The 57,671-nt window shown below is 48.6% G+C and carries 59 protein-coding genes and 1 pseudogene (2 of these 60 cut by a window edge); 30 read left to right on the forward strand and 30 right to left on the reverse strand.

The window, feature by feature from the left end; translation table 11 throughout:
• The 5 genes from G7Y46_RS05315 to G7Y46_RS05340 all read left to right on the forward strand — a co-directional run.
• Positions 1–2,047: the 3' portion of a molybdopterin-dependent oxidoreductase gene (locus tag G7Y46_RS05315; RefSeq protein ID WP_165253015.1), read on the forward strand. 185 nt of this gene lie to the left of the window's left edge; the window shows 2,047 of its 2,232 coding nt (coding positions 186–2,232); its start codon lies off the left edge, out of view; the stop codon is at positions 2,045–2,047.
• Positions 2,048–2,049: 2 nt separating this feature from the next.
• Complete coding sequence (locus G7Y46_RS05320; RefSeq protein WP_165062135.1) at positions 2,050–2,385, forward strand: oxidoreductase; 336 nt, start codon at positions 2,050–2,052, stop codon at positions 2,383–2,385.
• Between the two features lie 425 nt (positions 2,386–2,810).
• Positions 2,811–5,426: a molybdopterin-dependent oxidoreductase gene (locus G7Y46_RS05330; protein ID WP_165253017.1), complete on the forward strand. Its 2,616-nt coding sequence runs from the start codon at positions 2,811–2,813 to the stop codon at positions 5,424–5,426.
• Positions 5,427–5,428: 2 nt separating this feature from the next.
• On the forward strand, positions 5,429–6,256 hold the full coding sequence (locus G7Y46_RS05335; protein ID WP_165253019.1) for a 4Fe-4S dicluster domain-containing protein: 828 nt from the start codon (positions 5,429–5,431) through the stop codon (positions 6,254–6,256).
• 84 nt (positions 6,257–6,340) lie between these two features.
• Complete coding sequence (locus G7Y46_RS05340) at positions 6,341–7,762, forward strand: DASS family sodium-coupled anion symporter (RefSeq protein WP_165062127.1); 1,422 nt, start codon at positions 6,341–6,343, stop codon at positions 7,760–7,762.
• A gap of 70 nt (positions 7,763–7,832) precedes the next feature.
• On the opposite strand, the gene G7Y46_RS05345 is transcribed toward G7Y46_RS05340, so the two are convergent.
• Positions 7,833–9,026, reverse strand: a complete 1,194-nt coding sequence (locus G7Y46_RS05345) for a hypothetical protein (protein ID WP_165253021.1) — start codon at positions 9,024–9,026, stop codon at positions 7,833–7,835.
• A 428-nt stretch (positions 9,027–9,454) separates the two neighbouring features.
• On the opposite strand from G7Y46_RS05345, the gene G7Y46_RS05350 reads away from it, so the two are divergent.
• A complete protein-coding gene (locus G7Y46_RS05350; RefSeq protein ID WP_165253023.1) occupies positions 9,455–10,177 on the forward strand; it encodes a class I SAM-dependent methyltransferase in 723 nt (240 codons plus the stop codon).
• 119 nt (positions 10,178–10,296) lie between these two features.
• Here G7Y46_RS05350 and fetB read toward each other — a convergent pair whose 3' ends face one another.
• Together fetB and G7Y46_RS05360 are read right to left on the reverse strand one after the other, a co-directional pair.
• Positions 10,297–11,094 (reverse strand): iron export ABC transporter permease subunit FetB, encoded by a 798-nt coding sequence (fetB, locus tag G7Y46_RS05355; protein ID WP_165253025.1) that lies wholly within the window; start codon positions 11,092–11,094, stop codon positions 10,297–10,299.
• A gap of 1 nt (position 11,095) precedes the next feature.
• Positions 11,096–11,779 carry an ATP-binding cassette domain-containing protein gene (locus tag G7Y46_RS05360; protein ID WP_165253027.1) on the reverse strand — a complete coding sequence of 228 codons (684 nt, stop codon included), beginning with the start codon at positions 11,777–11,779 and terminating at the stop codon, positions 11,096–11,098.
• Between the two features lie 246 nt (positions 11,780–12,025).
• On the opposite strand from G7Y46_RS05360, the gene G7Y46_RS05365 reads away from it, so the two are divergent.
• Entirely contained in the window at positions 12,026–12,730 is a 705-nt protein-coding gene (locus G7Y46_RS05365; RefSeq protein WP_206214174.1) for an ElyC/SanA/YdcF family protein, read from the forward strand.
• 134 nt (positions 12,731–12,864) lie between these two features.
• On the opposite strand, the gene G7Y46_RS05370 is transcribed toward G7Y46_RS05365, so the two are convergent.
• The 3 genes from G7Y46_RS05370 to G7Y46_RS05380 are packed head-to-tail and all read right to left on the reverse strand — an operon-like array spanning position 12,865 to position 15,859.
• On the reverse strand, positions 12,865–13,497 hold the full coding sequence (locus tag G7Y46_RS05370; protein WP_165062117.1) for a TetR/AcrR family transcriptional regulator: 633 nt from the start codon (positions 13,495–13,497) through the stop codon (positions 12,865–12,867).
• Between the two features lie 56 nt (positions 13,498–13,553).
• The gene (locus tag G7Y46_RS05375) at positions 13,554–15,152 is read right to left on the reverse strand and encodes a hypothetical protein (RefSeq protein WP_165253029.1); all 1,599 of its coding nucleotides are present in this window, start codon (positions 15,150–15,152) and stop codon (positions 13,554–13,556) included.
• Positions 15,149–15,859, reverse strand: a complete 711-nt coding sequence (locus G7Y46_RS05380) for an ABC transporter ATP-binding protein (RefSeq protein WP_165253031.1) — start codon at positions 15,857–15,859, stop codon at positions 15,149–15,151. Before G7Y46_RS05380 ends, G7Y46_RS05375 begins: the two co-directional genes overlap by 4 nt.
• A gap of 355 nt (positions 15,860–16,214) precedes the next feature.
• Here G7Y46_RS05380 and G7Y46_RS05385 point away from each other — a divergent pair, with 355 nt between their 5' ends.
• On the forward strand, positions 16,215–16,757 hold the full coding sequence (locus tag G7Y46_RS05385) for a flavodoxin family protein (RefSeq protein ID WP_165253033.1): 543 nt from the start codon (positions 16,215–16,217) through the stop codon (positions 16,755–16,757).
• A gap of 57 nt (positions 16,758–16,814) precedes the next feature.
• Here the strand turns inward: G7Y46_RS05385 and G7Y46_RS05390 are convergent, their stop codons facing one another.
• Complete coding sequence (locus G7Y46_RS05390) at positions 16,815–17,393, reverse strand: TetR/AcrR family transcriptional regulator (RefSeq protein WP_165253035.1); 579 nt, start codon at positions 17,391–17,393, stop codon at positions 16,815–16,817.
• A 148-nt stretch (positions 17,394–17,541) separates the two neighbouring features.
• On the opposite strand from G7Y46_RS05390, the gene G7Y46_RS05395 reads away from it, so the two are divergent.
• The 3 genes from G7Y46_RS05395 to G7Y46_RS05405 all read left to right on the forward strand — a co-directional run bounded on the left by G7Y46_RS05395 (position 17,542) and on the right by G7Y46_RS05405 (position 20,422).
• A complete protein-coding gene (locus G7Y46_RS05395) occupies positions 17,542–18,351 on the forward strand; it encodes an ABC transporter permease (protein WP_165062109.1) in 810 nt (269 codons plus the stop codon).
• A gap of 343 nt (positions 18,352–18,694) precedes the next feature.
• Entirely contained in the window at positions 18,695–19,894 is a 1,200-nt protein-coding gene (locus tag G7Y46_RS05400; protein WP_165253037.1) for an ATP-binding protein, read from the forward strand.
• Positions 19,895–19,975: 81 nt separating this feature from the next.
• Entirely contained in the window at positions 19,976–20,422 is a 447-nt protein-coding gene (locus G7Y46_RS05405; RefSeq protein ID WP_165253039.1) for a zinc ribbon domain-containing protein, read from the forward strand.
• A gap of 33 nt (positions 20,423–20,455) precedes the next feature.
• Here the strand turns inward: G7Y46_RS05405 and G7Y46_RS09145 are convergent, their stop codons facing one another.
• Both G7Y46_RS09145 and G7Y46_RS05415 read right to left on the reverse strand, forming a co-directional pair.
• Positions 20,456–21,232: a DNA-deoxyinosine glycosylase gene (locus G7Y46_RS09145; protein WP_241157063.1), complete on the reverse strand. Its 777-nt coding sequence runs from the start codon at positions 21,230–21,232 to the stop codon at positions 20,456–20,458.
• 860 nt (positions 21,233–22,092) lie between these two features.
• Positions 22,093–22,326 (reverse strand): hypothetical protein, encoded by a 234-nt coding sequence (locus G7Y46_RS05415; RefSeq protein ID WP_165253041.1) that lies wholly within the window; start codon positions 22,324–22,326, stop codon positions 22,093–22,095.
• Positions 22,327–22,600: 274 nt separating this feature from the next.
• Here G7Y46_RS05415 and G7Y46_RS05420 point away from each other — a divergent pair, with 274 nt between their 5' ends.
• Positions 22,601–23,098 carry a MarR family transcriptional regulator gene (locus tag G7Y46_RS05420; RefSeq protein WP_165253043.1) on the forward strand — a complete coding sequence of 166 codons (498 nt, stop codon included), beginning with the start codon at positions 22,601–22,603 and terminating at the stop codon, positions 23,096–23,098.
• Complete coding sequence (locus G7Y46_RS05425) at positions 23,076–23,576, forward strand: flavodoxin domain-containing protein (protein WP_165253045.1); 501 nt, start codon at positions 23,076–23,078, stop codon at positions 23,574–23,576. The genes G7Y46_RS05420 and G7Y46_RS05425 overlap by 23 nt, the downstream gene beginning before the upstream one ends.
• Positions 23,577–23,676: 100 nt before the next feature.
• Here the strand turns inward: G7Y46_RS05425 and G7Y46_RS05430 are convergent, their stop codons facing one another.
• The 7 genes from G7Y46_RS05430 to G7Y46_RS05460 form a co-directional block, all read right to left on the reverse strand.
• Positions 23,677–26,169 carry an AMP-binding protein gene (locus tag G7Y46_RS05430; protein WP_165253047.1) on the reverse strand — a complete coding sequence of 831 codons (2,493 nt, stop codon included), beginning with the start codon at positions 26,167–26,169 and terminating at the stop codon, positions 23,677–23,679.
• Complete coding sequence (locus G7Y46_RS05435; protein WP_165253049.1) at positions 26,166–27,587, reverse strand: alpha-isopropylmalate synthase regulatory domain-containing protein; 1,422 nt, start codon at positions 27,585–27,587, stop codon at positions 26,166–26,168. Before G7Y46_RS05435 ends, G7Y46_RS05430 begins: the two co-directional genes overlap by 4 nt.
• Before the next feature lie 157 nt (positions 27,588–27,744).
• The gene (locus tag G7Y46_RS05440) at positions 27,745–28,572 is read right to left on the reverse strand and encodes an alpha/beta hydrolase (RefSeq protein WP_165253051.1); all 828 of its coding nucleotides are present in this window, start codon (positions 28,570–28,572) and stop codon (positions 27,745–27,747) included.
• 260 nt (positions 28,573–28,832) lie between these two features.
• Complete coding sequence (locus G7Y46_RS05445) at positions 28,833–29,276, reverse strand: cupin domain-containing protein (RefSeq protein WP_165253053.1); 444 nt, start codon at positions 29,274–29,276, stop codon at positions 28,833–28,835.
• A 3-nt stretch (positions 29,277–29,279) separates the two neighbouring features.
• On the reverse strand, positions 29,280–29,603 hold the full coding sequence (locus tag G7Y46_RS05450; protein ID WP_165062088.1) for a carboxymuconolactone decarboxylase family protein: 324 nt from the start codon (positions 29,601–29,603) through the stop codon (positions 29,280–29,282).
• A 174-nt stretch (positions 29,604–29,777) separates the two neighbouring features.
• The gene (locus G7Y46_RS05455; protein ID WP_206214175.1) at positions 29,778–30,773 is read right to left on the reverse strand and encodes an alpha/beta hydrolase; all 996 of its coding nucleotides are present in this window, start codon (positions 30,771–30,773) and stop codon (positions 29,778–29,780) included.
• Positions 30,718–31,020 (reverse strand): hypothetical protein, encoded by a 303-nt coding sequence (locus G7Y46_RS05460; protein WP_165253055.1) that lies wholly within the window; start codon positions 31,018–31,020, stop codon positions 30,718–30,720. The genes G7Y46_RS05455 and G7Y46_RS05460 overlap by 56 nt, the downstream gene beginning before the upstream one ends.
• Before the next feature lie 121 nt (positions 31,021–31,141).
• On the opposite strand from G7Y46_RS05460, the gene G7Y46_RS05465 reads away from it, so the two are divergent.
• Positions 31,142–32,023, forward strand: a complete 882-nt coding sequence (locus G7Y46_RS05465; RefSeq protein ID WP_165253057.1) for a LysR family transcriptional regulator — start codon at positions 31,142–31,144, stop codon at positions 32,021–32,023.
• 59 nt (positions 32,024–32,082) lie between these two features.
• On the opposite strand, the gene G7Y46_RS05470 is transcribed toward G7Y46_RS05465, so the two are convergent.
• Positions 32,083–33,222, reverse strand: coding sequence for an endonuclease/exonuclease/phosphatase family protein (locus tag G7Y46_RS05470; RefSeq protein ID WP_165253059.1), 1,140 nt, complete (start codon positions 33,220–33,222; stop codon positions 32,083–32,085).
• An 809-nt stretch (positions 33,223–34,031) separates the two neighbouring features.
• Here G7Y46_RS05470 and G7Y46_RS05480 point away from each other — a divergent pair.
• From G7Y46_RS05480 to G7Y46_RS05510, 6 genes are all read left to right on the forward strand, one after another.
• Positions 34,032–34,229 carry a hypothetical protein gene (locus tag G7Y46_RS05480; RefSeq protein WP_165253061.1) on the forward strand — a complete coding sequence of 66 codons (198 nt, stop codon included), beginning with the start codon at positions 34,032–34,034 and terminating at the stop codon, positions 34,227–34,229.
• 265 nt (positions 34,230–34,494) lie between these two features.
• The gene (locus G7Y46_RS05485; RefSeq protein ID WP_165253063.1) at positions 34,495–34,899 is read left to right on the forward strand and encodes an integrase core domain-containing protein; all 405 of its coding nucleotides are present in this window, start codon (positions 34,495–34,497) and stop codon (positions 34,897–34,899) included.
• Positions 34,900–35,214: 315 nt separating this feature from the next.
• Positions 35,215–35,502: a VaFE repeat-containing surface-anchored protein gene (locus G7Y46_RS05495; RefSeq protein WP_277424167.1), complete on the forward strand. Its 288-nt coding sequence runs from the start codon at positions 35,215–35,217 to the stop codon at positions 35,500–35,502.
• Between the two features lie 242 nt (positions 35,503–35,744).
• Positions 35,745–36,587 (forward strand): helix-turn-helix domain-containing protein, encoded by an 843-nt coding sequence (locus tag G7Y46_RS05500; protein ID WP_165253069.1) that lies wholly within the window; start codon positions 35,745–35,747, stop codon positions 36,585–36,587.
• A gap of 36 nt (positions 36,588–36,623) precedes the next feature.
• Positions 36,624–37,622, forward strand: a complete 999-nt coding sequence (locus G7Y46_RS05505; RefSeq protein WP_165253071.1) for an HNH endonuclease — start codon at positions 36,624–36,626, stop codon at positions 37,620–37,622.
• Positions 37,615–37,965: a hypothetical protein gene (locus G7Y46_RS05510; protein ID WP_165253072.1), complete on the forward strand. Its 351-nt coding sequence runs from the start codon at positions 37,615–37,617 to the stop codon at positions 37,963–37,965. Before G7Y46_RS05505 ends, G7Y46_RS05510 begins: the two co-directional genes overlap by 8 nt.
• A 63-nt stretch (positions 37,966–38,028) precedes the next feature.
• On the opposite strand, the gene G7Y46_RS05515 is transcribed toward G7Y46_RS05510, so the two are convergent.
• Positions 38,029–38,517, reverse strand: a complete 489-nt coding sequence (locus G7Y46_RS05515) for a hypothetical protein (protein ID WP_165253074.1) — start codon at positions 38,515–38,517, stop codon at positions 38,029–38,031.
• Between the two features lie 24 nt (positions 38,518–38,541).
• Positions 38,542–38,877 (reverse strand): annotated as a pseudogene (locus G7Y46_RS05520) (relaxase/mobilization nuclease domain-containing protein); the annotation flags it as partial.
• 98 nt (positions 38,878–38,975) lie between these two features.
• Between G7Y46_RS05520 and G7Y46_RS09180 the strand changes: the two are divergent.
• Complete coding sequence (locus tag G7Y46_RS09180; RefSeq protein ID WP_165253076.1) at positions 38,976–39,227, forward strand: IS3 family transposase; 252 nt, start codon at positions 38,976–38,978, stop codon at positions 39,225–39,227.
• Between the two features lie 66 nt (positions 39,228–39,293).
• Here the strand turns inward: G7Y46_RS09180 and G7Y46_RS05530 are convergent, their stop codons facing one another.
• Both G7Y46_RS05530 and G7Y46_RS05535 read right to left on the reverse strand, forming a co-directional pair.
• Complete coding sequence (locus G7Y46_RS05530) at positions 39,294–40,508, reverse strand: ATP-binding protein (protein WP_165253078.1); 1,215 nt, start codon at positions 40,506–40,508, stop codon at positions 39,294–39,296.
• Positions 40,509–40,972: 464 nt separating this feature from the next.
• Complete coding sequence (locus tag G7Y46_RS05535) at positions 40,973–41,995, reverse strand: GNAT family N-acetyltransferase (protein ID WP_165253080.1); 1,023 nt, start codon at positions 41,993–41,995, stop codon at positions 40,973–40,975.
• A 160-nt stretch (positions 41,996–42,155) separates the two neighbouring features.
• Between G7Y46_RS05535 and G7Y46_RS05540 the strand changes: the two genes are divergently transcribed.
• The 6 genes from G7Y46_RS05540 (at position 42,156) to G7Y46_RS05575 (ending at position 46,387) form a co-directional block, all read left to right on the forward strand.
• Entirely contained in the window at positions 42,156–42,395 is a 240-nt protein-coding gene (locus tag G7Y46_RS05540; RefSeq protein WP_241157065.1) for a type II toxin-antitoxin system RelE/ParE family toxin, read from the forward strand.
• Positions 42,392–42,691, forward strand: a complete 300-nt coding sequence (locus tag G7Y46_RS05545; RefSeq protein WP_165253082.1) for an addiction module antidote protein — start codon at positions 42,392–42,394, stop codon at positions 42,689–42,691. The genes G7Y46_RS05540 and G7Y46_RS05545 overlap by 4 nt, the downstream gene beginning before the upstream one ends.
• Positions 42,692–42,744: 53 nt before the next feature.
• A complete protein-coding gene (locus G7Y46_RS05550; protein WP_165253084.1) occupies positions 42,745–43,674 on the forward strand; it encodes a hypothetical protein in 930 nt (309 codons plus the stop codon).
• Positions 43,675–44,208, forward strand: a complete 534-nt coding sequence (locus G7Y46_RS05555; RefSeq protein ID WP_165253086.1) for a hypothetical protein — start codon at positions 43,675–43,677, stop codon at positions 44,206–44,208.
• Between the two features lie 196 nt (positions 44,209–44,404).
• Positions 44,405–44,854, forward strand: a complete 450-nt coding sequence (locus tag G7Y46_RS05565; protein ID WP_165253088.1) for an N-terminal phage integrase SAM-like domain-containing protein — start codon at positions 44,405–44,407, stop codon at positions 44,852–44,854.
• A gap of 1,035 nt (positions 44,855–45,889) precedes the next feature.
• Positions 45,890–46,387, forward strand: a complete 498-nt coding sequence (locus G7Y46_RS05575; RefSeq protein WP_165253092.1) for a TIGR02391 family protein — start codon at positions 45,890–45,892, stop codon at positions 46,385–46,387.
• 95 nt (positions 46,388–46,482) lie between these two features.
• Here the strand turns inward: G7Y46_RS05575 and G7Y46_RS05580 are convergent, their stop codons facing one another.
• From G7Y46_RS05580 to G7Y46_RS05600, 5 genes are all read right to left on the reverse strand, one after another.
• Positions 46,483–47,325, reverse strand: coding sequence for a nucleotidyl transferase AbiEii/AbiGii toxin family protein (locus G7Y46_RS05580; RefSeq protein WP_165253094.1), 843 nt, complete (start codon positions 47,323–47,325; stop codon positions 46,483–46,485).
• The gene (locus tag G7Y46_RS05585) at positions 47,322–47,942 is read right to left on the reverse strand and encodes a type IV toxin-antitoxin system AbiEi family antitoxin domain-containing protein (RefSeq protein ID WP_165253096.1); all 621 of its coding nucleotides are present in this window, start codon (positions 47,940–47,942) and stop codon (positions 47,322–47,324) included. The genes G7Y46_RS05580 and G7Y46_RS05585 overlap by 4 nt, the downstream gene beginning before the upstream one ends.
• A 210-nt stretch (positions 47,943–48,152) precedes the next feature.
• Positions 48,153–48,776, reverse strand: a complete 624-nt coding sequence (locus G7Y46_RS05590; protein ID WP_165253098.1) for a hypothetical protein — start codon at positions 48,774–48,776, stop codon at positions 48,153–48,155.
• Positions 48,777–48,782: 6 nt separating this feature from the next.
• Positions 48,783–50,465, reverse strand: coding sequence for a glutamine-hydrolyzing GMP synthase (guaA, locus tag G7Y46_RS05595; RefSeq protein ID WP_165253100.1), 1,683 nt, complete (start codon positions 50,463–50,465; stop codon positions 48,783–48,785).
• 228 nt (positions 50,466–50,693) lie between these two features.
• Positions 50,694–51,548 carry a tyrosine-protein phosphatase gene (locus tag G7Y46_RS05600; protein ID WP_165253102.1) on the reverse strand — a complete coding sequence of 285 codons (855 nt, stop codon included), beginning with the start codon at positions 51,546–51,548 and terminating at the stop codon, positions 50,694–50,696.
• Positions 51,549–52,167: 619 nt separating this feature from the next.
• Here G7Y46_RS05600 and G7Y46_RS05605 point away from each other — a divergent pair.
• The 3 genes from G7Y46_RS05605 to G7Y46_RS05615 all read left to right on the forward strand — a co-directional run bounded on the left by G7Y46_RS05605 (position 52,168) and on the right by G7Y46_RS05615 (position 54,690).
• Entirely contained in the window at positions 52,168–52,452 is a 285-nt protein-coding gene (locus G7Y46_RS05605; protein WP_165062967.1) for a metalloregulator ArsR/SmtB family transcription factor, read from the forward strand.
• A gap of 30 nt (positions 52,453–52,482) precedes the next feature.
• Positions 52,483–52,701 carry a cation transporter gene (locus G7Y46_RS05610; protein WP_165062956.1) on the forward strand — a complete coding sequence of 73 codons (219 nt, stop codon included), beginning with the start codon at positions 52,483–52,485 and terminating at the stop codon, positions 52,699–52,701.
• Positions 52,702–52,767: 66 nt separating this feature from the next.
• Entirely contained in the window at positions 52,768–54,690 is a 1,923-nt protein-coding gene (locus G7Y46_RS05615) for a heavy metal translocating P-type ATPase (RefSeq protein ID WP_165253104.1), read from the forward strand.
• A gap of 34 nt (positions 54,691–54,724) precedes the next feature.
• On the opposite strand, the gene G7Y46_RS05620 is transcribed toward G7Y46_RS05615, so the two are convergent.
• The 4 genes from G7Y46_RS05620 to G7Y46_RS05635 all read right to left on the reverse strand — a co-directional run.
• A complete protein-coding gene (locus G7Y46_RS05620; RefSeq protein ID WP_165253106.1) occupies positions 54,725–55,471 on the reverse strand; it encodes a tRNA threonylcarbamoyladenosine dehydratase in 747 nt (248 codons plus the stop codon).
• Between the two features lie 13 nt (positions 55,472–55,484).
• Positions 55,485–55,865: a 50S ribosomal protein L7/L12 gene (gene rplL, locus G7Y46_RS05625; RefSeq protein WP_165062959.1), complete on the reverse strand. Its 381-nt coding sequence runs from the start codon at positions 55,863–55,865 to the stop codon at positions 55,485–55,487.
• 80 nt (positions 55,866–55,945) lie between these two features.
• On the reverse strand, positions 55,946–56,464 hold the full coding sequence (gene rplJ, locus G7Y46_RS05630; protein WP_165062960.1) for a 50S ribosomal protein L10: 519 nt from the start codon (positions 56,462–56,464) through the stop codon (positions 55,946–55,948).
• A 291-nt stretch (positions 56,465–56,755) separates the two neighbouring features.
• On the reverse strand, positions 56,756–57,671 hold the 3' portion of the coding sequence (locus G7Y46_RS05635) for a YhgE/Pip domain-containing protein (RefSeq protein ID WP_165253108.1). The gene runs 1,034 nt beyond the window's last position; only the last 916 of its 1,950 coding nucleotides appear in the window; its start codon lies beyond the right edge, outside the window — the gene reads right to left on this strand; it ends in the stop codon at positions 56,756–56,758.

Genomic DNA, 57,671 nt, shown 5'->3' on the forward strand with positions numbered 1-57,671 from the left:
CAATCAAGGAAGACTATGTCCAAGATGTTTGGCGCTTCCCGAAGTAACCAATCATGAAGATCGCCTCAAATACCCGATGAAACGCGCCAAGGAAGATAGGGGTCAAAATAAATGGACCCGCATAACATGGGATGAAGCGTTTGATACGATTGAGCGCGAACTTAAAGACATCAAACAAAAATATGGACCTGAAACTGTATTATTCATGCAGGGAACAGGGCGTGACATCGCTCCTTATATCACTCGCCTTTGCTGGTCATACGGAAGTCCAAATTTCTCATTGTTTTTAAGTGGAGCCGCCTGCTATGTTCCAAGGGTTATTGGATTAGCTGGAACATTCGGAGCATTTCTAGTTCCCGACTGTTCTCAGGTACACCCCGACAGATACGATAATCCAGAATACGTTATCCCAGAAGTTATATTCGTATGGGGAAATAATTGTGTCGTGTCTAATTCCGATGGCTTCTTCGGACATTGGGTGGTTGACCTTATGCAACGTGGAAGCAAGATTGTTGTAATAGATCCTCGAGTTACATGGCTATCTTCTAGGGCTGCTCTGCATCTTCGCGTTCGCCCGGGTACAGACGCTGCACTTGCTTTAGGCATGTTGAATGTCATTATCAGCGAAGAGCTGTATGACTACGATTTCGTGGATAAATGGTGCTACGGATTCGACGAATTGGCGCAACGAGTTAAGGAATACCCGGTTGAAAAAGTAGCCGAAATTACATGGATTCCCGAAGAAAAAATAGTGGCTGCTGCCCGCATGCTTGCAACCAGCAAGCCTGCTGCTTTGCAATGGGGTGTAGCTGTAGATATGACAAAAGAGGCCATACCAGCTGGACAGTCTATTTCTACCCTTTTCGCTATCACGGGTAACATTGAAGTGCCGGGAGGCATGATTGTTCCTCCTGAAATATTGAAATATGTAGGTGGATGGGGCAAAGATTTGCTCCCTGATGATGCGTACACAAAGCGCATCGGACAGGATAGGTATCCGCTATTCGCCTCTGAAGCACAACCCGATTGCATTGTTGAACAACTTGAGACGAGCGAGCCCTATAAAATACGTGCCGCATGGATACAAACGTCTAATTTCCTTGCATGCATGGCAGCTGATCCGCAGCGACTTTTCAATGCTATGAAAGACTTAGATTTCATAGCATATGTAGACATTTTTATGACACCGACAGCAATGGCTCTTGCCGATATAGTGCTTCCCGCTGCTACCTATCCCGAGCGCAACGGCATACGACTTGGAGACGGCGCGCAGCGTGGCGAAACAATTAATAAAGTGACATCAATTGGCGAGTGCAAGTCGGATATGGAAATTAACTTGGAACTTGGCAGGCGACTAAATCCAGAAGCATGGCCATGGGACACCGTAGAAGAAATGTTCACATTCCTGCTTCAAGATGACACCGGAATGACTTTTGAAGAGCTGCAAGAACAAGCCCCAGCATATCCGCCTTTCCAATACAGGCGGCACGAAAAAGGTCTTTTGCGCAAAGACGGTCAACTTGGTTTCAATACTGCTACAGGGCGAATAGAACTTTGGTCAACCTTCTACAGCAATGTGGGACTTGACCCACTTCCGTATTTCGAAGAGCCAACACCTGGTCCCGGCTCTACTCCAGAATTATTAGAAGAATACCCGCTAGTTCTTACTACAGGTGCTAGAAACTGGAGCATGTTCCATTCTGAGCATAGGCAAATTAAACGGATGCGCGCCCTTCACCCCGATCCAATAGTTGAAGTTAACCCCAAAACGCTGGAAAAGTTTGGAATTGCCGATGGCGGGTATGTTTGGGTAGAAAACCAGTATGGTCGCGCTAAACGAAAAGTCCGCGCCACAGAAGCGGTAGACGAGCGCATGTGCAGTACCGACCATGCATGGTGGCTCCCCGAAGGCGACCCCGACAAACTCTACAGCGTATTCGACCTTAATATCAACAACCTTGTTCAGTGGTCGCCGGGAAAAAGCGGCTTTGGAAGCAATTACAAAACTGCTCTCTGTCGGATCTACCCAGTTAATGAAAGTGAGTAAACATGGCTAATTTGGGAATGCTTTTAGATTACGAATGGTGTACCGGATGCCATAGCTGCGAAATTGCATGCCAAATGGAGCATGGATTTCCGGTGGGTAAGACAGGGATAAGCGTTCATACCATAGGTCCATGGGAAATAGAGCCAGACTCATGGCAGCTAGACAATATTGCAATACCAACAAAGCAGTGCAACGCATGCGTCGACAGACTTGCCAAAGGAAAACTTGCGGCGTGCGAACACCATTGTCAAGCGAAATGTTTGCATATTGGCGATATGGATGAGCTGGCAGATTCATTGAAAGAAAAACCTCGTCAAGCACTGTATCACCTGACCTAAATTGCAAGCATCTAACGCTGACTGACGCTTATTGAAAAGTTAGCTCGCAATTTTGAAAACATGGATGCCGAAGTCTTGCGTTTCGTTTTGGCATCCATGAATAAATCTGGATTAAGCAGGCATCTACTTGTCTATTTCAAAAGCCTTTCGCTTGAAAGGAGGTGATACCTATGTGCTTCAGACCCCCGACTTTGGAGAACCAAAAAATCAAATGTCCGAAATGCGGTGTAGAGGTTGATTCGTCGGCAAATGCCTGCCCTAATTGCGGAGCTACAGCTACTCAAGCTGGTCAGCCCGTAAAAAGTCCTTCTGCGCCTCCCGCGGTTCCAACAGTGCCCGGGGTGCCGGCTCCCCCAAGTGTTCCAAAGATGCCGGCAACACCGAAGCCACCGAGTGTGGACTAACTATAGAAGAGAGGAGAAAAGATGGCACAAGATGTTAAAGGAACGCCCATTGTCAAAGGCCTTGGCTTCAACAGTTTTGGTATTGGAACCAACGCCTGCACCGTGGATATAGACAAAGAAAATGACAAGATTCTTCGCATTAGACCTTTCCATTTTGACGAGCATCAAACACCCGAAGAATTAAATGCTTGGAAATTAGAAGCGCGCGGTTCAACTTTCGAACCCGGCTTCAAAACACTAATTTCACCATTATCTTTGTGCTATAAGAAACGTGTGTATTCGAAGAACAGGATTCCTTACCCACTAAAGCGTGTTGACTGGGATCCGAACGGTGACAGAAACCCCCAAAACCGTGGCACTAGTGGCTACGAGCGTATCAGCTGGGACGAAGCCGCAGAGTTGGTCGCCGCAGAAATCAAGCGTGTGCACGATCTGTATGGTCCTGCATCGATTCTTTGCGAGCTTGACGGTCATGGCGAAACGAAATTTGTTCATGCGCCGCACGGATGCCAAAGTCGCATGTTTGATCTAATTGGTCGCTATACGCTTCAAACTAGACAACCCGATAGCTGGGAAGGTTGGTATTGGGGCGCAAAGCATATATGGGGCATGGATCCGCTTGGTCAAAATTCGCTTCAGAACAACGTAATTCAGGATATCGCAAGAAATGGCGATGCTGTGCTGTTCTGGGGATGCGATGTAGAAACAACTCCTTTGGGTTGGGGCGGTTATCTGGCAAGCCGCATTTGCTTCTGGTTTACAGAGCTTGGCATCAAACAGATTCATATATCTCCGGATGTTAACTATACAAACGCCGTCCATGGTGACTATTGGATTCCCGTAAAACCAAACACGGACGCAGCATTGCAGCTAGCCATAGCTTATACATGGATTATCGAAGGCACTTACGACCAAGAATATCTTGATACCCATGCAATAGGTTTTGAAAACTTCAAGTATTACGTTCTTGGCGGCGAAGACGGCATTCCGAAGACACCGAAATGGGCAGAGGCGATATGCGGTGTTCCGTCGTATGTCATCAAGGCATTTGCAAGATACTGGGCAAAGCACGCCGTCTCCATAGCGCATTGCAACGGTGGCTCTTTCATTCGCTCTTGCTATGCACACGAACCCGCGCGCTTGGAAGTAGCTCTTCTGGGCATGCAGGCGGTTGGTAAACCCGGCGCAAACCAGTTCAAGTTCATCGAATGGACGCTGTACGGAATGGATACGGTAACCCCCTTGCCGCCTTCCTCAGAGATTCCAAACTGTAGCCCAGCATATCGCGGCTGGTTCCGCAGCTTCCCCGAAAGCTTCATTCCTAAGACCATGATCCCGCAGGCAATTATGAATCCACCGGTTACATGGTATGGTCATATTGGTGCCGGATTCCCAAGAGAAGACCAGTTTGAGGGCCCTTACACCTTCCCCTTGGAGGGCAACGAACGTCTGCACATGATCTGGTCTGACACCCCATGCTGGGAAACTTGCTGGAATGGCGGAAACGAAATGCAAGAAGCTCTTCGCCATGAATCTATCGAGTTCATAATTGTCCAGCATCCGTGGATGGAAAATGACTGCTTCTTTGCTGACGTTATTCTTCCTACCAATACAAAATTCGAGACAGAAGACATAGGAACCGACTCAGATAACGGGCAATGGAATGTTGTTTATTTCGAGCAACAAGCAATTCAGCCCCGACTAGATTCCAAGTCTGACATGGAAGCAGTTGGCGAAGTTGCCAAAAAGCTTGAAAAATACGGCGGCATTTACGAGAACCTTTACAAGCGCTATATGGGCGGCAAGACCTGCGAAGAGTATATCGAAGCTGGCTTTTTGAACACAGGTGCTGCAGAGAAAATGTCTTTTGAGGAATTCAAAGAGAGGCAGTACTACGCATTCCCAACCAAGGAAAATTGGGAAGAGCTGCCGGTGGGTCTTAGCCAATTCTACAACGACCCCGAAAGATATCCTCTGTCTACTCCGTCGGGCAAACTTGAATACTACTCCACCAGCCTTGCTGAGCAATTCCCAGATGACAAAGAGCGCGGTCCAATTCCGAAATGGATTGACGAGGGCGCAGGCCATCAGGAAAGACAATACCTTGCCCGCGGTCGTAAATACCCATTCTTGCTGGTATCTAATCATCCAAGGTGGCGCGTACATGCAAATCTTGACGATGTTACGTGGTTCCGCGAAATGGAAGAATACGTAAAAGTAACAGGACCTGACGGCTATAAGTACGAACCTGTATGGGTTCATCCTCAGGATGCAGGCATGTTGGGGCTAGAAACTGGCGACATTGTAAAGATATACAACGAGCGTGGAGCCGTTATGGGTGGCGTGCGCGTAACCGAGCGTATTCGTCCCGGCGTTGTTTACCAAGATCACGGATCGCGTGTTGACTCGGCTGTTCTTGGTCGAGGCGGCCTTGATCGTGGCGGCGCAAATAACCTTATCGCCCCCACACCAACCACTTCCGAACATGCACACGGAGAAGTTACGAGCGGCTTTTTGGTTAATGTTGAAAAGGTTGATGTATTCAAACTGGCTGAAGAATATCCAGAAGCATTCAACAGGAAATACGACCCCGACTGCGGTCTGGTAGCCGATGCCCGTATCGTGAAAGGAGAATAAGCATGGGAAAGATATTTATATTCGACCATGCTAAATGCAATGGTTGTAGAAATTGCCAGATTGCCTGCAAAGACGAGCATGTAGACAACGACTGGTCGCCTTATGCAAAGCCACAACCTGATACGGGTCAGTTTTGGACAAGAATTAACGAGACTGTCTGTGGTCAGGTTCCTAAAGTTAAGGTGTCTTACACGCTAGAGACATGCATGCATTGCGACAACGCCCCTTGCATTGCGGCTGCACCAGATGCCGTATATAAGCGCGAAGATGGTCTAGTGATTATTGATCCAGAAAAGTCAAAGGGTAAGGCAGAAATTGTAGACAGCTGTCCTTACGGCGCTATCTTCTGGAATGAAGAGCTTGATATTCCTCAGAAATGTAGCGGATGCGCACATCTTGTAGATGCTGGCGAAGTTCCACACTGTGTGGATGTATGCCCGCATGAGGCAATTCGTTTTGGCGATGAAGAAGATTTCGCTGACGAAATTCTTGCTAGTACATTGTTGTATCCAGAAAGAGAAGACGACAAACCAAGGGTTTACTATCTCAACCTTCCCAAGCGCTTCCTTGCCGGTGTTGTTGTTGACCCAGAAGCCGATGAAGTAATTATCGGCGCAAAGGTGACAGCAGAAAACGTAGACACCAACGAAGTCTTTGTTCAAAAGACAGACGACTTTGGTGATTTCTGGTTTACGCAAGTTGAGAAATCGAACTGGCGCGTTTATGTAGAAAGCGAAGGTTATCTTACGCGCGTAATAGAAGCCAGCACTGTTGAAGAAGACAGGAATGTTGGACCTGTATTTCTATACAAGTCTGACCTAGCTCAGTAATTAACAAACCCAATTTTGAACTGTCACTTCTTAAGTTTTCTCGAAGTGACAGTTCATACCAAATCTCATATCTAAGGAGGAGAGATGAGTTCAGAGACATTACAAAAAACGTTCTCTGTTAAAGGCGTGGTTGGTATAGTTTTATCAATTATTGTGCTGCTTATTGCAGGTTTTGTTCCCCCTACCGAGGCACTTTCACACCAAGGCGCACTAGGGCTGGGCATTATGGCGACAGCCGTTATATTGTGGATTTGCGAAACATTCCCCGCCGGCGTTACGGGTATATTGGTGCTCGTATTGGCTTCACTTCTTGGTGTAGTCCCCTTAAAAGAAGTATTTTCCGGATTCGGAATGACAACCATCTTCTTCGTTATTGGTGTTTTTAGTCTGACTATCCTAATGATGAAGACAAGTCTAGGACAGCACCTCACCAGAAAACTAATTGAGTGGGCTGGCTCTAACTCTAACAAACTTGTTTTAGCTTTTATGATTGGATCAGCTGTTATCTCAACAGTAATGACCGATACAGGCGCTGTTGTTATAACTATGGGTCTTGCCCTTCCGCTTCTTAAGGCGCTTGGACATGAGCCCGGAAAATCTAATCTCGGAAAATGCCTTATGCTAGGTGTGGCTTTCGCAGCCATTATGGGCGGCTTTTGCACTCCAGCTGGGCACTCTATGAATGTTTTATCAATGGGCATGCTGCAAGCATATAACGGAATGAGCATAGGCTTTTTGCAGTGGATGGCTATCGGTATTCCATTCGCGATTATCCTTATCCCTATCTGCTGGTTCTTCCTTACACGGATTCTTAAACCTGAGCAGATGACCGATAGCGATATTGAAGCAGTATTGGCAAGCACAAGCGATTTGGGCAAATTTAGCACAATGGACAAAAAAGCATTAGTTATGCTTATCGGCATTCCTGTGCTTTGGATTCTTGGTAATTGGATTCCCGTGCTAGACACCACCACTGTTGCTGTAATCGGTCTTGCTGTTATGTTCCTTCCGGGCGTAAACCTACTTACCTGGGAAGATGTTCAGAAAGGCGTTCCGTGGAATATAGTGCTTATGCTTGGTGGAATTTTATGCTTGGGCAACATTCTTGGAGCCACCGGTGGCGCGAAGTTTATCGCTGATCTCTTCTTGTCGAGTGGCGTTCTTGCCATGGATCCGCTGGTTGCGCTTTACATCATTGCAGTTGTGGTTTACCTGCTTCACACTTTCCTTCCAGTGGCACCTGCTATTTTGACGATATTCCTACCGCCACTGTTCGCATTTGCCACAGCGGCTGGAATTTCCCCAGCTATTCCGATGCTTATTGTAGTAGCAATTGTATCCGGCAACTTCATCTTGCCGCTTAACCCAACAATTACTGTTGCATATGCAGAAGGCTACTTCACATTTGGCGATACAGCACGCGCAGGAATAATCCCCGCTATTCTTTTCGTAGTAATTATTGTTCCTCTTGTTTACTTCATCGGAGGCGCTATATTACCTGTATAGAACCATATTGCAACGCATAACAATCAAGCAGGCTGAAGCATTTGCTTTGGTCTGCTTGATTTTTGCAGGGTTATTTTTGATGCTGGCTGCGATGGATCATCTGAAAAGCAATAACGCACACCACAGCAGCTATAACAGCAATAGCAGAAACAATTAAAACAGTAACAGGTAGTCCATCTCCTGTCTGCGACAAGGTTTGCGCTTCAACTAAACCAGTCTTGTAGGCATCAATCATACCTTGCGCTTGGTCTTTATTTACCGGATGAGCAAGCATTTCATCAGTTATTTCCAATTCTCCTCGGTCAATATCCGATCCGATGAAGTCGTCGCCGGGAAGCAAGTTTTCTATCTCGTCTTTATTAAATTCCTGATCTGGAAGACCCGGAGAAGGCGGATTCGGTGAATCATCAGGAACAACTACATTGTCTGGAATTTCTACATTATCGGGAAGATATTCAGATTCTGGAGTATAAAGCACGTTTATCACGTTATTGTCAGGATCTGTTCCCAGTCTAATTTGCGCCGGGTACGTGTCTATAACATAAGCACCGTCTATCATATATTCATAAGCATCACCATCAATAAGCGCGTCAAAACGCTGCCCAGTAAATGTTTCAGAACCTATTTTGTAAAACTTGACATTTCCAGATGCCAGCGCACCTGCCCAAGTGTCCGCGCTAAGGTCTGCCCCCGTCATCAAATAGTAGTTAACTGTGTATTCGCTATTCCATAGTTTTACATAGATAAGGTCCATAACGTTTTCTTCGGGATTAGAAGTTATTGTCAAATTCAGCGGCCACCCATCAAAGAAGAAGTGTCCCGGTATATCAACCACATAATCCCATGCATGCAAAACGTCTCCCACTTTAAGATTTTCTACAACATACTTCCCAAGTATTCGCCTACCGTTTTCATCCAAAATTGCATCTGGGTCTTCATATGTTGCATTTTCTAAATAATTTATAGTTGCGCTTGTAGTGGCTTCTTGTTCTGCTGCGCTTTCTTCAGTACTGTTTGGAAGCGTGGCACTATCTTGGAGATGGGCGTCTTCTTGAAGTTGGGCATCGCTTTTAATCTGGGTGCCTTCTTGAAGTTGAGAAAGTGTATTTTGCGGATTCTGTATATCTTCTGCCGAAGCAGATCTGGGTTCTGCGGTCATTAGCAAAAAGACAAACACAACAACAGTCGCTGCCAGAGAAAGCAACAATGCAAAATAAACGTTCTTTAATGCAGGTTTTTGCCCGCGAGACTCTTGCCAACCCATGATAATCAGCCTTCCAATCATCCTAGACTGAATAGAATCACATTACTTGGCGCAAATCGTAGCAACTCCATCTGTGCTTGCGCATGGTGGGCAAAAACTGTGAAACTATCATCTCCAGAATGTTGTCAAACTGTTTGCTCAGACTGACAGCATTGCGCAGGTATAACTTCTCCCTGTTCAACTATTCAGCATCGCTAAATAGTTGAACACATTAAAGATAAGACCAAAGCGAATCATTGAAAACCGCTGCGCCCTGTCCTAGAATGTAGCCACTGTAAAACCAAATCCTTTAAGGGGTTGTCTTTTTGGTCATTGTTCTGTAGAGAACGCTTAACCGAATAGGTGTTTCAAACGAGAGCCGTCAGGCTTTGTGGTTGGTGTTCGCATAATTCGACTTCATCCGTCCTACACTACAGAAAGAGACAACAATGAACCAATTTCCTAAATCAGAAACTTTCCCTTTAAATACTGTCCAATCTAAGATTATGGGTCCCAATCCTCTGAAGCTTTGCGAGGAACTTCTCCACGAACATGAAATTCCGAAAAATGCCGTGGTGTTAGACTTAGGGTCAGGAACCGGCATTACCTCGTGCATGTTAGCCCGCGAATATGGGTTTATCACCTACGCCGTAGACTTGTGGAGCGACCCCGGCGAAAACATGCGCTTCTTCGAAGAAATGGGGCTGTCTAACCGGCAAATCTGCCCCATCAAAGCCGATGCCACACAGGGACTACCCTTCGCCACAGAGTTTTTTGACGCAGTTATAAGCATAGACTCTTACAACTACTTTGGACGCGATTCCGCGTACCTTGGCGAGAAGCTGCTCCCGCACGTTAAGCACGGCGGACTGCTGTACTTCGCCATTCCCGGCATGGTGAAAGATTGCCACGACAACCTGCCTTGCGAATTGCTACTTAGTTGGACACCTGAACAACTAGAGTACATGCACGACATGGATTGGTGGCGCACCATGATCGAACCCACTTGTGGCGTACATATCGAAAGCATAAGTTCTCTGAGCTGCCATGACGAGGCATGGGCAGATTGGCTTACTTGCGAAAACGAGTATGCCGCCGGCGACCGCGCCTCAATGGAAGCTGGAGCTGGAAAGCTGCTGAACAGCATCGGTATCGTATTGAGAAAGCTATAGAAAAAATCAGGCAGCTGGCGCACCTGTCGCCAGCTGTCGTCTTCACCTAACACAGCATATTTCTAGCCAATACGTTAATTTGCGCAAAGCCGTTAAGCACCACAGCCCAGCGGCAATGGTTATTCGTTGCGCAATGCAGGAGAAAGAAAACACCCATCCGATGTGAAGCGTTTGCGATAGGCGGTAAAGCAAATTGCAACGATAGCCAAAGTTGTGGCAGCAGAAACCATCAGCAAAACGACTATTTGATACTTTGCTGCAATCATAGGATCGGCACCAGCAAGCACCTGCCCGGACATCATGCCGGGAATTTGAACAATGCCTGAAGCCGACATGGTAGCAAGAGCAGGAGTAAGACCCGACGCTATCGCCGCCCGAATCGAAGGGAACGCCGCCTCCCTTCGTGTGGAACCGAGCGCCAGATACGCCATAATCTCGTCAGAGCGCGCGTCCATATCCGAGAAGAGCCTGTCAATCGCCACAGCAGTCGCGCTCAAAGTGTTGCCGAGCACCATGCCTGATATCGGCACAAGCACGCGCGCATCATACCAAGGCGAAGCATGAACAATAGCCTCAACAACTATTAATGCCACAATCATTGATGATAAGAAGATAGAGCCGAACACTTCGGGCCAAATATTAAGCGCCTTACCCTTTATGCGCCCCAAGGCAATCTGCGTAGCAGCAAGTGACATTCCTATAAGCACAAGGCAGACGAGCCACCACGACTGGTATTTAAACAGGTAGACAAGAAGCAGCCCCATTGCCAACAGTTGCAAGAAACAGCGAACAGTCGCTATAACGATAGCCTTAGTCTGCCTAAGCCTGAGTGCCCACGCAACAACAGCTGCCACAAGCATAAATGCCGCAGCTCCAAAAAGTTCCGGATATCCTATATCAATAACGCCTGCGTCCATTCTATATCCTTGCTTCCGCACATTCGAGCTGAAAGATCTTGCCATTTTCCAGCCTAAACATTTTGTCTGCCACACCATCAGGAGGTCTATGACGAATACGCAAGCAAGCCGTATTGTTACCAATAAGCTTGCGCGTAAGATTGGAAACCGATCTTGCCGAATCGTTATCAAGCGCGGCTTCCACTTCGTCAAGCAAAAAGACATCCGGCTTAGTTGCAAAAGCGCGAAGAAGTGCGACCCTAGCAAGCTCGCCACCTGATAGCTGAGCAGCATCTCGATCAAGACTGACATCGCCAAGGGATGCTTCATCCATAAGCGAACAGAGAGTCTTGTCGTTTGGTGGATTATCGTTTCGGCGGACTCGAAAACTCCATGGCAACAAGAGGTTGTCGCGCACAGTACCAGCAATGACAGTGGGTTTCTGCGGCACGTAGCAGATGAGCCTTCGCCATTCTTCTGCCGAAAACGAACTCGAATCGACCCCTTTTAGCGCAAGGGTGCCGATAGCTTCGGGAAGAAGACGCGCGCAAGCGCAGAGCAGACTCGACTTACCAGATCCTGAAGGGCCCACAAGATCTACAATCTGCCCCTCTAAAAGTTCGAAACTAATATCGTCAAAAGGCTTAAATGAAATGCCGTTTCGCCTATAGGATACCGTTAGCCCTCTTGCCTCGAACAGCGCCACTTGAGCCTACCTCTACACGTACCTTATATGTCATATGTCGGGATGGTTGGGGGTTATGCGCTTTCCCCGTCTTTTTGTGCGCGAAATAATAGTAAACGACATTCAACAGCGCAACAAGCGCGTATTGCCAACACATCGCCCGACAACCCATCAATTCCACGATGACCCCGATTTCTGTAAACAAAAATGCCACATAGCGTATATGTGGTTGTCTTTATGTCATACTTTTACACAAGGGATAGAAAGGTGGGCGACGCGAGAAGAGGCTGCATGCGGGCAAAGAGAAAATGGCTGAAGGTGTTGGGAATCGCATGTACAGCGGTCGTAATTGTTGTGGCTGCGGCGGCACTCGCTATCGATGCTCACGTGCGCACTTCCACAGAAAGTCGCATCATCTCATCTAACGAAGCTGCACGTATGGACAATATCGATTGCGTATTGGTGCTCGGCTGTGGTGTCAACGCTGACGGTTCTCCCAGCGATATGCTCGCCGATCGGCTGAAACAGGGAATTTCCCTTTATGGACACAATGTAGCACCAAAAATACTGATGAGCGGCGACCACGGAAGCCAAGACTACAACGAAGTGGGCACCATGAAAGCAATTGCCATTAATGCAGGCATTCCCTCCAAGGATGTTTTTATGGATCATGCAGGCTTTTCCACTTACGAGAGCATGTATAGAGCACGCGATATCTTCCAAGCTAAGCGCATAATTGTGGTATCGCAGAGCTACCATCTTTTCCGTGCGCTGTATGTTGCAGAGAAGCTAGGGCTCGATGCGTATGGTGTGGCATCCGATTTGCGCCCTTATGCGGGTCAGATGATGCGCGATGTCCGTGAAGTGCTCGCCCGAAACAAGGATTTCGTCACCGCTATTGTGCGTCCTGCACCTACTTTCCAAGGCAGCAGCATCCCACTTACAGGCAGCGGCGACGAAACGAACGACTAGCGCCCGATGCTCCAACTTCTACCTTGGTCTTCGCTTGCCATTCCGATCGCCTCCTTGAGGCAATTGTGAACCTTAACGCAGCGTAAAGGTCAAGCAGCATGCGCGAAACAGCGCATCAATAGGATAAGTAATCTTTAAAAGTAATCTTCAAAATTACCGTCGAAAACTACGTCGGTGCCGGGTATCACGGAAGTCCGCTCGTCTGCGGGCGCGTGCAGCACCATAAGCAAACCGCGACATAACACACCAAGTCTCTCGGCAACCTCTTCATCGGTGAATTTAACTACCTCACTCGCACACATCGCGGCGATTCCGTGCACGTAAATCAACATATTCTCGTAAAGCCACATAGCTTGATCGCGATCGATATGGAAGGTGTTCATCACAGCACCGAGAACGTCCTCAAGATGTCCTGCATGCTCTAGAAATTCATTGATGCTTGCCTGCTCCGATTTGCGCATTAAAAGCAAGCGGAAAAGGCTCGGCTCCTCTACGGCGAAGCGAACGCATGCCATCCCAAACCCCTTGAACGCCGGCGTAAGCGCAAGCCCTTGCGCAACCCGTTCGTCGTATATCTGCCATGCCGCATCCGTTGCCGCAGTTCGAAGGTCCTCTACCGTGTCGAAATAGGTGAATATCGGGCGCGTGGACGTGCCTAGCTGCTTAGCCATAGCTTGTGCAGTAATAGCCTCAACGCCTTCGTCGCGGATGATATCGAGGGCGGTTTCAACTATCTGCTCTTTCGTGAACTTCGCCTTCGGTGGCATGCGAGCCTCCTTCCAACAAATGCTTGCATGTTGCGCTACGCTTATTATAGGCAGAGCTAGAGTGCCTCGAACCGCTTGCAGCCGCCCGACATAAGCCAGAGGCGAATACCTAAGCATGCCAAGATAGCCAGCACAGCTGCAATAACGAGATAAAGCACAGCCCCAATGTGCCACCCCTGCCAAAGCCAAATCACAGCGAAAGCGAATCCGCAAACCCAGCCTGCAATTATGGTTAGAATAACAGCCATGCTCCGCTTGACAGGTGCTGTCTCGTCTGTCCACTTGAGATTAGGCCAAAGAAGTCCCAGAGTAAGCCCTAAATGTGCGAGAAGTAGCATGAACAGCTGCGGAACAAGCAACACCAGCAGCGACTCTACCAACGAAACGCGCAGCACCAAAATCGCGCACAGGCTACAAAAGAATAGCGGCGGTGCCGTAAGGACTATCTGAAGATGAAGCTTCGACTGTAAGATTTGCCATGTCGAAACCGGCAGAGAACGTACAAGCCATAGATTTCTGCCCTCAAGAGACACCGAGGGAGAAGCTGCATCGTTCATAACCACGAGCATGCAGGCAACCGCGCAAAGCAAAATAGATGCGGTGCCGGGCATTCCTGCAAATATCTCGCCAAACAATTCTACGTACTCTTCCCCTTTCCAAAGCAAAAGCACTCCAAAAAGAGGAAGCAACACCGTTCCCAGACCGCAGTTGAGCATGTAGTTGACACTAGAAGTAAAACGTTGCAGCTCTTTTTTCAGAAGGGCGTGCGCGGGGCTCTTCTGTCGTATGGTCTTTTCGCGATACGTCGCCTTGTCCTGCGCGCCGCTCGCCGTGGCCGTATGCAAAAACGTGCGCGACAGAACGAGCCATACCACAGCGAAAACGGCTCCGACGACCGCCGTCATAATAAGCAGCGAAAACCAGTCACCTTCCGCAGCCCGACCAAAGTTGTACAGCACCGCCGCCGACTCCTGCACCTGCGCGCCGTATAAGGCGGCGTTGATAGCCAAGTCGTTTATCGCCGCATAGATCTGGCTGCAGAACACCCAATACGCAGCAAGAAGGAGTATCGCGGCGATCGCAGCCACAAGACCCTTGTCCTTCAGCTTCAGACTGATGCGCGCTACCACCCAGCCCAACGCGCAGGACAGCACCAGCACAATAGCCGACACGAGGAAGGTCCAGAGCAGACCGGCGCACACGACGGAAACGCCGCATGGGACCGTCACCCAGTACACTATCAGCGCAGGCGCACACACAATAGCCGCATACATCAGCCCGAGTAGATAGACGTTTAGCAAGCGCGCCGCAAGGATGGAGTTAAGCGGCACGGGCATGGAGAACAGCAAGTCGTTGTCCTTCGCAAGGTAAAGACCGGCGTAGCCGTTGAATATGCTGCCAAACGCCCCCAGAAGAATGGCAACCATCCCCATAACGACGAAGTACATCCATCCCATGCCGGCATCTGCGAACGGCTGGCAGAGAAAGAGAGCTAGCGCTGTGAAGATGCCCCCTAGAAGACCAATCATCAGCAGGGCGAACAACACGAACCTCATCGCCGTGGAAAACCGGGAGCGCGCCTTGTTCTCCTTCGCGTCGTAGAAGTACCCGCGCCACACCTCAGCCGTTTGCTTCTTGAGCAATATGCCAATCATTGCTGTCCCTCCAGCTCTAGGAAGGCATCCTCTAAAGAGTCGTCGCCCTTAACCTCTTCCACGGTGCCAAAGCGTACAAGCCTCCCTTGTTTAATGACGGCTACCTTGTCACAGAGCCTCTCAGCCACTTCCAACACATGAGTGGAGAAAAATATCGCGCCGCCGCTGTCGCATACCTCGCGCATCATGTCCTTGAGATGACGAGACGCTTTCGGGTCGAGTCCCACAAAAGGCTCGTCCATCACGATGAGCCTTGGATTGTGCAGCCATGCCGATACGATAGCAAGCTTCTGCCTCATGCCATGAGAGTAAGAAGCTATGGGCGAAGCCAAGTCGGCGGTTAGTTCGAACCGATCCGCATAGTCGCGTATGCGCGCCTGCCGCTGCGCCGCGCTTACCTCAAAGATGTCAGCAATGAAATTCAGATATTTGATTCCCGTCATAAATTCGTAGAGATCGGGATTATCGGGAATGTAGGCGAGCATTTGTTTGCAGGCGATTGGATCAGCTTTGATAGATATGCCATCGATATAAATCTCGCCGCTGTCGAACTGTTGGATGCCAACCACCGAACGCAGGGTCGTCGTCTTCCCCGCGCCGTTATGACCGATAAACCCGTAGATTTCTCCCGGCTTGATGTGCAGATTCAAATTGTCTACAGCGACTTTTTCGCCGAAGATCTTTGTTAGATGTTCAATTCTCAGCATAATGCCGCCTCCATTGACCAAGATTGAAACGCAAAAGTAAGAGTAATAATTGTTGCATAACAATCATTGCATAACGTAATGACAACGTCAACTGATTACCAAAATCCACGTAAAGCAACAGATTGCTTACACCATATCGTGTCGAAAATGCGATCATTAACACCGCCCAATCCGGACACAATAACAATAGAGTTCTCCGCCCTTCGGGCATCTTGAAGTAATATTCCACTGGCTGATTGCTATGTTCGTCGCAACGCATTGTTTCCAGCAGGATCCAACTCTATAATGCCATCTAAAGCACCAAAAGACGGGAATAGCGACATAAACAGAGTAGCCAAATCAAGGAGTGTTTTCTATGGCAAAGAACATCTTGGTAGTACATGCCAGTCCGCGCAAAGGTGGAAACTCAAGCATGCTCGCAGATGAATTCATCAAGGGTGCCGAAGCGGCCGGCAACAACGTGACGCGCGTCGATGTTGGACATGCAAAAATCGGTGGCTGCATGGCGTGCGAATATTGCTTCAGCCACGATGGTGCCTGCGTACAGCAAGACGAAATGCAGCAGTTCTATCCACTGCTACGCGAAACCGACGTGCTCGTATTCGCCACGCCCATGTACTACTACAACTTCCCCTCGCAACTACGCGCTTTTCAAGACCGCATGTTCTGCGGTATTGCCAAGCCGTTCGGCATCCCGCAAATCGGACTTCTTTTATGCTTTGAAGACAAGGATGCTTCCACCTGCGAGCCACTAGTAAACAGCTATAAGGTGTGCGCAAACTACTGCAAGCAAGAAAGCATCGGTGAGGTAATTGTGAACGGTGTGTACGAAAAGGGTGCCATCGCTGGCAATGCTGGTCTGCAGCAAGCTTACAATTTAGGTGCAAGCATTTCGTAACACAGACAGCAGCTAACAGTGAGTGTTGTTATCCCCGTTTCTTGTCACCCGATCGACTCATTCGACTGCCTGTATCTGAGCGGAGACAAATTTCTCGCATAAGAAAACCAGATCATTGATAGATAAGTCACCGTATTTGCCGGAAAGCCAATCAAGATAAGCATAGGTTACGGCTGATGCAATCATACCCGCAGTCAGTTCTAATTCCGCGCCTTCATGCCTCTCACTTCGCACTAGCTGGTTGCGAAATAAAATAGCGAACGTTTTACGGAACTGTGTCCGATAGAGTTCAAACTTGCCATCTGAAGCCACCAACCGGTAGAATTCCATCTCGTCCTGCATGGCAGAAGTTGCTGCAATAAGCAACGTTCTCACTTCACTGCCGCCTTCGTTGACACCGCCATCAACTTGCATAGCGCTCATGATGCGCGCCGCGACATCATCGATAAACTCCCGCAAAATATCCGAAACTTCGTCATAGTGCGAGTAAAACGTCATACGATTCACACCCGCGCGATCCGTTAGCTCTTTAACGGCGATGTTTGTACTGCGCTTTTCAAGCGTAATATCAATAAATGCGCGCTGAAGCGAATTACGACTTCTAACGAAGCGTAAATCGCTAGACTGTCTATACATGTTGCCCCTACCCTAGCGAGAGCCGCCCACAAACATGGCTCCTGCTGTCACTAATCATCACAACCGCCAATACTGATTATTGTTCAGTCTAATAATCACTTGTAAATTAAAACAATAAATGCCAATTTTCACCATCGAAAGGAAAACCATGGGCTTCATCCTTGCAATGTTGGTGGCAGGCTATCCTTCAGGTGACTGCCTTCCGGAGAATTTCATTCAACATCTTACACCGGGCGCGCCCGATTTTGGCTTCACCTTAGTGGCGGTCATACTTGCCGTAGTATTCGGTCTGCTGGTGTATATTATTCCAATTATTCTCACGGAAACCGAACATATTCAACCTTATCCCCTCTGGCTACACTGCTTCTACTTCGCCGCTGACTTCATGGGCATCTGGGTGTTTTTGGATGCTTTCTTGAAATACGACTTTTTCTATATGTTCGGACTTCTTGCCTTAGGTGAGGCCATATGGGTGGGCATGGAAACCTATTGTCTACAACGCGCCATGACCTACGAGCGCACACTGAACTGGAAGGCAGATTGGTCGTTCAAGAAGCGTTTAATGAACATTGTCCTTATGATCTTGGTGTTTTATGTGTCTCTAAATCTGCTGCGTGTGGAATTACATGACCCTACCATGTGGAAGTTCTGGATATTCACACAGGTGCTAGTTACCACCGTGCCGGGTCTTGTGCTGGAACAGCGCGGATATCGCATGGGCAACTGTCGCATACTTAATATCGTATTCATATGTGTAGTTTTAGTGTCGTTCAACCCATGGTGCAATATGTGGATGGCTATCGCGCCCGATTTCTTCGGTTTGCATGTAAACCCGTGGTACTACATAACCGGCGTGGTGTGCTTGTTTATGGCAATTCGCGGCTTCATTATTTACGAAAAGCTTCCCGCAAAACCTACCATTGTCGAAGCAACTGGAAAGAAGCCGCTTCTAAAGTAAGAGCGTCAAAACCACCGACTCTCTAAGGGTCTCAACGGCAAGGGACGATTCTCCATGCGAAGGCGGATCCCGCACAAGGCAGTTCATCTTCCCCGTAAAGTATGAGAGCTGCTTCTCGAAAAGGCGGCTGTCGGTCGTAAGGTCCGGAAGAGCGGGCTTTCTTCGTTGATGTTCAATATACAGGGGCGCGTTCCCATGCCTTCAAGAATTGAGGTAAAGTATCCAACTAATTGACCAGAATTTACAAATACTTAAAAACTAACCAATATATTGGATAAATACGAAATATAATCAGATTCATGCACAAACCTTGCACTTACGATGAAAGCAAAAGGCAGCGGATATGAAGAACATCCTGATACCCCGACCGCATGCGATGGAGTGGCTTGAGCGATGGCGCGATAAAGAGCCCATTAAGGTGATAACCGGCTTGCGGCGCTGCGGCAAATCGAGCGCACTTGCGCTTTTCCGCGACCAGCTTCATAAAAGCGGTGTACCAGCACAGAACATCCTCTCTATCAATTTCGAAAGCCTTGATGAGATATATCCAACTGAATCGCAAGCACTATACGACTATGTGGTCGAACGGTTGAGCTCGGGCATGAACTACATCTTCCTAGATGAGGTGCAGCACGTACGCGATTTCGAGCGCACAGTTGACGGTCTAGCGCTGCGCGACGATGTGGACATATATATAACTGGATCGAATGCCGACATGCTATCAGGCGAGCTGGCTACGCTAATAACGGGACGTTATGTGGAGTTCCAGATGTATCCGTTCTCGTTCGCAGAATACCGAATGGCTTTCACAGAGATGAATGAAGAAGTGCTGTTCGACCGGTATATAACCTATGGAGGCATGCCATATACGGTGAATTTGACTGATGATCAAAGCATCGCGGATTATCTGGGCGGCGTATTCAACACCATCGTAATGGGCGATGTGGCGCGCCGACATCCACGCATGAACATGCAAGCATTCCAGCGCACGGCATCGTTTCTGGCGGACAATGTGGGTAATATCACGTCGTTAAACCGCATCTCGTCGGGGCTCAAAAGATCGGGTGCCGCGGTTTCAGTCGGCTCAGTGAATGAATACGTGGGCGCACTGATGGAGAACTACCTGCTGAACAAAGCGCCCCGATTCAATATCAAAGGACGCGAATATCTCGAAACACTAGAGAAATATTACCTGAACGATCTGGGATTCCGATTTTGGCTACTAGGCAAGCGTCAGGGGGATGTGGGTCATCGCATAGAGAACGTGGTGTACGTCGAATTACTGCGGCGATTCACGTACGTGAGTGTGGGAAAGATGGGTCAGGCAGAGATCGATTTCGTAGCAGTAAAAGACGGCGTGCCCACATATATCCAAGTTGCGCAGAGTTTAATAAGCGATGAAGTGCGCGAGCGGGAATATGCGCCATTGCGCGCCATTATGGACAATCATGCAAAGTTGGTGCTGACGTTGGACCACATCGGCAATGGCGACCATGATGGCATCAAGCAAGTGAACCTGATCGACTGGCTGCTAGAGCAGTAGGCTAATCACAGCGCAACAAAATGTTGCTTGAAAGAGAGTGTTTGACCGCGCACAATGGTGCAAGTATGAAGGGAGATGAATATGTCTTTTAAAGAAACGCTTTCAAAAGCAAGGGAACAGCGCGGAATGACTCAGCAAGAGCTCTCCGATAAGCTCTACGTTACTAGACAAGCGGTGTCACGCTGGGAAAACGGTGAAACCGAGCCGTCTGTGGATATGCGTAAATTGATTGCCAACGTTTTAGACGTTCCCGTGATTCAGCTTCTCGATATCGACGTTTCGGAGCTATGTCAGTGCTGCGGAACGCCTTTTACTGTTCCTAATATGCCCCATGGCACCGATGCTGATGGCGAAGAGAACATAGAATATTGCAAGTGGTGCTACGATGGCGGCAAATTTATGTACAGCAGCGAAGAAGAGTTGATCGAAAAAACCGCCCCCTTCCTGATGGAGGCTACTGGAATGTCGCAAGATGAGGCTGTCTCATTCATGGGAGTTTTGGTTCCTAATCTGAAGCATTGGCAGTAGTAGGCGGAGAAGTTCGGTTTACTGAATTGAAGGCTAGCAGCAATATGGAAGCATCTTTCTGTACTCTTCTTGAAGCTGAGCGAGACTCATTTGAGCGTTGGCAGCACTGGTAGAAGGTAGCGCTATACGCTCAATATCGGGCCATTTTCCAGCGTTGTATTTTTCGAGAAGCTGCGTTGCCTTGGCACCTGTTGTAAATATGGCTCTTATGGGAGCAGCATCAATAATCCGCGAAAGATCGTTTGATTCACAGTTGCGAATGCTTGCGTCAGATGCGCCTTCTATGTCGCATGCGCGTAGCACGTCCCAAAGCGCTATCCCATGCCGCAATGCAAACGCTTTACGCTCTTCGGTGTTTTCGAGTTCGGCTTCGCCGAAAATGGCAGCCATCACCTTCCAGAATCTATTTTGCGGATGACCGTAGTAAAAACCAACTTTTCTGGATGCTGGCGAAGGCATGGTTCCAAGCACTAGCACGCGCGAGTGGCGGTCAAATACAGGGTCTATGGTGTGTTTTACTCGCATGCAGCGCGCGTTCTCTTCCTGCACCACACCTTCTATGACCTCTTCCACATGGCTCTTTATGCCAAAGAGCGTGCGTGTTGAAGATATACGTGGTTGCATGTTTCCACTAGATTCTGCTAGCAGCAATTGCTGCATGCGATTCCATCGCTTTTCTTCTGGAGTAATCATGCGAACAGTATAGCAATCTAATCGGTTAGGCTTTTGTTCGTATCCTTTGTGGAGCTTCTTACCCGCAAGAACAAATAACAACCCAAACAGGCAACATCGGCAAAGAAGAACGCCCATGGCTTATAGCCGAATATCCCCATATGGAAACCCGCGGAGCGAAAAAGTACAGAGGCGCGGAAAAACATCTGCACTCCCGCCAACTTACTTCCTCTAAGAGATAAAGAAGCCTTTTATCGCGAGAAGAGCTAAGCAGACAATTCCCGTATGCGCTTGCCTAGAAGCAATGAATATGCAGAATATGACAAATAAAACACGGAGCATATAGGCAGAAAAGTGTATAAGGCTCAGTCCATCGCAAAGGGGTAAGGAATGCTGTTGTGGAACTCTGGCCAAACCAGACCGTGTGTTATCTTCGTCACTTTTTAGGCGAAAAATGGTCAAAACTTCCGACTTTCCACAGTCTATAATGCCAAATTACACCAATTACGAATCAAAATGGAATTGAAGAACCCTGTTTGCCCAGTGTTCTCCACAATTCAAGTTATCTATGTGGCGCTATGACTATGGAAAGCTGGAAGTTTTGACCATTTTTCTAACTTTTTTGAACTAGTATGCGGATGAGTTGAATCGTAATCTAGTGTCAACTTTGAGAGAGTTTACCCAAAAGCCATCCAACAAACACTTTAAGCCATCTTGTGGGGGTATCGTTTCTCCTAACGCTATAGCCTCCACACAAGCTACATCTCCACCTTTGCCTTCCAGCTTGTAAACCCATTTTTCTTCATCTTGCCGCCACAGATTGCACATTTTCTAGTAAACACTGCTCACACCTGTTCATAACTGACTTTTTCTTAGAAAAAGTCAGTTATGAACAGGCATATCAAGTGAGAATTAGGCGCACTTTTCTGCCTATATGCCCAACACGGAAGACCGCCTATTTCAACAGGCGGTCTTCATGGTAGTATGCTTTCCTCTAATTACACATGTCGCTTCTCAATAGGCAACCAAACTTGGCTCTTGTAATCCTCAGCCGTCATATTCGGACCAAAATATAGTTCCACATCCGACTTCGATGCCCACTCATATCCCGAACTCGGCAGCCATTCGGTAAGTATGCGGTGTTGCAGCGCAACTTCGCCGATATCAATCCCACCTCGAAGGTTTTCCTCAATGTATCCCATGGCGCGGTTGAGGTCATCAATCCATTCCATGCACCACACCTTCTTCTAACACTGGTGATTCTGAAGGCTTAACCATTGTAAATCCTCGCACAGAGCGTACACATGTTGAGAGTATAGAGAAGACCGCTCGGAAAATGTCGGATGATTATGACTATGTTCTGAAAGGGGTCACCTCGTCGTAAGTCGCAGCATCTCCCCTGTTTGAATTCTTCGCGCGAATGGTCTACAAAAAGCATCTTAACAATAAAGGTAATATCTTGTATAATGCCGATATAGGTAATATCTTCTATATTTTGAGAGATGAATGAATATGGACAACGTCTTTGCGAGAATCAATTCGAAACAGATAGGAGAAAACTACTTTTTAATCGGTCTAATCAACCGCTTCAACAACAGCTTTCAGGCGGCAGCAGACGCTTTGCTTGAGGAGTTAAGTTGGAAACAAGTCTTCTTCATGAACTGCGTCGCTCTATTCCCAGAACCACCAACTATTAAGGACATGGCCGACCTACTAGGCTGCTCGCATCAAAACGCGAAGCAGGTTTTGTCCAAGCTGGAATCAGCCGGATATCTGCAAGTTCAGCAGGACACGGCAGACAAACGCAAGCAAAGAATAGCCCTGACCGAGAAAGCTATGCATTTCAGAAATCAGTACGAGCTGGCAAGCAAACAGGCAATGCAGCAGATTTTCGCGAATATTCCCGATGATGCGATCAGTAGCACGACTCAAATATTTATGCAGCTCATTGAAAACACTGAGAGGTTAAAAGGAGAAGAACATGAGAGCAATCGTAATCTATAACTCCAATACCGGGTTCACCGAGCAGTATGCACGCGAGCTATCCGAACGTTTAAGTTGCCCTTGCGTACCGCTGAAAAAGCTAGACAAAGCCGAGCTTCACGCATACGATCGAATTATTTTCGGCGGTTGGGTCATGGGAAGCATGATTGCGGGGCTGGATAAAATGCGCAGTATCGCAGCACCTGATGCCGTGTTCGCTGTTGGATGCACTCCCCCCTTTGATGAGGTTGTCGCTAATGTTCAAGAGCAAAACAATCTGACGGATACTCCGCTTTTTTATCTGGAGGGTGGCTTCCGCTTCGACAAACTAGGATTACCCCAAAAAATGATCTTGAAAGCGGTGAAAAAGTCCACAATCAAAAAGAGCAACCGCACCCGTCAGGAGAATTTCATGGTTGAAGTGCTAGGAACATCGTTCGACCATTTCGACAAGACACAGCTTGAACCTTTGGCAAAATATGCGGAAACATGGAAATAAAGTGCGCTCTTGTCGCATCCATTGTCGCCTTCATAAACAGGGTTGGACACTTGATTTCACTAAGCAGCTCCTCATGGGAAATTCCGCAATGAAATCTGTCCTAAAACCCAAGCTCTTCAATTGCCTGTTCGCGCATCTTGTATTTGAGCACCTTGCCTGCAGCGTTCATCGGGAAGGCATCCACATATTTGATATATCGAGGTACTTTGTGATGCGCCAAGCGCTCTTCCATGTATGAACGCATTTCAGCCTCATCAGCCTCTTCACCTGCCTTCATAATGATCCAAGCCATCGCCTCTTCACCGTACTTGGCATCAGGCACGCCGACTACCTGACAGTCTTGCACTTTGGGATGGGTCAGAACAAACTCTTCTATCTCTTTTGGATAAAGATTTTCGCCGCCACGGATAATCATGTCCTTAAGGCGTCCGGTGATTACATACGTTCCGTCTGAGTTGCGCATGGCAAGGTCGCCCGAGTGCAGCCATCTGTCGGAGTCGATCGCCTCAAGCGTCTCGTCGGGCATTTTGTAGTAGCCCTTCATGGTATTGTACCCGCGCGAGCAGAATTCACCGTTTACGCCATCCGGCACATCAAGACCCGTTTCGGGATCGACTACCTTGCACTCGATGTGAGGAAAAGCATAGCCTACCGTTTCAGTTCGAAGCTCAAGCGAATCGGTCCAAGCTGACATAGTGGAACCGGGTGCCGACTCGGTTTGTCCGTAAACGCTAACAATGCCCGTCATGTTCATCTCATTTGGATCTGCTGCGCGACGCATCAGCTCGGGAGGGCATCCTGACCCCGCCATGATTCCCGTGCGCATGTGCGAAAAGTCGGTCTTTTTGTAGTCGGGGTGATTAAACATGGCAATAAACATAGTTGGTACACCATTGAAGCACGTGATACGCTCTTGCGTGATACATGAAAGTGAAACTTTGGCGTTAAAGTAGGGAATCGGGCACATCGTCGTGCCATGAGTCATCGACGCAGTCATTGATAACACCATGCCAAAGCAGTGGAACATCGGCACTTGAATCATCATGCGATCGGCTGTCGAAAGATCCATTCTGTCCCCGATGCATTTACCATCATTGACAACGTTGCGATGCGTAAGCATAACGCCTTTAGGGAAACCCGTTGTGCCGGAGGTGTATTGCATGTTGCAAACGTCATCGGGACGCACATCTTTAGCCATGCGGTTAATCGTATCTAGCGATACGGAGTCTGCTCGCTTGAATGCGTCGTCAAATGTGAGGCAGCCGGGCATCTCGAAACCAACCGTGATGACATTACGTAAAAACGGAAGACGTTCGCAATGAAGAGGATCGCCGGGCTTCGAACTGGCGATTTCAGGGCACAGCTCGTTTACAATTCCTGCATAGTCTGAGTCAAGCGCCCCTTCGATCATGACAAGCGTATGCGTGTCGGACTGTCGCAGCAGATATTCAGCTTCATGTATTTTATACGCCGTGTTTACTGTAACAAGCACAGCGCCAATCTTGGTAGTCGCCCAAAACGTTATATACCATGCGGGAACGTTAGTAGCCCAGATGGCAACCTTGCTGCCAGAACGAACCCCAAGCGAAACGAGCGCTCGCGCAAAGTCATCAACATCCTTACGAAACTCTTCATACGTGCGCGTGTAGTCTAACGTCGTGTATTTGAAGGCATATTGATCGGGAAAAGCATCAACGATATGGTCGAGCACTTCTGGGAAAGTGAGGTCGATAAGCTCGTCTTTTTTCCAGAAGTATTGTCCTGTACCGTCGTGGTTTGGATAATAAGACCCCCTTTGACGTCTGGTGTAGCGATAGCGTCGCATGTAGTTCACGAAATAGGGAAGCAAAATCTCCATTTCGGTAAGCTCGTCCATCCACGCAGGTTTCCATTCCATCGAAACGAAACCACCGTAGTTGATGGACGAAAGCGCGCGCATAACCTCATCGATAGGCGCTGTCCCCTCGCCGACAAGGTTGTACGTACCATCGTCGTCAGAGTCGCGCATATGGACATGGCGCACGTATGCTCCAAGATTTCGTATCGTCTCAGAAGGCATCTCGCCAAAATCGCGATATGGATGATGTATATCCCAAAGCGCTGCCAGACTATCGCTTGCGTAAACATCAAGAAGCGATGTAAGCCGCTGTGTGTCAGCATATATGCCACTTGTCTCAATAACGATACAAACATCTTTATCGCGTGCATAAGGCACCAACTTATTAAGCACATAGCGAACTGTTTCCTCGTTGTCGCTTTGTGCCTTTACGCACACATAAGGCACCTTCATTTCAGCAGCAATATCGATCAACTTTTGGGTGTCAGCTACACAGAGCGGTTCTTCCTCGTTGCCTTTGCGCTCAGAAATGTCAATAGAAGAATCGAATACAGGTATCTGAAGGCCGCGATTGCGCAACTCGCGCGTCGTTGCGCGCGCATTGTACTTGTCGAACGGACCGCCCTTATCGATAAGCCTTTCATACTTAAGCAAATCATAGACCTCGATGCCCGAAAAACCCATGTCCTCGGCAGCATCGACAAGTCTTTCCCAGCTGTATTCATCCCATCCGCGAGTTGAGAAGGAAAGTTTCATTCGTTCTCCTCCTCATAAACAACCTTATTGAGCGCATTGATGTAGGCGCGGATGCTAGAACCAATGATGTCGGTCGAGATACCGCGACCTGAATAGATTTTGCCATCAGACATCAGCTTGATAACAGCCTCGCCCATGGCCTCCTGACCCTCAGTAACAGACTGCATTTGCCAGTCATCCAACTCATAGCTTTTGCCGACGATCTCGTCGATGGCGGCAAAAGCGGCATCGATAGGACCGTCACCCATACACGTCTTCTCGATCATCTCGCCTCTGATTGATATCTGCACATATGCAGTAGCTTTTATGCAGTTTCCAGAATTGATTGTGTACCGCTCAATCTTGTAGGTGGGAGGCACCTGCAGCGCCGCGGATGCAACAATGGCATCAAGTTCGCGCCCATCAATGCTCTGCTTTTTGGATGCGATGCGCTGGAAAGCTTCATAGACAAGCTCGATATCTTCATCTGAAAGGTCGTATCCAAGCTTTGCAACACATTCGGCAATTGATTCTTTTGTGTCGTGCATATCAAGTATGATGCCGCTATTATCATCTGCCGACGCAGCTGCTGGAAACAGAGACGGCTTAGGAGCGCTCTTGCTGCAAATGCGTTCAATATGCGCGATAGTACGTCCAAGAGATGTCATCTTTACTGAGCATGTCGCATTGTAAGCCTCGCCCTTATCTGCGATAATTTTCGCGATTTTCGGCAAGGATATAACATCTAGCGGAAAAGATGTCGCCTTTACTTCGCCAACTCCCTTTACTATTCCAGCAAAAGCAGTTGAGTTGACCATGTAAAGCTCATTGGAGCACGATATTCCTAAAGTAACGTCCTTGAGTTTTGGAATAGTCTCGAAAAGCTCACCGATGAAGTCGGAAAACTCAGTAGGCAGCATCGTTCCTGCATCGTCACAGATGGTAATTGTACTGGCACCCGAGTCTATTGCCTTGGTGATAACTTCAGATAAAAACTCGCCGTCTGTGCGTGTGGCATCCTCAGCAATAAATTCAACATTCTGCGTAAGCTTCGCGCATTCGCGCACCGTGTTTTCAACAGCGTCAAGCAGCGCCGGAGCCTTCATCTTATGCACGTATTCCATACGAGCAGGACTTGCCGCCACCTGCACCTGAAGTCTAGCGTTATGTGCCTCTGTTAGCGCATCCCAGACAGACTGCACATCGCTTCCGTCTATCGCAACAGGGACTGCAAGCGTGCAGTTTTTCACAATCGATGCTATCGATTTAATTCTTAGCGCATCGGCCTTGGGCTTTTCAATTCCCTCAATCTCGATGATGTCAACTCCAAGCCCGTCAAGAAGCTTCGCCAGTTCAAGTTTTTCCTTGAAGGTAAGTGCAAGCTCTTTTGTAGCGCCTGAGCGTTTCATTGTCTCGTCGCTTATGCGTATTTGTCTCATGGTTTTTCTTCTTTCGAGCTTAGATAATTGCGTAAAAACATATGTTAATAAAAAATGTCTGCTTTTTCGACGTAGTTCGCTACTTATCTGCAATATGTGAGAAGTACAGTTCTTAGTGCGAGATGCTTAGAGACTAGCCTTATAAGCCCGCATATCTCTAGGACAGCGATTTAACGAATTCATCCAGCAAACTATTTACCGCATTCGGCTTATCCGTATTCGAATTGTGACCTGCTCCTTCTATCCAATGGATGGGAATACCTTTTCGCTTTGACCATTCACGGTTGTATCGCTTAGCCGATCCAGCACCATCTTCCTCGCCGCAGATAAGAAGCACAGGACAGTCAGGCTCGTAGGCGCGATTCGTTTCGACCGCTTGGGCTAGTACCTTAAAGCCGTGAGCTGACAACTCACAGTACTCGCGCTTGTCATAGTCCTGCATCATCTCGCGCATGAGTTCTTGCCCGTACGATGAGGTTGCATTCCCTTTCGAACCTAGATCCACCAACATCTTCCACGGAAACGCCATGAACATAGCCTTAGTATGCTTGAGGGACCAAAGCTCCCAACCTTGATAATAGCTGCGCTGTAAAGGGCATGAATCGATAGAGACGAACCCCTTCGCCACACACGGGAACAAATCCATGAACGCCTGAGAAACGTAACCTCCCATAGACTGACCCACAAGCACCGGATTGGATACTCTTTCATTATCCAAAATTTCTTTGAGCCAGAGTGCTTTGTCATCAAGCGACCAATTGAGCGCGAACGGACGCGACTGACCATGGGATGGCGCGTCCCAGACAAGCAGATTCATCGATTTTGCGAAATTGGATACCTGCCGACCGAATAAACGATGGTCGGCAGTAAGCCCGGGAAGAAACACGATCCATGGCTGCTCAGAGCACACGTTATCCGAGATCCAATAAGCTATGGCTCCGGAAGGGGTTTGAAAATAGCGCTTCTCAAGATGTGTATCACTCATCGATGTCTCCTTTGGTGGTAAATTCAAAGTTACAACATTGACTTTTTGAGAATACAAGTAGGGATGTCAATTAAAACCCCAAGTTGCCTGTTCGAATTGGGTAAACCGAACAATACCTATGAGAGTACCGTAGAATACGAGAATATAATTGTCTTAGAAAAGTACCACCAGCACCAGAGCCATTGCCGCTGACACTATTCAAACGATCCGCTACAATCCGCTTTTCACTTCTTGGGAAGGCTACCCTAGAAAAACGCCGATCACTCGCTCAAGCCCTCGTATTCCTTATCACTCACAGGCTCCAGCCACTCGTTGCTCGAATCCTCTCCGGGAACCTCGATAGCAATATGCGAGAACCAGCTGTCCTTCTTGGCGCCGTGCCAATGCTTAACGTTAGGCGGGATAACGATGACGGTGCCATGGGTCAGGCTCACAGCCTCTTTGCCCTCTTCCTGATACCAGCCTTCACCAGCATGACAGATGAGCTGCTGACCTCCGCCGCTCTTCGCATGATGGATATGCCAATTGTTGCGACATCCCGGCTCAAAGGTTACATTTGCAAGGAAAAGGTCTGTCTTTTCGGGATCCACGAGCGGTTTCAGATAGGAGTTGCCGGTAAAGTACTGGGCATAAGCATCGTTGGGTGCGCCGATTCCGAACATGTCAACCTGCTCGAATGTCGCACGGTCTTTTATCTTCGTCATCTTCTATTCCTCTTCTCCGTAGATCTCTTTAGCGACTGAAAATGCACTCCACGCCTTCGGCCATCCGCTATAGAATGCCAACTGCGTGATAATCTCCACAATTTCATCCTTGGTGATGCCATTCGCCTTTCCCTTTGCCATATGGAATTTCAGCTGGTCAAATGAACCTGTGGCAATAAGCGCGGTGATCGTGATCATCGAGCGATCGCGCGCGCTGAGTTCCTCTGTCCTCGACCACACCTGCCCGAAAAGCACGTCGTCGTTGAATGCGGCGAACTCAGGAGCGAAGAAACCTAACTGATCCCTTCCTGCAGTCACCTTTTCCATTATTGAACCTCCTAAAGCCCTACCTGTATCTACACCTGTATTTATGTCCATGGTGCCTCATTGAATAATCATTCTATCAAAGTGGAATCTTCGATGGCATTCGAATGGTAGGTGCTGCAAATTTGTACTCTGAACAGGCATTATATCATGCGCCATTTAAGACCGAGTTACCCATCAAGAGCGCATGGCGAATAGGTTCTTCTCGAAGAACTCCTGTATGGTGTCGAACGGAATAATGTCCACCTGATCATAGAGATCGGTGTGACTCGCGCCCGGCACCACGACGAATTCCTTGTTAGCGGGATTGATGCCACTCTTAAGCACCTTGTAGGTATCCTCGCTGAAGTAGAACGAATGCGCTTTGTCACCGTGCACCAGCATGACGGCGTTCTCAATCTCGTCCGCATAGGTAGCCGTCGGGGTGTTAATGAAGGACTCGCAGCCAACGATGGTCCAACCATCGTTGGAGTTGAGCGAGCGGGCATGGTAGCCACGCGGGGTTTTGTAGTAGGCATGGTAGTCCTTTACGAACTGCGGCGCATCGTCGGGCAGAGGGTCCACGACACCACCAGCCCGGTTGTACTCGCCGCTCTTATAGGCTTTAGTGCGCTCCGCAGTCAGGCTCTTACGGGCTGCGTTGCGTGCCTCCACACTGTCATTAGCATCGAAGTAGCCATTGGCATTCACGCGGCTCATGTTGTACATAGTGGATGCCACGGTGGCCTTGATGCGCGGATCCCATGAAGCTGCGTTCACCGCCATGCCGCCCCAGCCGCAGATGCCGATAATGCCGATGCGCTCGGAGTCCACGTCATCACGGCAGCTTAGGCAGTCGACAGCCGCAAGAAAGTCTTCAGTATTGATATCTGGGGAGGCCATGTAGCGGGGAACACCACCGCTCTCACCAGTGAAGGACGGGTCGAAGGCAATCGTAAGGAAACCGCGCTCTGCCATCGCCTGCGCATAAAGTCCGCTTGACTGCTCCTTCACAGCACCGAACGGACCGGATACCGCAATCGCGGCAAGTTTTCCGATTGCCCCTTTTGGCTTGTACAGATCGGCAGCAAGTTCTATCCCATAGCGATTATGGAAGGCAATCTTTTCGTGCTTGACCTTATCGCTTTTCGGAAAAACTTTGTCCCATACAGGCGTCATCTCTAGTTTTGGCATATGTATTTCCTCTCGTATCTATGCTTCGATTGAATGGCGGAAAGAGCGCGAAGCCCTCCGGAACAGGTCGTCCCGTTAGTTCCGCAAAGAGTGCCACGAGCTCATCAGGAGTGTGGTAAGCTGCATTAATGTCGGCGCAGATACGGATAGCCTCCTGACTTACCAGATGCATGAACTGATGCATTTCCGAACCACCCTCGACCGTCTTTCCGCTGTTCAGATGGTCAAGGTAGTCTTCAAGCTCCATGGTATTCCTTTCGTTAGGATTGCACCTTCCAAGTATGCATTCCTCAATCGATGATTTCTAATGCCTATAATGTAAATAGCATTATGCTTATAAGGCATATCAAGGAGAGTGCAGAGAGTATATGGAGATCAGAACGCTTCGTTATCTCATGGCTGTTGCCCAAGAGGGCAGTATATCCAATGCAGCTGCATCGCTGCATATGACGCAGCCCACTCTTTCGCGTCAGTTATCCGCCCTTGAAGACGAGATGGGGTGCTCGCTCTTCACGAGGACTTATAAGGGAATGGAGCTCAACGATAACGGTGCGAGGCTGCTCCGCTATGCGGAGACTATTATCGAACTCACGGAGAAGGCGGAAAACGATCTTTCGTCAAACGAAGGCTCCGTAAAGGGATCCGTTTATATTGGAGCAGGCGAGTCGGTGAATATGCGTTATGTGAGCGAGGCGATACAGCTGACTCTCAAGCGCTTTCCTGAAGTTGACTTTCAGCTCTTCAGCGGAACCTCGGTCGATCTCATGGACGGGATGGCGCGCGGAACCTATGACTTCTTGCTCGAATGCGAGCTTAAAGAACATGTTGACATGAACGTGCTAGCACTGCCTGTTCTCGACAGATGGGGCGTAATGACCTTGAGGGGCTCGCGGCTTAGCACCTTGGAGAGCGTGCGCCCGACCGATCTGGTCGGCGAACCGCTTTTGATGGCGCGTCAGGCGATGAAGACCGGAATGCTAAACAAATGGGCGGGAAAAGTCGCTAACGACCTTGATATTCGCATAATGTACAGCCTTCCATTGAATGCTATGCTACTCGCACGCGCTGGGGCTGGAACTTTACTCACTTACGAAGGGCTATTCGAAACCGGAAGCGACACCGAGCTCACGTTTGTCCCGCTCGAACCAGAGCTGACGTCGCGTCAGGGCATTATTTGGCGCAAGGGGTTATTGAGCAAACAGGCTACGGCATTTCTCGATGCGCTTCAAGAATGCCTAATTAAGACGTGACAGTCTGGGAAGACTAGTCGCGCTAGAATATTGCGCGCAGCTGTAGATAAAGGAGAGCGCTAGCGCAAACGGAACTCAAGAACGACGGGATTGTGATCGGAGTAGGCGAAATCCAAGTCGAGAGTCTCACAGCTAATCCGATCAATGTTGTCTGAGCATATGAACGTGTCCATGATCCAGCGATCGTTCGCTCCGTCGTATGATCGCCCGGCGTCGCGGCAAGTAGCGGCCGAGTCGAACGCGCTGCCCTGCTCATCGAATTCAGCTTTCACCGCAACGGTAAATCCCGCAGGTACGCCGTCGAAGTCGAAAGGCTTGGCCCAGCTCTCCACCACATCGGTTTCATTGTCGAAGACCTCGCCCGAAGCGCCGATCATATCGTGGTTGAAATCGCCACCCACGATGACATAGTTGTCCGCGTCACGCTGCGCCTGCATGTCTTGGTACAGCATCTCGCGTTGCGCCTTCATGATGCTCTCGTCGGCACCGTAGGCGGAAAGATGCACGTTCATCAGTATGAGCTTCCTCCCATTGTCGAGCGGCACCTCGCAGATGGAATAGCAGCGATCGAGGTCGAGGAACTTGCTGAAGCTCTCAGAGATGGGTAGGCTGCGCCGCAGGGGATTCTCGAGCGCGAACCGCGAAAACGTTGCTATCCCCGATTTGTTGGCACCGTGTGGTGCGTAGGGCGGCCATGCGAGGAAAGCGGAGTCGTAATTCTGGCTGAAAACCGAGGTGTATTCCGGAAAAGCATCGCGAAGCAGGGCATATTCGTCGATGTGGTGGCTGCGCGTGCCATCGACATCAACTTCTTGAAACAGCATGAAATCAGGATCGAGCGCAGCTATAGCTTGGGCAGAGCCCCCAACGTTAGTCTTAACGATCTCGGTACTGCGTGCAACAGATCCTTTGCCGCCATCCATGAAGAAGTCGAATGACTGGTCATAGGCACCAAATCCAAGGTTGGCTGTGACGATGCTCAGCTCCCGGTCATCTTGCGTATCGAGCGTCTGAGCAATATCGGTCGATGGCGGATCAACTGTGAGCGCAAGATGATCGTCGAGGCGATGGTAGCTCAGCACCACATAGACCACGTAAAGTATCATCACTGCGAGAAGAGCACCAAGAGCAATTGCGATGCCCTTTGCCACCTTGCGATCCACATGCCGGTTTTCGCCTCGATGTGTTACATCATTCACGAAAGGTGCCTTTCCCATCGTAGATTCGGCACGATACGACTATTCGCTTGGCATACGCGTCATTGCCAATTGTGCCGTGCCGCCAACCTGCGGACGTGCGAAACCCTACCTGCCTTTTGACTCTATTTCCTATCCAAGACATTAAACCATAATGATCACGATAGCTCCGTGATGAGGCTTTTTGGCTGCAATATGCGCACGCAATATCTAGCATCCTTAGTTGGGCGAACTATCTCGCGCAAATCACCGGCGATTATTTTTATTCCCTCGCAGGCTTGGCGTACCGCGAACTCGTCCACGCACATGTTCGACCGAAAGGTCACAGGCATCACAGACGGCGGCACCCATGTAGTGAACGCAGAGGACATCCTCTACGTAGAATTGGCGGACAAGCGCACGTTTTTCTACTACGCCAATTTGGCGCAGTGGCTCTGAGCTGGTGATGATTGCGAGATTTTGATTATGGATGCTAGTAATCTTATAGATTCGAAAAAGGAGATACAGATTACGGTAAACACATCTGCAAAATACACTGATGAGTATCGTAGAAAACCGCTGATTACATCATTTCAACTGGTAGATCTATAGTTCAGATTGCACAAGAGTTAGGCATCAATACAAAGACTGCAAGCCGTTGGGTTAAAAATCGAAAAGATGAACTTAGTGGTTAAAAGTCAAGCCAACAGGAAAACAAAGAGATGCAAGAGCTGCGCAGGCGTAACCGTGAACTTGAGATGGAAAAAACTAATTCTTAAAAAAGCCGCAGCCTTCTTCGTGAAAGAGCAGGGGTAAAGGCGCGCTACCAGCTGATGCTGACGAAGAAGGAGAACTACCCCGTGGAGATGATGGCGCGCATCTTGGAAGTGTCACGCTCTGGCTTCTATGTTTGGATGAGCCAAGGGGCACCAATTGATGATTGGAAAGAAGTGCGGGAAATGATAAAGCGTATCTGGGAAGAGTCAGACAGACGCTTTGGTGCAAGGTTTTATCAAATGCTTTCTACCTGATGATTTGAAACACATTACCCTCTATCACATACGAAAGTACATGCGTGAACTCGGCATAAAAAGCTGTATTCCCTACAAATCAAAGCGCACGACCATCCCGGATAAGTCAGCTAAGCCTTGTCTCGATCTAATACATCGTGACTTTACAAGTCTTGTACCCACCTGCAAGCTTGTAGAAGACAACCTATCTTCGCACAGGACAAGGTTGGCTTTATTTGGCTATTGTCATCGATTTATGCACCCGTATGGTAGTGGGATGGGCGGTATGACAGCAGATATCGTGGTAAGTGCGCTAGCTAGCGCGAAAGCATGCGGTTACGTGACCGAAAATGCTATTTTTCATAGCGACAAAGGTGTGCAATATACCTCTCGTTTACTTGCAGAGTGGGCACGTGATAATCCTATTCGTTTATCGTGCAGCAAAACCGGAAATTGCCACGACAACGCAGTTGCTGAGTCTTTCTTTGCCACGCTTAAAAACGAGATGTATTACCGCAAGAGCTTCGCCACACACGCTCAAGCCGAGATGGCTGTGATCGAATTTATCGAAATCTATTACAGCAGGTGTCGTCCACATTCAACTATCGACTACAAAATTCCAGCTAATGTGATGAACTCATTTTTTGAGCGTACAAAATCAAAGAAAGAAGTTATGTTGCTGGAAGCATAAAATCTCAAGTTTTTGTGTCCGAAATATTGGCACAGATTAGAAGACCATGGGCACCACTGCAACCGATGCTGGAAGCTCTGCTCACGAAGGTCAAGCTCGCGAAGAGCTCACCATCAATGACACCATCGAATACACAGGACTTATCCCAGGTCATGAGTACACAGCAAAGGACACTCTCATGGATAAGGAAACCAGTGAGCCAGCACTCGACGATGATGGCAACGAGATTACGTCTGAGACCACCTTCACAGCTGAAGAATCATGCGGAAGCGTTGAGGTCGTATTAACCTTCAAAGGTGCGAACATAGCAGGAAAATACTTGTCGCGTTCGAGTCAATGGAATACGAAGGTACTGAGTACATGGTCCATGCCGACATCGAAGATGAGGACCAGACTGTGAAGATCATCGATATCGCTACTCAGGCAAAGGATGCCAAGACCGACTCTCAGGTAAGTACAATCGGCGAGGATGTGACCTTGATCGACACGGTTACCTTTACTGGTCTAACTCCGGGCAGTACCTACAAGCTCTACACCATGCTCATGAGCAAGGAGACTGGAAACTCGATCACCGGATCCGACGGTTTGCCAATCGTGGCGTAACGGAGTTCACGCCTGAAGAACCTGACGGAACCGTCGATGAAGATTAGCTGACAGCTAATGAAGTCAATCTGAAAACTTGATACCTAAGAATCAAGGGGACCGGATGTGCGACCAGTTGGACTACCGGCTCCCGGTTTCGAATATACTTTTAACATTAAGTTATAACGACATATCTTGCAATTTTCAAAATATCATGTTATATTCCTATTGTCGTTAAGTTATAACGTCAATTAGGAGATAACATGAAGCTCGAAGATGTAAGTATGCAGGAATTGATCGATCAGCCTCTCTTTTGGGAAGACTTCGATTTGGATCGTAAAAACAAGGAAAGCGTAAAAGCATTCATTGAGCGCGACCCTAAGGCAGTAGAGAAAATTCGTTTCCTTGACCAAGTCGAGGATGGCAATCTTCTTGATAGAAATACCTTCTTCAAATTAGATTTTTACGAGGTTGAGTTCACCGAATACGCCCGTCTTTTCCTTGCTGAAGGAGAATACCCCTCGGATGACAGCAACAGCATCACTGACGTGGACTATCCGAGGGACTACAGCAATATCAGATTGCTTATACAAGATGTTACAGGGCCTTATCCAACAGATGGACAAGGAATGTTCGCAATCTATCTAAAAGATTACTTGTTTGGATTCATAACCCCAGTTGGTATGTGTGTCTACCCCTACAACTTCGATGAAGACTCTTGGGAACAATATAAAAACGATCCAGCGAACTTCATTAAAGAACATGTGCTGCTAGAATTAGAGACACAGTTTTGGGAAGATGACTTCGATCTCAAACAGGAGCTCTACGATTACTACCACAATCTGCCGGATGTGCATAACCCATTGCTTGAAAAGCAAACCGACTTAGACCGGCTCATCTCTGTAAAAGAAACCTCGGAAATTCTAGGAGTAAGCGTTCCTAGGGTAATGAAGATGATTAAGGAGAAATCCATCGACGGCTACAGGTTTGGTGGGAAATTATTGGTTACCAAATCATCCATCGACAATCGTATCGAATACATCAAAGAGCACGGTAAGCCAAAACGCGGCAAGGCGCCCGAAGGTAAGCGTAAAAAGAAAAAGTAACTATTACGGTATTTGTCAACTAACAAGGAGAAAGAAATGCCTGTATTTAAGATGCCTGTCCCGGTAAAGATCATGGGAAGAAGCTCAAGTATCACAAATTCGTTCGTAAACGGAATTATCCCTTGCATTGAGCCAACTGAAAATGAGATAGACGAAGCGCTTTCCGTTCTAGGAATGAATCGAGAAACTGCTTGTTGTGCTTATTGCGGTTCACCCCACACAGAATGGGATCACCTAAATCCAATTGTTGATGATAAACAACCAACTGGCTACATTAGCGAGATTCACAATCTTGTGCCTGCTTGCAGTAAATGCAACCAATCAAAAGGCAATAAAGATTGGAAAACATGGATCTATAGCGATGCACAACTATCTCCAAAATCTAAAGGAACACCCGATTTAGATGAAAGAGTTTCTCGCTTGAAAGAATACGAAGCCACATTTGAGCCGCGAAAGTTCAATTTCGAGGAAATTACTGGAGTGGAGCTTTGGTCAAAGCATTGGGACAATTACGAACGAATTATTGATGCAATGCGATTAGCTCAATCAACATCAGACGAAATCAAAAAACTAATTATGGAAAATGTCGGGATCAGTGTGCAACGCAAACCAAAACAGCCGAACTATGTTCGAGCTGGCAATACAAACAATCAGAATGAATCTTTTCCCTCAAATACTGAGGACGAAGCATTACTTGAAGAGTCAGGAATTGCTAAAAGAGATAATGAAACACTGCAACACTATGTTCAAAGATCGTTTTGCTTTCTCATGAAAAACAGTTATATCCCAGACCGAGAGCTCAGAGATTTGTCGGATAAGGAATATACCAATAGGGTCCTAGGCCTAAACGACAGGTTTTTGTCTCGCGAGAGATGGTTCGATAGCTCAGGTAATTCAAGAGCTTGGAAAGACCCATATCATGGCTACTATCTTTGCTCCGAATGGAATAAAAGACGTTTTCATATTATTGAGCCGAAGTATCGACATTGGGTTGCGCAAATGATACGAACAGGAAAGATGACCAATCGTGCCTAAAGCTAGAAACAAGGTCATTGCCGGAGCTTACAAAGGAAAGATAGTAAGCAGCGCAGGGATGACGCCTTACATAATCCTAAAGCTGACGAAGACCTTGAACCTAGATAAAACCAATGTGAGCCATCTTGAGCTGATAGATGAATCATCTGACATCAGCGTTGCTAGCGCCGCCACACGCGGCTTTATCGGAGAAATGCTGCTCGGGCCAATCGAATTAGTTACAGCAGGAACAGCGAAGCGCGACGAGAGATATATTGTCGATGCTGTATTCAAAGATGGGCAGAGAAGCGTGTTGGAGATCGATGGCGATTTATACAGGTTGCTTGCAGTAACCAACTTATAAGAGATGAAGCATCAAAGCTAATGGCAGTAATTGGGAGCCCGATGAACATTAACTCCCAATTTTTTAGCAGAAGAATATTTCTGCTTCCCAAGACTCTGGGTAGGCCTCGAAAACCGTCTTGATTGCGTCATTCATGACAACGCCAAGCATCTTGCACATATAGTACAAGTCTGCACGCTCTTCGATACCATCAAGAGCCTGCTTTACACCGGCGAATAAGTACATCGCATCGCCTAAACCATCCTGCAAGGTCAAAACCTCTTCTTTATTCATTTCTCCTCTCATGGCAAATAGAATACGGGAGAAATAGCGACATCTACTCCCAGTGACCGCCATCTCCCAATGACCTTCCGCGGGATGGTTCACGGTGTTATACCCAGTGATAACCTGTTGTACTTCACTGTGGTGTCCAGAGCCCTTACCTGCAAGCATATGCGCTTTGCTGTGCGCTGTAACATTACCAGTGATATCGGCACCGCAGACATTACAGATCGAAACCTCTTTGGTGGCGTAGATTGGAACGCTCTCCGTCCATGCAGCCTTGTCTTGCACCCATACTTTTTCGGTTTCCTCTACCTATTTCTTAGATTGAGATTGCGAATCGGACGAATTGGTTGTTGAGGTCTTAGTTTGGGTGGATTCGGATTGTACAGAAGAAGCTGGGCTCTCGAAATAAACGGCCTGACGGCTGCGCACAGCATCACATGCGGATGATCTCTCACCGCGTTCCGGCATCTTGTTAGACAATCCCTTTAGGTGACGCTCCCTAGCCATGTCTTGTAAATCCCGGTTCAGATCTTCAGGATGGTCGGTATGCATTCGGTAGCCGGTCGTTAGGTTCACATTATTCACGACGATATGCGCATGAGGGACCTTCTGGTCATTGTCGTCGTGGTAAATGATTGCTATTTCATGCTCTCCGAAGTGTTTTTACACCCAAGCGCGAGACAGCTCGCGAAGAGATCTGACCTGTATCGTTTTTTCGAACACAAGATTGCGAGATTTTGATTATGGATGCTAGTAATCTTATAGACTCGAAAAACGATACAGGTCAACCCGGGTTTCGCGGGCATGGCGCGGATGCGGGCGAAGGTTGTATACACGCTCAGACATTCGAGACAAGAGAGGCAGCTACGCTGGAGGTCTTCGAATACATCGAGTGCTTCTACAACCGAATCAGGATTCACTCGACCCTAGATTGGCTGAGCCCTGAGGATTTCGAGAAGAAATACTTTGACGAAATCCGTTCAGAAGCGGCGTAATACATGTCAACAAAAATGGGGTTAATTCAGATTCAGTTGCACGAAGCGTTGGTAGTCTCCCTCAGCCTAGATCGCCCAAACGGGAACTGCCTCAACATTCGGAGTGAGCAGATAGGGCTCTTGCGCTTGGCAGACAATGTGTCCGAACCCTATCTCGTAATCTGCCATGCCCTCGAGACAGGAAAAGTTCTTGGCTGCGTCCTTCTTTACCAGCGCGCCCATCTTGATCTCTACGGGGTGAAGCACGCGACCGTCCTGGATGACCAGATCGATCTCCCTCTTCTTGGCATCGCGGTAGAACCAGACGTCGCGCATGTTCGCGCCTGCATTCATATGGCTTTTCAGAACTTCCGACACAACGAAGGTCTCGAAGACGTGACCGGCCACAGCGCCGTTGCGCAGCTGGTCAGGGGTGGTCCAGCGGGTGAGATGGCAAACAAGACCGGTGTCTATGAAGAATATCTTCGGGGTCTTGGTCAGCCATTTGTCGACATTGGGAAAGAAGGGCTCTATGACGCAAACGATTCCAGAAGCTTGGAGAACGGAGAGCCATGCTTTGGCGGTCTTGTGGTCGATGTCGAGAGCGTTCGCTATATCCGACGCGTTGAACAGCTGGGCGGTGCGCGCCGCGCATGCCGCCATGAAGCTGTAGAACTTAGTCTCGTCCTTGACGTTGATTAGCTCGCGGACGTCTCTTTCGAGGTATGACCTCACGTAGTCGGTCCAGAAGCCGTCCCACTCGATCGAGGGGTCCTGCAGTTCGGGCATCGATCCTCTGTGAATGTGAGTCCAGAGGTCGAAGGCGTCGGGCGCGTCGATATCGCCCGTGCAAACCTTCTTAGGGAGGTACCTGTGTGGCGCATCGACGCAGCCGACCAGCTCGCGCAGAGAGAGGGCGGGCATCTCGAGGATTCTGATACGGCCCGCAAGCGACTCGCTTACGCCGTTCATAAGCTGGTAGGTCTGCGAGCCCGTGAGAACGATAAGCCCCTTCTGATCGGATCGGTCCACGATCAATTTGACCGAGAGAAACAGTCCGGGCACGCGCTGGACCTCGTCGATGATGAGGGGCATGGATCGCATGTCGAAGAACAATGCGGCATCTTCCTCCGCTTGCATGCGAAGGAAGGGGTCGTCCATGGTCACATAGTCGAACCTGTCGCCCAGATGCTCTTTAAGCACGGTGGTTTTTCCGACCTGTCTTGCTCCTGTGACCAGTACGACCTTTCCCTGGGTGAGCATGCGGTCGATGGTTTTCTCGATCTCTCTGGCTATGTACATGGAAATGACCCCTTTCTATAGGGGCCATTATCGCAGGTACTTAGTCGATGGTCAAATTTGGGAATTCCATTCCCAAATTTCACCTATTCCCACTCTTGCGTTGGTGAGCCGAAATTGTGTGCTATGTGAGTTCTTTCACGCTCTCTCGTGCTCCGCATTCCGACCAGTGTTCCTCCGTTGTAGCATCGTTTTGAACTCAGTCAAAATCCCTTTTCACACGTCGTTTCCGGGGAATAATTCTTGAAACTATATTACTAGGCTCTGATCTGGTATTTCTTTATTCCCAGCCATAAGTTGAGTTCACATCTTTGATCCTTCAGGGCAACCATTGCAGAAAAATACTCCCCGGGACTAATCAGGGGATAATTTCGTATATGGGAATAATTTCTCTACCTGCGCAAACGCAAATTGTTGAGTTCAAAGTGAGTTCAGATTGAGTTCACGTATTTAGCGGGCGGAAAAGATCAAAACTCCAGCAGCATGAGCCACTCGGTTTCGTCAGCCCCATCGCCGGCAATGTGAAATCCCAAGCGCTCATAAAGATGCAACGCAGGATTCTGTTTCTGGACTCCCAGCGAACAACGCTTGTCTCCAAGGCCCTCAAGCTTGTTCATGGTCGCCCGCATGAGACGTGTTCCTATTCCGAGTCCCCTGAGATCGTCATCGACCGAGATGGAGAAGACCGGGGTGCTTTCATCGGCTCTTCCATAGACATCCGTCGTCCGTGTCCAGCAAGCTCCAACAACTCTGCCATCCAGAACAGCGACAAAGGCCACATCGCCTTCTTCTTCACCGAACCCCTCTACGGCAGCCACCAGTTTTGGATCCTCTTGCAAGATGCTTCGCGGCACCTCCCCCTCATAGCCTGCGGGAATGAAGATCGCATTGTAGAGATATTCGCTCAGAAGAGGGTATTCGCCCGGCGTCATCAGACGAATCTCAATGCCGCTTGTTATCTCCCACCGCTCCTTCGAGAGATAGCTGACCCTCAATGTCCTGCTCTCATCGAGCAGCTTGCATGTGACATCGCGATCCGTTCGCACGTACTTGAAACCGAGCTTTTCCTGAACGCGTTGCGATTTGTCATTTCCTTCGAAGTTACCGCACCAAATCCCCGACAATCCAAGGTCCTTGAAACCGTGGCGGATGAGCTCACGGGAGGCTTCCGGAATGAAACTTTGACCCCAATAGGGCTTTCCTATCCAATAACCCAGTTCAGCCTCACTCTCTGCGAGAGGGATGTTGCCCTCCTCGTCGCGGAAGAGCCCGACACACCCTATTGGCTTGCCTGTTTCCTTGAGCGCCACGGCATAGGTCTCAGGCGCGGACAGCACATCACGGATTATCTCACGGCTGTTATCCACGCTCGTATGCGAAGGCCAACCGGCAATTGGTCCGATCTCAGGATCTTTCGCGTAGCGGTACAGCTCTTCTGCATCATCTTCGACCCATGGGCGAAGGATGAGTCTGTCAGTTTCAAGACGCATGTTTGCAGCCTCCATGTTTCCACTGCGCCAAATTGGGGCAGTGGCTCTGAACTGGCATTTCTCTAAAAAATTGACGAAATGTAGACTAGAGTATACAATTCTATCATGATTGGAGTAGTTCAGACAGATGAATTCGTAAGATGGCTCAAGCGTCTCAAAGATGCCGCTGCCCGCGCGCATCCTCGTGAGGATCCAGCGCCTATCACTGACGGCGAGCTTCGGAGATACGAAGCCGGTCGGTGATGGGGTGTTCGAGATGCGCATCGACTACGGTCTAGGTTATCGTCTCTACTATGCGCTGAGAGGAAATGGGTTGATTTTGCTTCTCATTGGCGGGGATAAGTCTTCACAGCAGAGAGACATTGCTAAAGCGAAGAAACTGAATCAGGAATACGAATGATGGGGACGAAGATGAAGAAAGCAACGAAATGGGATGCGTCCGAGTACCTTGAGACCGAGGCCGATATCGCGGCGTACCTCAACGCAGCTCTTGAAGATTGCGACACTTCCGTAATAGCTTCCGCCCTTGGCGACATCGCTCGCGCGAAGGGAATGACGCAGCTTGCGAAGGAAACCGGCATCACCCGTGATGGTCTCTACAAAGCACTTTCGCCTACAGGAAACCCGTCATTCGATACCGTGCAGAAGGTTGTAAGGGCTTTTGGACTGAAGCTTGATGTTGCCATTACTGTTTAATTATTTAATACAGCGAGATTGAGTACAGCATAAAAAAAAGATAAGGATGAATCTTGGGTAGAAGAACTTTAGCGGGGCATAAAATAACTTTTTCAAAATACCGCGACCCCTATAACCCCGCTTCTCCAGCAGATTTAGATGGCTTGAATGCCGCCGATGTTTTTGAGTCTTGGGTACGCGAAAAGAGCTTAGAGGGAATACAAGAGGTAAGCAGCCAGAGCTACCTTCGTATTGATCATGTAATTAGATACAACGACCATATTGTCGTTGTTGACACAATGGCAGGAAAGTCCGGCGAATCTGGCGAGGTAGTTAACATCGAGAATAACGAAGTCCTTTTCAGGCTTGGTGAGATGGATGTGCCCGCATCACCCGCAAGAGCAATTTTTATGTGTCCTCCGCGTGGTCAGATGGCTCTTTGGTTTTCAGAGTATAGCGCGAGAAGCAGTGGTGCGAGTATGCTCTTGTCGCAATTCGATAGAGAATGGAAGGCTAGCGAAAAAGGCTTTACGCTAACAAAGAAAAGGCTCGTTGCTTCAGAAATCGCTCTGGATGATGCAACCGTAACTGGCGTTGAAGTCAGATTAATTAAACGTGCAGATGATCGAGCAGATGGCGTTAATGAAATTGTAGGGACGGAGATTCATAAGTTTAAGCCAGCTAAAAAGCACCGTTTCCTTGGGACTATTATTGATAAGTTTAGAAATACCCCCTCATCGGCTTATGAATTGGTCGGCCTAAGCGGGTCGTCATATGATGAGGCAGAAATATTTGTATCTGTAGATGTTGGAGGGCATAAAAGGCGCGTTCAAATATTCAATCCAGAAGACGGTGTTTATTTCAGAGAAGAGCTAAATGATAGTGCCCATCCTGTTTTATCGTATGATGAGTTTGTACGGTATTGTTGTGAAAACGCTGGGGTATTCATGGAGCGAAGCGGCTTCGAATGGCTTCCAGATTGGTCAATTGGAGGCGTTGACTAAATGGGAATGTCTTCGCCAAATCGCATCCCAAAAGAATACTTTTCAACACTCGTTTCTCAAAGAACGGGAAAATACAAAGCTGCCACAATAGCTTTCCAGATTATTCTTCCTTTGGTTGTTGGCGGGATAGCATTTATCTTCAAAGTTCAAATTAGTTCAGTCGACAGTACGATTGGCGGAGTTGCCGTTGTCGCAGCGCTGCTATGCGCGGTCGCAACAATGCTGTTTCAAATTCGCATAGACTTGAGGATTAAAGTAAAGAACAACTCTGATGCCTTTGTGACTGAAAACGATCTAAAGTTGGTAGATGAGTTATTTGCTGCTTTGCTTTGGGGAATCATGTTTGGCTTCATAATCACAGCTATCGCAATGATTATCCAATGGACTGGAGTTCTTGATTCGGGCAACATCTTAATTATTACTCTATGTACCTCCATACTTATCGTCTGCATAGTGCATTTTGCCTTTGTAATTGGTTTAATCCTTAAACGACTCTCTGCTGTTTATCAAATTGTAGCGATGCAAAAAAGATGACAAAATAATCTAAAGTTACAGCCATCCTTTCTATGTTGTGTTCCTTCATCATAGAAAGGATTTGTCATGTCAGCTTACAAAGACGAGAAATGAGGAACGTGGTTCGCGAACTTCAGGTACAAGGACTGGAGAGGCGAACCCAAACAGAAATCGAAGCGAGGCTTTCGCATCAAGCGAGATGCAGAGCTTTAGGAGCGTGACCTTCAAGAAGAGGATGTCGAGAGCAGCATCCATGGAGTTCTCGCTCGCATGCGATGTCTATCTTGCCGATAACGCTACGCGCGTCCGGGATACAACCTTGGAGCAGAAACGCTACTACATCGACAAGATCTTGAAGCCTTACTTCGACGGAATGCTCATAGGCGAGATCGATGCGAAGACGGTTATCGACTGGAAGAACCACCTACTGGAGAGCCGTACGCGCCACGGAAAACCCTACACCGCTACATACCTCAACACCCTCTGCAGCCAGTTGTCGGCAATCACGAACCACCTAGTGCGCTTATACGGCCTTGAGAAGAACCCGGTGCAGATCGCAGGCAAGATCGGCTCCAAGGAGAAGCGCGACTATGACCAAGCATCTGCTTCATCACGAGATGACTCGAGGCTCAAAGGCGGCAGACCTCAAACGCATCCGCATCCATGATTTGCGCCATAGCCATGCGACCATGCTGGTGGAGATGGGAATGTCGGTACCCTCTATCGCGGCTAGGCTCGGACACTCAGGCGAGACCGCAACCCATCGCTACCTGCATCTGCTGCTAGGATCGGAAGCCGCTATTGCTGGAAAGTTCGATGCCGACCTCATCTGGATAACGCGAACCGCATCCGATGAATATGCGGCGATGGCTGGAACCGAGTTATCCAAGGACGCCAATGAGGCGATGGGGGACATGGAGAGATGCTGCTGACATATGCGAATTGCGGAGATTTCTCCACATGCTTTCACACTCAGTTCATGCAGTTCATAGAGTGTTCTGGATTTCTTGACCTGGGAATTCTCGTCTGCAAGACTTGGAAAAGCGTGCGAAGATTGGTCGCGTCAACGGTTGATAAGGCAGAAGAATCAATCAGGTGGTTTTGACATCAAAACGACATCACGCCTCCGAACAGGGAAAAGGAAGGCAAATCAAACAAATTCAAGACGCAAAGAGAGCAAAATCAGCATCGAAATCCCGCATCCGGAAAATACCCTTTAGTAATTTCCGGATGCGAGAACCCCAGCTCAGAGGCAACGCGCAAGCATCCGTGATGTCAGCGGGAATCCAGTGATGTCGCCATGATGTCAAAGCCGCACTCAGAAAGGAGCATTTCCAATATTAAGCATTACCCTGAATTGGTTTATTGATCTTCGCATGCAGGTATTTGCGGTAACATTTGTCACACTAGTCGAGCCTTACGCATTAATCGCTACTTAGTTTTGTCTTGGAGGATAGGTAAAGTGAACTCATCTTCTGGCTACTTTGAGAGAATTGACAGGCTTTGGCACTGGACACAAAACACTAGTCAAATGCCCATACACTGCAGCCCGCCGGCAATTGACTGCGACACAGTGCGTTCCATCAGGGAGAATCTTCGCATTCTGAGCTCTGAACTGGCACCGGAATACCCCTTTTACTCTGGTGAAGTGTCAAGACTGGAGTCCATCTTGTTCCTCAATTGCATGGGGGGTAGACACCCCTTGAATATCACTGCTTTTGGCGAGCTGTTCCTGATCGTCAAGCACATAAAGAAAGAGCCTTACAATCTGTCGATTTGGGCCGAGATGCACCCTCGCATCCGCTCTATAGCTTCTTCTTTGTATAAAGACGGGCATTTTGGCGCTGCTGCAGAAAAGGCGATCAAAGAGGTTGAGCAAAGGCTTCGAGATATCTTTAGAGAGGCAAAACCGACATCCAAAGAGCCAAAGGAAGCAGCAGATATTGTCGGAGCGCTGCTGTCTGAGCGCGGTGCATACCGTGTCGCAGACGACACCACCCCTTCCGGAAAAAGCTACTGCAGAGGCATAAAGCTTCTTTTTGATGGATTCCTTGCCTCTTATAGGAATCCATCATGCCATGGAAACAGGGAGTTTTCGAAACGCGAAGCTGTTGAGCAAATTGTTCTAGCCAGCCAACTCATGTATGCACTCGAAGGCGGCTCAGTAGTACCTAATAGCGAAAGCCCAGCCGAACGATAACGTTCGGCTTCAACTTACGAGGGGAAACCGCGAACGAATCTCCTGGGGAATTTGCCTCAGCGAGCTTGGCTCAGCGCTTCTTGCCCGCTCTGGCCCTAAGAGTTCAAGGCTTCATTGCAAAGGCTGCGGATGGCATCGAGCGCATCTTCCCACGAGAGCCCCGCCGCGAAGTCGTTCCTGTTCCGGTATCTTTCCCAATGTCCGGCCATGTCCTCGCTTGCCGCCAGGGCATCGACGACGGACTCGGAGTCCGCGAGTGTGACGTCATGGCCCCTCGTCTTCGCGGTTGCCGCGACAGCTTCCGCCAAGATGGCGTAATCAATGTCGGCTTCCATATTGGTCAGCGCCCACATGTCGTAGAAGTCCCTCATGCGCGTGTTGAGCGTGGAGCGTACGAACATGGTCTCGATCTTCTCCGCAAGCACGGTTTCAACATTGTAGGCGAGGATGTCGATATCGCGATCCTTAAGCATGAGGCGATACGTGTAGTTGATGGCGGATGGTGTGAGCGCATCCCCTGTGGAGATGTCGAGCTTCATCGGGATATCCATCTTGCCGAGATGGGCGCGAATCTTGATCCGGACACCACCGTATTCCGATTCCTCCATGATCTCGTAGGCGTCTTCAATATCGAAAGTCATGCCATCTTCTAAAGGGATAACTGCAATATCTTTCGCCATCTTTACGGCACTCTCGACGTCAAGCGTCATGTTCAGCATAGTCACATCGGTATCGCGCGTCATCCGTTGTCCAAGGTCGAGCATCGAAGTAACGAGCATGCCGCCCTTGAGAACGAGGTTGTTCTTGTACTCAGATTCGACCATGCGCTCAAGGTAACGCTCCATTGCATAGCGACGTTGCAAAAGCTGAGCCTTACCGCTATCGCCATTAGAGAGGCTCTTGATGAGGTCTTTCACCTTTGTCGGATTGTCGATCACAGAAGCACCCCCATTGCGTCCCAAATACGCGATTCCATGTTCATTGTCCGCGCGTACTCCGACAAGCGCGCGAGGTTCTTATCTTTGGAGGCAGCGTAAGTCTTCAGCGCATAATTGAATTCGGTTATGTCAATGCTGTCCTTCTTGCGGATCAAGTCACAGATGGTGCGCTCCTTGTCATAAGCTTTGACGAGGTTCCCGTACGGCGTCTTCGCGTCACAGACCCCTAATCCATACCACTCAGGCTTCACGTAATGGATATGCACCCCTTGGTCTCTTAGAGAGGGAGAATTGTAACCAGAACCGACGCTGACGGATAGCGGAATAGGTTCGCGCTCGCTCATTTCATGTAGGAACAGCGCAGTGTCGTGCGAGAAGATGGCCTTCGGAAATCGAGTTTGCAGCAACGCGAACTCATCGGGAAGGGCATTGTCGGATAAGTAGAGTCCACGCCCATGCTTTTCGAGCCCTTTTTCCTTCACGTAGCGATAGAAGGCATCCTTCGGGATTCCTGCCGCAGACGCTTCAGAGAAGGTAAGCCGCCCCTCATTGCTATCGAGAATCTCGTTTAGCCTATGTGAGTAATAATCGAATATCATACTGATAGTATAGTACATACTCAGTATGATATTCCGTCAGAAATGCTAGTTCCAACTGGTTAGCAAAAATCGCGTCAGAAAAGATCAAGCTGGTAATCCTCATCCATGATTCAACATCAGTGGATGTAGACACATTTTTAAACACTCGAGTCCAAAGGAAAACTTTTACCACTGTACGCAAGAAAAATGCTGCTAGCACAAATGTGCTCGCTAAAAAACACCTGCCCTCTAATTACCTGTATTCTTTTTCACAGCATCGTCGTAATCATTAACAAAGAGCTTCAACAAGTCGCCTTGCTTTAATTTGTGTTTTTCGCCCATATCTTTACGCAATTGCATAAGGACCTTTTCCATACCATGAAGAACCGCATAAGGATCGCTTAATTGTTTACTGCTTATGAGACGCCACTCATCCCATTTTTGTATGGCCTTGGAAGAACCCCACAACGTTAAGCCTTGGTTAAACTCCATCATGTCCTTCAGAATCGCATCCTGAGTGTACTCATTCCCGCTTTTTGTTGATTCGAGCATTTTGTAGAAAATTTCAACTAACTGCGTATAGGGCTTTTCGCGATGTTCCCTTAGGTATTCTTGCTGCTTATGTTTATTTGATAGCACGTTGTTAATAATTGCGCCACAAACAACAGTAAAAATGGAAACAGCCCCGGTTATCAATGCAACAACAATCGCCGCATCCAATGTTGACAAGCTATCGAAAAAGGATACTAGCCCACCACTTACATTGTTAATCAAAAAAGAAAGACCAAAAACAATGATCGCGACAACAAAAGCTAAAGTAATAAGTCCTTTAAGAATAGCCCAAAACGATTGATTGCTGCTGTTGCTTTCCATGCGCGCCTATTCCCACTCTATCGTCGCGGGCGGCTTGCTGGTTATGTCGTACACCACGCGGTTAACGCCGGGCACTTCAGCCACAATGCGCGAGCTTACACGCGCCAACACATCATAAGGCAACTTAGCCCAGTCAGCAGTCATCGCATCAGAGCTCTCCACCGCACGCAGAATAATCGGGCGCGCATATGTGCGCTCATCCCCCATAACACCCACGCTCTTAATATCCGGCAACACGGCGAAATACTGCCACACTGAGCGCTCTACTTCAGGACCCCCAGCCACATCGCGCACGTGTTCACCATTGCGCACACCACTCTCAACAAACAAACGCTCGTTGTACGCATCCAACTCTTCACGCACAATTGCATCCGCATTCTTCAAAATCTCCAATTTCTCAGGCGTTACATCGCCAATAATACGAATAGCCAAACCGGGTCCCGGGAACGGCTGCCTGTGAACAATATAATCGGGCAAACCCAGCGCCGTGCCCAGCGCACGCACCTCATCTTTAAAGAAATGATCCAACGGCTCAATCAAATCAAAATGTACGCCCTCAGGAAACGGAATCAAATTATGATGACTCTTAATGGTCGATGCCTTGCCGCCAGTCTTGCGCGCACCGCTCTCAATAATGTCGGGATAAATCGTACCCTGCGCCAAAAACTTCACGCCATCCAATTCCTCAGCAACCGCAAAAAATTCTTTCCAGAACTGAGTGCCAATAATACGGCGCTTCTCCTCTGGCTCAACAACACCTGCCAGCAGCTGCGCATAGCGCTCTTCGGCATGCACGTGCACAAAATCCACGTCAAACTGCTTCGTAAAAACCTCTTCAACCTCTTCGGGTTCATTCTTGCGAAGCAGACCATGATTCACAAACACACAAACCAGCTGCTTTCCAATAGCGCGCGCACATAGCGCCGCCACAACACTTGAGTCCACGCCACCCGAAAGACCCAAAATCACACGATTATCGCCCACAGTCTGGCGAATAACCGCCACTGAATCCTCAATAATAGAATCCATAGTCCAGTCCGGCACAAGCCCGCAAATATCAAATAAGAAATTTGCCAACATTTTCTGACCATGCGGCGTATGGCGCACCTCGGGATGGAATTGCGTTGCATACAGCCGTCGCTCGGCACACTCCATAGATGCCACCGGACACACATCAGTTTGCGAAGTTACAACAAACCCTTCAGGTACGCGGCTAACCGCATCGCGGTGGCTCATCCATACCGTCTGCTGCGCAGGCGTATCCCCAAACAACGCCGATGCCGCCCCACCCGCGCCGTCCACATCATCACCCGCACCGCCAGCGCCGCCCCCATCGCAGCGCGTCAAAGACGCAGGTCCATACTCGCCCTTTTCGGTATGACCAACTTCGCCACCTAAAGCCACCGCCATAGCCTGCTGCCCATAACAAAAACCCAGCACGGGAATACCCAGCTCTAAAATTCCCGGATCAATCGCAGGAGCATCTTCCGCATACACACTAGCCGGTCCGCCCGACAATATTATTGCTGCAGGTGCTGCCTCAGTCACCTCAGCCGCAGTTATGTCGCACGGCACAATCTCGGAGTATACATGCAAATCACGCACGCGCCGAGCAATCAACTGCCCGTACTGTGCGCCAAAATCTACGACTATTACCTTTTGTTGCGAAGTTGCGGAATTTGCAGCCACAGAGCACCCTTTCTACGGCGGGAAATAACCCAATCATTATACCGACAAAGCGACATATTTGCCGAAAGATTGACCTGCGCTCCGCAGCCATCTACACTCCGCCATCATCTGCGCTCCGCAGCTATATGCACTCCGCCATCATCTACACTCTGCACCTATCTGCGCCCCGCCACCCGCAGCGCACGCTATGCCAGCGCCCGCTCTAAGCGCCTCTGCCCTTCATGCCCGTCAAACCAAATACAAATCTCGCAAATACGCTTGTTTATCAGGACCAAAATCCAACGCCCGAACAAAATAATTGTCCAACGATCCATACGAATTCGCGACCGCCGTCATCATCGCCTCAAAGTAGCACTTATTAGCAAACGCATACGCATTTACATCGTTATCCAACCCGCGCGCAACTGTCTTATCAGCCAATAACGACCTTAGAACTTCAGCCCAGCCACGCACAAACAAATTTGTAGCCAAGTAGTCGCTCAAAATATATTTCATAGGCACACCCAGCGCATATTCCACAAGCACAGTAGCCATACCAGTTCTATCTTTGCCCTGAGTACAGTGCCAAAGCGTAGCACCCTTAGGCGCATCCAATAAATCATGCAGAAATTCGCTATACGCCCGAATGCCCGCTGCGCCCAACACGCTTCGCGGATACAGCTCCTCTATCATTTCATACGGCTTATCTATATACGCTACAAGCGTGCGAAAGTCTCGCGCAGGTCCACTGCCAGTTATGCCCACAGCCTCCTGAGTGAAAACCGGCAAATGCACATACTTCACGCCGCTCATTAAAGGCTTCGGATCGGGGTCCTTCTCCACTTCAGAATTAGTGCGAAAATCAACCACACAATCAACTTCGTGCATATGTAGCAGCTGCTTAATATCTTCCAAAGTAGCATCGTGCAGCGCACTAGAACGCACCAGCCGCCTTCGCGCAATTCGCCGATCATCCGCCGCTGGCATGCCGCCTAAATCTCTTGCATTCGCCACACCGCGTAGCTTAATGTGTCCAAAATTGCGAAACCCGGGAATATCATGCGGCACAGTTGGAGCACACAATGCTGCAAGCCTATCAGTCATATCTATTCCAATCAGTAGTCAAAGAATGTTTATATGCATAATAGGCAAGCACTTGATAATATTTCTCGCCCACAGCCAATCGCTACCCAATAGTTAAAAACCTGTTATCCGCCGAACATCACCGCGTTCAACCCGCATAGACATACCCGCCACACCACCCACCGCAAATCGCGCGTCGCCATCACACCACCCGCCGCAAATCGCACGTCGCCATCGCACCACAAAGCCCAACTTTTTCAGCAGAAAATGGTCAAAACTTCCGACTTTCCACATTCAAAAAGGGCAAACAGTACCCAACAATGTATCGATAAGTGCTGTTTGCCCAGTGTTCTCCACAATTCAAGTTAGCTATACGGCGCTATGACCGTGGAAAGCTGGAAGTTTTGACCATTTTTAGGATTAAAACCTATTGACACACTCCTATTCATACATATACTTATGAATAGTTGTTCATATGTTTATGTGAATGCCCAAACAAGCAACCCTAGGAGCTATCATGTCAGACGAAACAACCGGCGTAATAACAGAAGCCGAAAACGTACTAAAAGGCAACTGCGGTTGTGGCTGCACATGCCCGCTAGAGCCAGTCGAAACCACAGCTGACTGCCCATTTGAAGCCATGCCTGAAGACGAACTGCTCTACGATCTAGCCGACTTATTCAAAGTTTTCGCCGATACAACACGCATCAAAATCCTCTACGCCCTTATGCGCACACCGCGCTGTGTGGCTGATATCGCCGAAATAATTGGCGCAACCCAAAGCGCAGTGTCTCATCAGCTGCGCATACTGAAGCAAGCTCATTTGGTGAAGTTCCAGCGAGACGGCAAAAATGTTATCTACTCGCTCTCCGATAACCACGTATACACCATGCTGGCGCAAGGCATGACACATATCTGCGAATAAGCGCACAAATAAATCAAGAAAGGAACCAATATGAAACGCTCATTCAAGCTGCAAGACCTAGACTGCGCAAATTGTGCATCAAAAATGGAATGCGACATAAACAAACTAACAGGCGTAAACAGCGCAAGCATTAATTTTATGACCAGCAAGCTAACCCTAGATGCCGACGACGCTTCTTTCAGCGAAGTCCTAAGCCAAGCTCAGGCAATCTGCACAAAATACGAGCCCGATTGCACAATAGTAAGGTAGTCAGTGCCAAACCACATAAGCACTCACCGCACTAATCACCCAAAGCAACTCCAATAGGACAGCACGATGAACAAAAAACAAATTCGCTGGCGCAATCGCATACTACTCGCCCTAGTCTTATTCTTCGCAATTCTTATCTGCGAGAACACCGGTCTAATTGAACTAGTTTTTGGCAGCGCAAATGCGCTATATGCAGAATTTATCCTATTCCTAATCCCTTATGCAATCGCAGGCTACGACGTGCTAATAAAAGCCGCGCGTAATCTGGCGAAAGGTCACGGACTAGACGAAAACTTCCTAATGGCAATAGCCACGCTAGGCGCATTCGCGCTAGTATTTTTCCCCGACTCTGAACCACACATGGCAGAAGGCGCAGCTGTAATGCTTTTCTACCAAGTAGGCGAACTATTCCAAAGCTACGCCGTGGGAAAATCGCGCAAGTCTATATCGGACATGATGAGCATAATGCCCGAATACGCAAACATTATGCGCAACGGCAAGCTAGAACAAGTTGACCCTTACGACGTGCCTCTAGGCAGCGAAATCATCGTAAAACCCGGAGAGCGCATTCCGCTAGACGGCATAGTCCAATCGGGCGATTCGCAAATTGACACATCGGCTCTAACGGGCGAATCGGCACCGCGCAGCGCGCACGAAGGCGACGAAGTAATATCGGGTTGCGTAAATCTCAGCGGCACGCTTACTGTAAAAACCACAAAACCCTATGCAGACTCAACCGTAAGCCGCATTTTGGAATTGGTAGAAAACGCCGCCGACAAAAAAGCCCACACCGAAAATTTCATTACGCGCTTTGCACGCTACTACACCCCAATTGTGGTGGCGCTTGCCGCCGCTATAGCCATACTGCCGCCGCTTATCGTAGGTGGTAATTTGGCTGATTGGATACTGCGCGGCTTAACATTTCTTGTAGTTTCATGCCCGTGCGCGCTGGTTATTTCGGTACCGCTGTCGTTCTTTGGAGGCATAGGCGGAGCATCAAAACGCGGAATACTTATAAAAGGCTCAAATTACCTAGAAGCACTCTCGCAAGTAGACACGGTGGTTTTCGACAAAACTGGCACGCTTACATCTGGCACATTCGCAGTAACCAATATAATTCCTGCACCGAATTTCACTGAAGCCCGGCTCTTGGAGCTTGCGGCGCTTGCCGAAGCGTTCTCAAACCACCCAATCGCCATGTCGATACAGCGCGCCTATAAGGGCACTATAGATATCCACAGCATAGACAGCAACGAAGAAATATGCGGTCGGGGCACGAAAGTAATTACAAACGGGCGCACCATTTTGGCTGGCAACGATAAGCTTATGAACGTAAACGGTATTGCCTTTACGCCTGAAAATTTCGCGGGAACACAGGTGCATATAGCACTAGATAACACCTATGCCGGCACCATCGTTATTGGCGATGCGGTAAAAAGCGATTCAAAGCAAGCAATAGCAGAATTGCACGCAGAAGGTGTGCACCGCACCGTAATGCTTACCGGCGACCATACAGCAGTTGCCGAAGCGGTTGCAAGCAGTCTAGGCGTAGACGAAGTGTGCGCCGAACTACTCCCCCAAGATAAAGTTGCAGAAATTGAAAAACTACTAGCAAGCAATCACAGCACTAACGCAAACAAGAGCAAAGTGGCATTCGTGGGCGACGGCATAAACGATGCCCCTGTTCTTATGCGCGCCGATGTAGGTATCGCCATGGGCGGCATGGGATCAGATGCGGCCATAGAAGCTGCAGACATCGTGTTAATGGATGACCAACCATCCAAAATAGCACTTGCGTTAAAAATTGCGAAGAAAACTATGCGTATCGTGTGGCAAAACATCATATTTGCATTAGGAATTAAATTCGCAGTATTAATACTGGCGGCGCTTGGCATAGCCAATATGTGGATGGCTGTTTTCGCCGATGTTGGGGTGGCCGTTCTTGCCATCTTAAACGCAATGCGCGCTATGCGAACGGGAAATCTGTAAGTCCTGCAGTCTGTAGGCCTTACGTCAAAAAGTGTCAAGAAAGTGTGCAAGGGTTGGGGCTTTCCGTCCTGATGCACTCTTGTATTACATAGCCAGCCATCATTTGACCAGCTATGGGCGGCATATACGAATGTGTACCCAATTCGGTGCGCTCTCTGCGCGGCGCACCCTCCTGCGGCTTCACCTTTGCAGGCTTTTCGGTAGAGTAAAGTACCTGCATGTTGCGCACTCCCCTATCGCGCGCAATCTTTCGCATTTCGCGACAAAACGGACAGCCCTTGGTTTCGAATAAATCGGCAAAAACAAGCTTAGTCGGATCTGAACGATTAGCCATCCCCATAGAGGATATCAGCGGTATTTCGCGACTATTCGCATACTGCGCTATTGCCGCTTTCGCTGTCAGTGTGTCTACTGCATCCACTATATAATCCGGATGCCCAAACGGCTCTAGCAATTCAGCAATATTTTCCTCAAGCACAAAAGCATCTAACACTTGCACTTGTGCCTTAGGGTTAATGTCTGCAGCCATATTGCGCATAACATCTACCTTGCGCTGACCAACCGTGCTAATAAATGCAATAACTTGCCTGTTTATATTGCTAGGTTCTACCCGATCTTTATCTACAAACAGAAAACGTCCTACACCGCCGCGCACAAGAGCCTCCGCGCACGCAGAACCAACACCACCTAAACCTATAACTGCCACATAAGAAGCAGAAAGCTTCGACAGCCCCTCGTCTCCGAGAAGCCGCCGAAGCCTCGATTTAGAATCTTCGCTCAAATATTCGGAAGAACTATTTAATGGTGACAGCGCCGCCAGCTTCTTCGAGCTTAGCCTTGATCTCGTCAGCCTTGTCTTGTGCCACACCCTCAGCAACAGGAGTCGGTACGCCCTCAACAGCCTCTTTGGCTTCCTTCAAGCCCAGACCGGTGATCTCACGTACAACCTTGATAACAGCAATCTTGTTGTCGCCAAAGCCTTCGAGCACAACATCAAACTCGGTCTTCTCAGCAGCAGCACCAGCGTCGCCACCAGCAGCAGGAGCAGCAGCCACAGCTACAGGAGCAGCAGCGCTAACGCCAAAAACTTCCTCAAGTTCCTTAACTAGCTCGGAGAGCTCAAGTGCCGGCATCTCCTTCAAAGCTTCAACTATTTCCTCACGAGTAACAGCCATTTTTGTATCCTCTTTCTGTTGTGATGCATCCTGCATCTAAATATTTACTTTATGCAGCATTTAAGCTGCTGCCGCGAATTTTACGCAGCCTTTTGTTCCTCGATGGCTGACACCACGCGAGCAAAAGCCTCCATCGGACCATTGAGCACACGCACTGTCTTGACCAGCGGGTTGTTGATAGTACCAAGCAGTTTGGCGATAAGCTCTTCGCGCGACGGTAGCGCAGCAATCTCGTTTACTTGCGCCGCATCGACGAACGCGCCATCCATCATGCCGCCTTTAATCTCCAAGTTCTCGTTGCCCTTGGCGAAGTCGCGCAGCACCTTAGCAGATGCAACCGGATCTTCACCAGCAAATACGAACGCGGAAGGTCCAGCTAAAATTGCATCCAAATCGGGGCAATCAAGCTCGGCTAATGCAATATGCATAATGGTATTCTTGTAGACTTTCATCTGCGCATCAGCTTCACGAACGGCGCGACGAAGGCTCTGTATATCTTTCACGGTAAGACCGCGATAATCTACAACCCACATTGCACCAGCCGCCTGAATATCAGACTTTATGTCTTCAAGCATCTGCTTGTTCTCAGCATTCGGCATAAACGTTTCACCTCCTTAAGGCATCTAAGCGTTCTGCCGAATCGACTTGGTAGCCGCAACAAAAACGGCTCCCACCGCACAAAGACAGCAGGAGCCGACATAATCCATGCCAACAACCGCCTCGGCGGGCCGCGTCTGCGATTAAACCCCTTGGGGTACCAGCTGTCTTAAGCAGCAGAACTAACTTACAATTTGCCACTCGAATGAGCAGCCCAACTATTCTACAGCATACGCGGAAAATAACAAGCAAACTATCCGATTATCTTTGCCATAACAAGCGAATTACCCGAATTACCCGATTATTTTTGTCGATTCCACGGTGCGTACATACCATTTCATAAAACGCTCAAAAGGCTTACGCAACACAAACCCTATCAGTGCCGCAGGAACAAGAAATAGCACAAGCGCGCCCATCTGCATCCAAAAATCACCCTGATATACACCAAACATTGCCGCCCTCATAGCATTAACCGCATGCGTTGCCGGCAAAAACGGACTAACCCACTGCACAAATTCTGGAAGTATCTGCAACGGATACGACCCGCCGCAACCCGTAACTTGCACTATTAACAAACAAACCGCAATGGCTTTCCCCAGATTTGCAAACGCCAAAACTAACACATATATAATGAAGGTAAATACAAGCCCTGCAACCCACATAATAAGCATCAACAACCACGGGTGAACAGCTTGAACTTGCAAGAAAAAGATATTTCCCACACCCATCAAAGTGGTTTGCGCCAACGACAAACATGCCATACAGCCAAAACGACCTACTAGCATCTGACGCGGCTTGGGATCTTTCAACTTGTGCTGCGCTATGTTCGACACTTTAGGTTTTACAACAACGAGAATCAGCAGCGACCCTATAAAAATAGCAAGCGCAGTATAAAAAGGCGCCATAGCCGATCCAAAATTCTCAGATGAAAACACCGCAATCCGCTCTATTCCCACCGGTGCAGCCATTGCTTTAGATAGGCTTTGCGTATCAGACGTAAGCAAGTTCTTCAACTGCTGAACGTCCTTTGATGCTAAAGCCTCCATTATGCCATCTGCCAATTCGCGCATCTCTACACTAGACTCACTAAGACCAGAAGAAACGTCCGATATTTTTGATATAGCACCGTCCAATATTCCATGCGCAGAATCAACAACGCCAAAGACGCTCGATGCCATAGCCGACAGTTCCTTTATAGCAGCCGCCGAA

The sequence above is a fragment of the Adlercreutzia sp. ZJ304 genome (assembly GCF_011039075.1).
Taxonomy (GTDB): domain Bacteria; phylum Actinomycetota; class Coriobacteriia; order Coriobacteriales; family Eggerthellaceae; genus Adlercreutzia_A.

Bases quoted from the DNA above. Each gene is read 5' to 3' on its own strand.
- G7Y46_RS05415 (WP_165253041.1), bottom strand. From the start codon at position 22,326: ATGGAATGGATTGATGACCTCAACCGCGCCATGGGATACATTGAGGAA.
- rplJ (WP_165062960.1), bottom strand. From the start codon at position 56,464: ATGCCGAATGCTGAGAACAAGCAGATGCTTGAAGACATAAAGTCTGAT.
- G7Y46_RS09180 (WP_165253076.1), top strand. From the start codon at position 38,976: ATGGATGCTAGTAATCTTATAGACTCGAAAAACGATACAGGTCAACCC.
- G7Y46_RS05385 (WP_165253033.1), top strand. From the start codon at position 16,215: ATGGCAAAGAACATCTTGGTAGTACATGCCAGTCCGCGCAAAGGTGGA.
- G7Y46_RS05450 (WP_165062088.1), bottom strand. From the start codon at position 29,603: ATGGAAAAGGTGACTGCAGGAAGGGATCAGTTAGGTTTCTTCGCTCCT.
- G7Y46_RS05605 (WP_165062967.1), top strand. From the start codon at position 52,168: ATGCCTGAAGACGAACTGCTCTACGATCTAGCCGACTTATTCAAAGTT.
- G7Y46_RS05600 (WP_165253102.1), bottom strand. From the start codon at position 51,548: ATGACTGATAGGCTTGCAGCATTGTGTGCTCCAACTGTGCCGCATGAT.
- G7Y46_RS05545 (WP_165253082.1), top strand. From the start codon at position 42,392: ATGATGGGGACGAAGATGAAGAAAGCAACGAAATGGGATGCGTCCGAG.
- G7Y46_RS05350 (WP_165253023.1), top strand. From the start codon at position 9,455: ATGAACCAATTTCCTAAATCAGAAACTTTCCCTTTAAATACTGTCCAA.
- G7Y46_RS05615 (WP_165253104.1), top strand. From the start codon at position 52,768: ATGAACAAAAAACAAATTCGCTGGCGCAATCGCATACTACTCGCCCTA.
- G7Y46_RS05435 (WP_165253049.1), bottom strand. From the start codon at position 27,587: ATGAGACAAATACGCATAAGCGACGAGACAATGAAACGCTCAGGCGCT.
- G7Y46_RS05390 (WP_165253035.1), bottom strand. From the start codon at position 17,393: ATGTATAGACAGTCTAGCGATTTACGCTTCGTTAGAAGTCGTAATTCG.
- G7Y46_RS05340 (WP_165062127.1), top strand. From the start codon at position 6,341: ATGAGTTCAGAGACATTACAAAAAACGTTCTCTGTTAAAGGCGTGGTT.
- G7Y46_RS05585 (WP_165253096.1), bottom strand. From the start codon at position 47,942: ATGTACTATACTATCAGTATGATATTCGATTATTACTCACATAGGCTA.
- G7Y46_RS05535 (WP_165253080.1), bottom strand. From the start codon at position 41,995: ATGCGTCTTGAAACTGACAGACTCATCCTTCGCCCATGGGTCGAAGAT.
- G7Y46_RS05405 (WP_165253039.1), top strand. From the start codon at position 19,976: ATGTCTTTTAAAGAAACGCTTTCAAAAGCAAGGGAACAGCGCGGAATG.
- G7Y46_RS05330 (WP_165253017.1), top strand. From the start codon at position 2,811: ATGGCACAAGATGTTAAAGGAACGCCCATTGTCAAAGGCCTTGGCTTC.
- rplL (WP_165062959.1), bottom strand. From the start codon at position 55,865: ATGGCTGTTACTCGTGAGGAAATAGTTGAAGCTTTGAAGGAGATGCCG.
- G7Y46_RS05590 (WP_165253098.1), bottom strand. From the start codon at position 48,776: ATGGAAAGCAACAGCAGCAATCAATCGTTTTGGGCTATTCTTAAAGGA.
- G7Y46_RS05540 (WP_241157065.1), top strand. From the start codon at position 42,156: ATGCCGCTGCCCGCGCGCATCCTCGTGAGGATCCAGCGCCTATCACTG.
- G7Y46_RS05430 (WP_165253047.1), bottom strand. From the start codon at position 26,169: ATGAAACTTTCCTTCTCAACTCGCGGATGGGATGAATACAGCTGGGAA.
- G7Y46_RS05380 (WP_165253031.1), bottom strand. From the start codon at position 15,859: ATGCTGAGAATTGAACATCTAACAAAGATCTTCGGCGAAAAAGTCGCT.
- G7Y46_RS05370 (WP_165062117.1), bottom strand. From the start codon at position 13,497: ATGCCACCGAAGGCGAAGTTCACGAAAGAGCAGATAGTTGAAACCGCC.
- G7Y46_RS05500 (WP_165253069.1), top strand. From the start codon at position 35,745: ATGAAGCTCGAAGATGTAAGTATGCAGGAATTGATCGATCAGCCTCTC.
- G7Y46_RS05420 (WP_165253043.1), top strand. From the start codon at position 22,601: ATGAATATGGACAACGTCTTTGCGAGAATCAATTCGAAACAGATAGGA.
- G7Y46_RS05375 (WP_165253029.1), bottom strand. From the start codon at position 15,152: ATGATTGGCATATTGCTCAAGAAGCAAACGGCTGAGGTGTGGCGCGGG.
- fetB (WP_165253025.1), bottom strand. From the start codon at position 11,094: ATGGACGCAGGCGTTATTGATATAGGATATCCGGAACTTTTTGGAGCT.
- G7Y46_RS05485 (WP_165253063.1), top strand. From the start codon at position 34,495: ATGACAGCAGATATCGTGGTAAGTGCGCTAGCTAGCGCGAAAGCATGC.
- G7Y46_RS05530 (WP_165253078.1), bottom strand. From the start codon at position 40,508: ATGTACATAGCCAGAGAGATCGAGAAAACCATCGACCGCATGCTCACC.
- G7Y46_RS05610 (WP_165062956.1), top strand. From the start codon at position 52,483: ATGAAACGCTCATTCAAGCTGCAAGACCTAGACTGCGCAAATTGTGCA.
- G7Y46_RS05505 (WP_165253071.1), top strand. From the start codon at position 36,624: ATGCCTGTATTTAAGATGCCTGTCCCGGTAAAGATCATGGGAAGAAGC.
- G7Y46_RS05465 (WP_165253057.1), top strand. From the start codon at position 31,142: ATGGAGATCAGAACGCTTCGTTATCTCATGGCTGTTGCCCAAGAGGGC.
- G7Y46_RS05440 (WP_165253051.1), bottom strand. From the start codon at position 28,572: ATGAGTGATACACATCTTGAGAAGCGCTATTTTCAAACCCCTTCCGGA.
- G7Y46_RS05395 (WP_165062109.1), top strand. From the start codon at position 17,542: ATGGGCTTCATCCTTGCAATGTTGGTGGCAGGCTATCCTTCAGGTGAC.
- G7Y46_RS05445 (WP_165253053.1), bottom strand. From the start codon at position 29,276: ATGACGAAGATAAAAGACCGTGCGACATTCGAGCAGGTTGACATGTTC.
- G7Y46_RS05320 (WP_165062135.1), top strand. From the start codon at position 2,050: ATGGCTAATTTGGGAATGCTTTTAGATTACGAATGGTGTACCGGATGC.
- G7Y46_RS05345 (WP_165253021.1), bottom strand. From the start codon at position 9,026: ATGGGTTGGCAAGAGTCTCGCGGGCAAAAACCTGCATTAAAGAACGTT.
- G7Y46_RS05555 (WP_165253086.1), top strand. From the start codon at position 43,675: ATGGGAATGTCTTCGCCAAATCGCATCCCAAAAGAATACTTTTCAACA.
- G7Y46_RS05460 (WP_165253055.1), bottom strand. From the start codon at position 31,020: ATGGAGCTTGAAGACTACCTTGACCATCTGAACAGCGGAAAGACGGTC.
- G7Y46_RS05480 (WP_165253061.1), top strand. From the start codon at position 34,032: ATGCTGACGAAGAAGGAGAACTACCCCGTGGAGATGATGGCGCGCATC.
- G7Y46_RS05335 (WP_165253019.1), top strand. From the start codon at position 5,429: ATGGGAAAGATATTTATATTCGACCATGCTAAATGCAATGGTTGTAGA.
- G7Y46_RS05425 (WP_165253045.1), top strand. From the start codon at position 23,076: ATGAGAGCAATCGTAATCTATAACTCCAATACCGGGTTCACCGAGCAG.
- G7Y46_RS05455 (WP_206214175.1), bottom strand. From the start codon at position 30,773: ATGCCAAAACTAGAGATGACGCCTGTATGGGACAAAGTTTTTCCGAAA.
- G7Y46_RS05400 (WP_165253037.1), top strand. From the start codon at position 18,695: ATGAAGAACATCCTGATACCCCGACCGCATGCGATGGAGTGGCTTGAG.
- G7Y46_RS09145 (WP_241157063.1), bottom strand. From the start codon at position 21,232: ATGGGCGTTCTTCTTTGCCGATGTTGCCTGTTTGGGTTGTTATTTGTT.